Origin of the sequence: Proteus sp. PR00224 (assembly GCF_016238105.1) — a bacterium.
Lineage (GTDB): Bacteria > Pseudomonadota > Gammaproteobacteria > Enterobacterales > Enterobacteriaceae > Proteus.
Window position 1 is genome coordinate 230,687 of record NZ_JAEHQU010000004.1, and the last position, 57,671, is coordinate 288,357.

Genomic DNA, 57,671 nt, shown 5'->3' on the forward strand with positions numbered 1-57,671 from the left:
ACCACCTTCGCCGCCTTTTTCCCACACTTTGGTAATTGCGAAGCGACAATCTCTATCTTGGCAAAATTGTTCGATAAACTGGTGCTCTGCAATACTATCAGTGACATACGCATTAAGAGAGACAATCACGGGTAAGCCATATTTTTTAAGGTTTTCAATGTGTTTTTCAAGATTTACAATGCCTTTTTCAAGGGCAGCTAAATCTTCATTATTCCACTCGCCTTTACCTAAGCCACCGTTATATTTTAGCGCTTTGGTGGTTACAACAATAACGGCACAATCAGGGCGTAATCCACTGACCCGACATTTTATATCAAAGAATTTTTCAGCACCTAAGTCAGCACCAAAACCAGCTTCTGTCACAGTAATATCAGCAAGTTGAAGAGCAAGTTTTGTCGCTCTTACGCTATTACATCCATGAGCAATATTAGCAAAAGGACCTCCATGAATAATGGCAGGAGTATTTTCGAGTGTTTGTACTAAATTAGGATTAATAGCATCTTTTAATAAACTCGCCATTGCTCCGACGGCTTGTAGATCGTTTGCTGTAACAGGATCACCATTATAAGAATAAGCAACAATGATGCGAGAAAGTCGCTGTTTTAAATCATCAATATCCAAAGCTAAACATAGGATAGACATAATTTCAGAAGCAACAGTAATAACAAAGTTCTCTTCTCTTGTGATACCGTCTTTTTCGCCACCTAATCCCACAACAATATTACGTAAAGCACGATCGTTCATATCCATACAACGTTTAAACACGATTTTTTTAGGATCGATATTTAAAGGATTACCTTGATAAATCGAATTATCAAGCATGGCTGCAAGTAAGTTATTGGCAGAGGTAATAGCATGAAAATCGCCAGTAAAATGAAGGTTGAGATCTTCCATCGGAACGACTTGTGAATAACCACCACCAGTTGCTCCACCTTTAATGCCAAAACAAGGGCCTAAAGAGGGTTCACGCAATGCAATAATGGCATTTTTCCCAATATGATTAAGTGCTTGCCCTAATCCAACAGTCACCGTTGTTTTACCTTCACCAGCCGGTGTTGGGTTTATTGCTGTCACTAAAACTAACTTTCCGGGCTTTTTTGTCGCAATTTTTGACCAAATGTTGTGGCTAAATTTGGCTTTGTACTTGCCATAAAACTCGATATCGTCTTGATCAATATTTAAATTTTTAGCAATGTCCTGAATAGGTAAGAGGTGTGCTTCTTGGGAGATTTGAATATCTGATTTCATTTTAATTCTCTTTTTATCCCGTTAATGATGTCTCTAGTGATCTTTATTTATCAACTCTAGACAATAATCTAAATATGGCCAATAGATTGATTAATTTGTAGTTATTTACTTTAGATAACGCGTTCATCGTCACGTCATTTAAATAATTTTTGAGGTTAGCGCCTATTTTTTTCAAAAAAACTATTTTAACTAAGGATGACAATTTAATCTCATACAAAAAAGAGGATATTAAAAAAAGAAGAGTCTCAAGATTGAGGTTAATAAACAAAAAAGGCGCTGATATCAGCGCCTTATCTATCATAAATATCTGTATTTCAGACTTTCAGATTTAGTCACAAGAAATTTTAATGGCTAATCCACCTTGAGAGGTTTCACGATATTTAGCATTAATGTCTTTCCCTGTTTCGTACATTGTCTCAATGACTTTATCTAAACAAATACGAGGATCGCTAACACGACGTAAAGCCATACGAGATGAGTTTACAGCTTGTACGGCTGCGATAGCATTACGTTCAATACAAGGAACTTGTACTTGTCCTGCCACTGGGTCGCAAGTAAGCCCTAAGTTATGCTCCATCGCAATTTCTGCTGCGATACAAACTTGTTCTGGGCTACCGCCTAAGAGTTCAGTCAATGCACCTGCTGCCATTGAACAAGCAACACCGACTTCACCTTGGCAACCGACTTCAGCACCCGAGATAGATGCATTCATTTTGTAAAGTGAACCAATAACACCAGCAACTAAGAAAAAGCGAGTGTAAGAGTTTTCATTTACAGGGCGAATAAATTTATCATAGTAAGATAATACTGCTGGGATAATGCCGCAGGCACCGTTTGTTGGTGCTGTGACAACACGTCCACCAGCCGCATTTTCTTCATTCACGGCAAGGGCAAACATATTAATCCAGTCAACAACAGTCATTGGATCTGTTGTCGTTTTATCTTCTGTGACTAACATACGGCGTAATGCAGAAGCACGGCGAGGTACACGTAATGGCCCTGGTAATAAGCCTTCGGTATTTACACCGCGCTCAATACCTGACTTCATTACTTCCCAAACAGCCGCAAAATGAGCCGAAATTTCTTCTTTGCTACGTAATGCTAATTCGTTTTGCATCACTAATGCTGATAAAGAAAGGCCTGTTTCTTTGCAATGGCGACGTAAATCAGCCGCATATTGATAAGGATAAGGAACTTGAACTGCATTTTCTTCAGGTTGGCCAAAATGTTCTTCATCAACAATAAAACCGCCACCAGTAGAATAATAGGTTTTTTTCAATAAAACCTGCTCACCGTTATAAGCGGTAATGGTCATGCCATTTTCATGAAGGGGTAGATTGTTTTTATGAAAATTCATACCGCCTTCAACAGGAAAATCGACTTCTTTTATGCCATTTGCCAGCATTAAGCGACCAGTTGTTTCTACTTGTTTAATAAACGGGGCGATAGAATCAATATCGACAGTATCAGGTAAATTTCCTGCGAGTCCCATAATAATAGCAATATCCGTTGCGTGACCTTTACCTGTTAAAGATAAAGAGCCATAAACATCAACGATAACGCGGGAAACAGAAGAGAGGAGATTTTTTTCAGCAAGTAAATCAACGAATTCTTTACCTGCTTTCATTGGACCTACAGTGTGTGAGCTTGAAGGGCCGATACCGATTTTAAAAATATCAAAGACGCTAACCATAATATTCGCCTCCCTAATTAATTTAAAGGCGCAACTGTGTGATTATTAGAGTGATAAGTGTCAGTTTTGAAGTCTAAAGCTGTAATGGCTACTTTCTTTTATGAAAGTAGCCATCAGGTGCTTTATTAGCCCATGAATGAACTAATTAAGCTATAGAAAACTGCTGAGATTGCGATAAGACCCATAATTACAACGAATGCGTTGCTGATATGGCCTTGGTATTTCTTCATCGCTGGTACTTTACGGATTGCATACATAGGCATCAGGAACAGTAACATTGCGATAATTGGGCCACCTAATGTTTCAATCATACCTAAGATGCTTGGGTTTAATGTTGCAACAATCCAAGTTGTAACCAGCATAAACAGTGCAGTGATTTTGTTTAAACGATCTTTTTCGATTGTTTTACCTTTTTCACGCAGTGATTTGATGATTAAACCGTTGAAACCTTCACGAGCACCTAAGTAGTGACCTAAGAAAGATTTAGTGATCGCAACGAAAGCAATAAATGGAGCAATATAAGCGATAACAGGTGCTTCAAAATGGTTAGCAAGGTAAGACAGAATACTGATGTTCTGTGCTTTTGCTTCTGCTAAGTTTTCTGGTGTTAAGCTAAATACACAGCTAAACACGAAGAACATTACAGTGATAACCATCATGATGTGCGCATAAGCTAAAATGCGTGAACATTTTTTCTCAGCGTTTTCGCCGTATTCTTCACGTTTTGCAACAGCAAACGCAGAGATGATTGGAGAGTGGTTAAAAGAGAACACCATTACAGGGATAGCTAACCATAGGGTTACTAATAGGCCTTGACCCATACCTGATGTTGTTGCGTGATCAAAAGAGAGAGTATCAAGGATCGCACCATTCCACTCTGGGATCAGATACAGTGCTAAGACCATCAGGACAGCAACAAATGGGAACACTAAAACGCTCATTGCTTTAACGATAGCTTGTTCACCAAAGCGAATAATCGACATGATACCGACAATCAGTACCAACGATAAAATTGCGCGAGGTGGTGCAGACATGTGCATTTGGTTCACAATAAAGCTTTCTACTGTATTGGTGATAGCAACACTATAAACCAATAGAATAGGATAAATTGCGAAGAAATAGAGCAGGGTGATTAATTTACCTGCTGTTTTACCAAAGTGTTCTTCAACAACTTCAGTGATATCTTCACCTGGATTTTTACCTGATAACACAAAGCGGCACATACCACGGTGTGCAAAGAAGGTCATTGGGAATGCAAGTACTAACATGATCAACAGAGGAATTAAACCACCAATCCCTGCGTTGATAGGTAAAAATAGAACGCCAGCACCGATAGCCGTACCGTATAAACCTAACATCCATACTGTATCTGACTTACGCCATGTTTTGTAATCACCTTGGGTGTTACCCGACGCGATAGAACCAACTTTGGTTGTATCCATAATACTCTCCGAAATAACGCGGTAAAAAAAATAATGAATAAAAATAAGAGCGCGATTGTATTTCTTTTTAGAAATAATCACGGCATAAATTTAATTATGAATAAATGAGTGCATTGAGTACCTGGTGTTATCTCAATATCTTCAATTACCACATACAAAATCTTTAAATTTCAAAAGAATTAGACTCTTCCAAAATTTGAAAAAATATTCAATAAGTTTATATCCAGACTTAAGAGGTGCAGAATATAGTGTTTTTCAGGATAAACTACCGTGATCACCATCTCAAATGCTAAATATAACTGAAAAACCTGAAAATGTAACATTTTTTATATTTTGTGTTTTTCGAGGCGGTTTTTAAAACATTTTGAAATAACTTTCCAATTTTAAAGGAAATACAAAATAAAGCTAAATACTTAAATATTCATATGTTAATGATTATTTTTAGGTATTTTTATTAACTAGAAAATAAATGATTAAAATCAACTAAGTTATTTTTGTTTACAATTAAAACATTACATTAACCACATATCCAATTGAAATATAATGATAAATTATTTTCTCTAATTAATGTTTAAAACTAGACAAAAGAATATAGAAACAATGCAATATGATTATTTATTAATGAATTTCTTTTATTTTATGAAATGTATATAGCTATATTTCATTTATAAGTAGAATATTGTTTATAAATACGACAATGAATTTGTTAATAAATGAGTTTGGTAGGTTGTTATATAACGAATATAAAAGTTTCATTTTGATTAAAATAACAACATATTTATTTTTTTGGACAAATACTATAATAGTAGAGAATATTTTTATTTATATATTAATATATTGAAGGGCGGTGTCACTTAAGTTAAATATAAAAAAGACCACAATAAATGTGGTCTTTTTCGGTATAAGAAAGGTTATGCCTTTGTCCAACCTTTGCGAATAGGATAAGCAAAACAGAGCTGATAGAGCTGTTGTACCCATTTTTGGAGTATATTTCCACCTTTAGACCAGAAGATCTGGCAAAGGCCACAAGAAAGTAGAGCAACGATAAAAGCTCCAATCATATCGATTGGCCAATGTACGCCAAGATAGATACGCGCCCAAGCAATCGCAAGTCCTAAACCGAGCATAATATAGCCAATACGTTTGCTGTTATGCCAAAAGAGATAAGCTAAAGCAATGGTGAAAACAAACGTACCATGGTTACTTGGGAATGATGGTGTTGCATCGTGATCAAGAAAGTTGTAGCCAATGTTAGCTGCAAAAGGGCGTTCATGAGGAGCAATAGCACCAATCACCCAAGAGATAGAAAGTGCGATACCTAAAGAGATAGCCGCTTTACATACCAATGTTCTTTGCTGGCTAAGATATTTTTCATTACCCCATAACCAATAGAACACTAAAGATAACGGAAAAAGATAGACAAGGTACTTAGCAATAATTATCGCCGTACCGATTTCTAAAGGAGATGCCGCAGGTGTTGCATTCATCATTGAAAATACGGCTAAATTGAATTGTTCCAGCAAAGTAGGCTCCATACATGTCGTACTGATAAGCGATGTTTATGATGCATAATACGCAAGTTTTTAAGGGTAAATGAGGGAGTAATAGGGGTAAAGTGTTTTTTTCTTATTTAATTGTGCTTTTTTAAAAGATTTGCCAGTTTTATACAAAACTGAGCTAAAGCACTCTTAAAAAGAGTATTGCGCTTATGTTATTGCTCCTACATCGTTCTTTTTCTTATCTTCAACGAGGTATAACTTTATGTGGTTCCAGAAAAATATAGTCCTTAGTGCAAGGTCTAGAGGATTTCACTTAATTACACAAGCATTGATTCAAGAATTACCAGAACTAAGACAATATAAAATCGGAATTGCTCATTTTTTTATTCAACATACATCGGCCTCATTAACGATTAATGAAAATGCGGATCCAACAGTACGAAGTGACTTTGAAAACTTCTTTAATCAAAACGTAAAAGAGAACGAAGATTACTATCTTCACACTTATGAAGGCAGTGATGATATGCCCGCGCATATTAAAAGTAGCTTACTTGGACAAAGTGTCATGGTTCCTATTAGTCAAGGTGAGCTGAATTTAGGGACTTGGCAGGGGATTTATCTCGGTGAACATCGTAATCACGGTGGTAATCGTCGTATTATTGTGACATTGCAAGGTGAGTGTTACTAAATTTCAAGCAATAAAAAACCCGACAGCTATTTCACCAAAAGGGTTGAAACTATCGGGCTCCTCAATATTTGGGGACATCAAAGAAAAGCAGTGGCACTAATTCAGACTACGGGTTAGAAAGAAAGTTCGCTGACTAATGAAAAAAAATAGAATTTTTTTTTGGAAAGAGTGAGATGATAGAGAAAAGATGGATGATACAAAAAGAGAAAGCGCTAAAACATATTGATAAATAAACTGTTTTAGCGCTTTTAAATTAGTTGTAGATGCCTAAATTTTCTTTAGCATAAGCTTCAAAATCTGTGCAACCACCAATGTGTTTCTCATCAATAAAAATTTGTGGCACAGTTTCAACAGGTTTACCGACAGTTTTAGATAAATCAGCTTTTGTAATTCCTTCAGCTTGAATATCTACATAGCGGAAATCAAAATCGTCACGTTTTTCAGACAAAGTTTCAGCCAGTTGTTTCGCACGAACACAATATGGGCAACCTGGGCGACCAAAAATGACAACAAACATACGACACTCCTTATTGAGGAAATAAAATTCAGGCATAATAGTTTCTATTGGTTGTTACTATGCCCTTTTATTAGGCTAAACAAAAACAGTTATTGCCTTTTAGTGTGATAAATTATACCAATTTGCCGAATAATGAGATAGGACTGCAACACAGCATTTAGTGGAGAAATGATGGAAAAGCCTTCAAATCGAGATATGAAATCACTGTCAGATATGCCAAAACCCATTATCATCATTGAAATAATTGGGATTATTCTATTGGTGGTTGCTTATCTTTATATCAACCAATATATGACCTCTCCGCAGTGGCTAGGAACATATACAGGACAGTTAACGTTGGTTGTTTTAGGGGTTATCTGCATGATCCCGCCAGCTATCCATATTGTATGGCGTGCTATTTATCGATTAACTTTTTTAGGGATTGACCATAAATCCCTAAATAATAAAAAGAAAAAAGAGAATAACGAAGAATAGCTATCTGTTTTTCCTCAAAATATATTAGAAACTAAGAAAATCCAATGTGTAAATTGGCTTAATTTTCTTAGTTTTTCTATTTATTAGTGCCTTCAAGATAGAAAAAGTGGCAAAATAGCGCCAATGCCAAAAGGCACTCTTTTTTTTGCGCGTAAAGGTTATTTGAATGAACGCTGTTGTGACTACCGATCTGGATCAGCTAAAGTCTTGGCTTGATGAACTACAGATTGCTTATTATGAATGTGACTCTTGTCAGGCGTTACATTTACCGCATCTTCAATATATCAGTGGCATTTTTGATGCTAAAATTGATATTCTTGAGGATGTACTTGTATTTACCGCTATCGCTGAGCTAAAACCGTCAGCAATAGTGCCTTTAATGGCAAATCTAAGCCAAATTAATGCAAGCTCTTTATTTATTAAAACATTTCTAGAAATTAGTGATGAGAACTTACCAAAATTAGTTTTCTGCCAATCATTCCCGGTTGCTGCGGGTATCTCACTTAATCAATTTGACCTATTCTTACAAAAAGCAGAAGAGCAATCTGCTGAAGTCGTCAGCGAAATTTTTAATAACGGTTTCTTGTATGGCGAAAAGCAAGAAAGTGAAAACGAAGAAGATGAGGAAGAAGATGTTGAGATAAACAGCGCATCAACTGACTCCTCCTATACTGTACATTAATATTAATCTCCATAACGGTTACAAAATCTTATGCAATGCGCACGATTTAGTGCGGGTGAATGTCATTCTTGTGAGTGGCTTTCTCTTGCTTATCCTGAACAAATCAAGAAAAAACAGCACAGCCTATTAGCATTACTTCCAGAAGATTATGCTTTTGATAAATTAGCGCCAGTTGAAAGCCAACAGGCGCAATTTCGTAATAAAGCAAAAATGGTCGTCAGCGGGAGTGTCGAAAGACCCGTCTTAGGTTTAAAAACTAAAGACGGTGTTGCTGTCGATTTATGCGAATGTCCACTGTACCCAGTTTCTTTTACCTCCGTGTTTCCTGTTCTAAAAACATTTATTGCAAAAGCAGGGTTAGTTCCTTACGACATCGAACGTCGCCGCGGTGAACTCAAGTTTATTTTATTAACTGAGAGTCGAAGTAATAGCACCATGATGTTGCGCTTTGTTTTGCGCTCAGAAAAAAAACTAGAACAACTTCGCAAAGCACTTCCTTGGTTACAAGCGCAATTGCCTCAATTAGCCGTTATCTCCGTGAATATTCAACCTATCCATATGGCTATTTTGGAAGGCGAGCAAGAAATTATTCTGACTGAAAAAACGTTCTTGGATGAATCATTTAACCAAATTCCATTGCATATTCGTCCAAGAGGCTTTTTTCAAACTAATCCAGAAGTTGCCTCATCACTTTATGCTACTGCTGGGCGTTGGGTAAGAGAATTAAATATCATGCATCTGTGGGATATGTTTTGTGGATCTGGGGGGTTTGGGTTGCATTGTGCGGATAAATCAACCCAATTAACAGGTATTGAAATTAGTCCAGAAGCTATTGAATGTGCGCGTTTATCAGCTCAGGAATTAGGGCTAGAACATGTTGAATTCCAAGCATTAGATTCAACGGGCTATGCATTAGCAAAAGAGTCTGTTCCTGAATTAGTGCTTGTGAATCCACCAAGGAGAGGTATTGGTGAGGCATTATGCGGTTATCTAAATAAAATGAAACCTCGCTTTATTCTTTACTCAAGTTGTAATGCTCAAACCATGGCAAAAGATATTCAGCAACTTTCTCACTATCAGATAGATAGAGTGCAATTATTTGATATGTTTCCTCATACTTCTCACTATGAAGTGCTTACGTTATTGGTATTACAAGACAACTAAGATATTTATTACAAAATAGTGATTGAGTGTTAGTATAAATAAGTATTTAACGCTCGATGGATAACATCGGGCGTTTTCTTTTTTATTAGATAGGCATTCTATTTTATGCAGAACTTAAAAGCGTTGTTATTAGTGATGGTGTTATTGGGGCCTTTGGGGATCGATCTCTATTTACCGACGATACCTGCGATTGCTCAAGATCTAGGAAGTAGTGTCTCTCTTATTCAATCAACTATCGCTTTATTTATTTTTGTCCTAGGTGTAGGGCAACTTATATCAGGGCCTTTAGTGGATAAGTTTGGCCGTAAACCAATCGCTATCGCGGGGATACTTATCTATATTGTGGGTTCTGTTATTGCAACGATTTCGACAGACTCAACGCTTTTTATTATCTCACGATTATTACAAGCTTCAGCTGTGTGCTGTACTTCTGTTGTCGCTTTTACCTGTGTTCGTGACTGTTTTAATGGTAATGAAGCTGCCCGCGTTTTTGGTTTTTTAAATGGTACGTTAAATATTATCCCTGCATTGGCACCATTATTAGGTGGATTATTGGCAGAATATTGGGGATGGCGTGCTCCTTTCGGATTTTTAATTTTCTACTCCATACTTGTTTTAATTCTAATTGCGCGTTTTTTACCAGAAACAAAGCCTGAAAATACTGCTCAATCAAAACAAAAATTAGGTAAAACATACCTTGAGATTTTATGCAGTAAACGCTTTTTGACTTTTGCTTTAGTGAATGCGGGCACAATGGGGATGGCATTAACCTATGTGTCATTTGCCCCAATTGTATTGATGAAAGATGCAAAATTATCAGCACTGATTTTTTCTATTGTTTTTGGTGTAAATGGTTTTTGGATTATGTTTGTCAGTTTTTATGCGAACCGCGTTATTCACCGTGTCGGCAGACCTATTTGTTTGATCTTAGGGAGCGGATTAATGGGATTAGGCTGTGTGAGCTTATTAGGTGGCTTGTTGTTTATTCCTGCCGAAATGCAAAATCATTGGTTGATCTATATGCTTCCTGTAGCAAGTGCATGTGCTGGTCTTGCTTTTATTATGGGACCCGCGACAAGTTATGCGCTTGAGCCTTATTCAAAAACGGCAGGCATTGCCTCTGCATTAGTGGGTTTTATTCAAATGGCAGGTGGTGCCGTCTTTGGTTTAACGGCATTGGCTTCATCAGTACAACCTAAATTAGCGTTAGCTATTGTGATGTTACTCGGTAGTTTATTAGCGTTGAATGCTTATCGAGTAAGCCACAAAGAAGCGTTAATGGAAAAACAGGCTACACAAGAATAGAACAAGTATTTGTTGTTTATTCTGACATAAAAAACACCCCAAAGTTGGTGTCCAACTTTTGGGGTGCAGTTCATAACCTGCTGGGGTGTTTTTATATCGACAGTTCGGCTTACGCGTTTTTAATTACGATGTTCAAACTCTAAGGCTTTTTTCTCAATTAATCTCATTAAAAGTGTCAGTATTCCGTTGATACACAGATAAATAATACCTGCGGCAACAAAAACCATCACATCATAACTTTGACCAAAGACTTGTCGGCTATAACCTGTTAACTCAAGTAAGGTGATAGTACTGGCAAGTGAGGTACTTTTGAATATTAAGACTACTTCGTTTGAATACGATGAAAGCGCACGCTTAAATGCGTAAGGTAATATCACTCTTGCTGTTTGTACTGGTGACATTCCTAGCGCTTGGCAAGATTGCCATTGTCCTGACGGAATAGCTCTTACAGCACCATAGAAAAGTAAGGTTGAATAAGCCGCACTATTTAATGCTAATGTGACCATTGCACAAAACCATGGTGTTGATAATAACTCCCAAATCAACGGGAAGTTTTTCAACGCAGGAAATTGCCCAGGACCATAATAGATTAAGAAGAACTGCACCAATAATGGCGTACCAGTAAATAAGGTAATATAAGCTTTTACAATCGGGGTAATGATGGGAGTTTTTAATGCCAAGATAAAGGTCATTAATACCGATAAAGTAAATGCTACCAATAAAGCCACAAAAGTTAATGAAAGGCTTGTTGGTAATCCCGGTAAAATATCAACAATATAATCCCACATTATGAGGCACTCCGTTCAAATCGAGTCGTTCTCATTTCTAGCCATTTCAGGATATATTGACTGATTAATGTAATTGCTAAATAAATCAGAGCAACAATGCTATACCAAGTAAAAGGCTCTTGAGTTCTATTGGCGATACTTTGTGTTTGTAGCATTAAATCATTGACGCTGATTAATGAGACTAACGCGGTGTCTTTTAATAGAACTAACCACTGATTACCTAAACCTGGTAAAGCATGACGCCACATTTGAGGCATAATAAAACGTAAGAAAATAGTAATACGCCCCATGCCTAATGCTTGACCCGCTTCCCATTGTCCTGTTGGTACAGCTTTTAATGCGCCACGTAAAGTTTGTGAAGCATAAGAAGCATAAAGAAGTGAAAGGGCGATAACACCGCAATAGAAAGGTAAAGATTCAGTATCACCAAAATCAATTTGCAAGGTGAATGAACCTAATTCAATACCATCCATTAGCATCATGACACCTTGCAAGGTGCCATAATAGACAAAAAGAACCACCAGCATTTCTGGTAGTCCTCTAATTAGTGTTACCCAGCATGTTCCTAAGAAAGCAAAGGCTTTCCATCTCGCGGATTCCCAAGCTGTAAACAGCATGGCAAGAACTAATCCGATAATAAGAGCAGAAATAGCAAGTGAGACCGTTGTGACGGCCGCACCTGCTAGAGTTGTTATTTCATTCATCTATTAAGCTATTGTTGTTATTGAAATATCGTTATTCAAACCATTTTTTATAAATGACATCATAGGTGCCATCAGCTTTTACTTCAGCTAATGCTTTATTTAATTTATCTTGTAAATCAGCATTGCCTTTTCTTACTGCGATTGCAAGACCAGTACCAAAATAGTTAGGATCTGCAACTTTGTCACCTACAATACCTAATTCAGGATTCTTTTTCAGCCATTCATTAACAACAGCTGTGTCACCAAAGATAGCTTCGATACGACCATTTTTCAGATCTAATACTGCATTTTGGTAACTGTCATAAGGAACCGTTTTCATCTCTTTGTGTTGTTCATTGATGAATTTCTGATGGGTTGTCCCATTCTGCACACCAATTTGCTTGCCTTTTAGGCTTGCAACATCAGAGATTTTACCTGTTACTGTGATAAATACTGCTGAGTTATCATAGTAAGAATCAGTGAAATCAACTTGTTTTTGACGCTCTGGCGTAATATCAATGCCTGCCATTAATGCTTCAAAACGACGGAATTTCAGACTAGGAATTAAACTATCAAATGACTGATTGGTAAAGGTACAATCAGCATTAATTTTTGCACACATTGCATTCGCTAAATCAACGTCAAATCCCACAATTTGATTATTCGCATCAATCATTTCAAATGGAGGATACGTTGCTTCCGTTGCAAAACGAATTGTCTCTTTCTCAGCCGCAGTTGCAGAAAGTGTAATACTGGTCAGAAGTGCTGCAAATAATATTTTTTTCATTGTCTGATCCTGATTTAGTGTGACAAGTAATTAGCAAAAGCTTCCGTTTGTGGAGCAGTGAAACGATAGTTATCACCTTGCTCTATAATACGGCCGTTTTCCATATATACAACTTTGCTCGCGGCTTTGCGTGCGATTTCAACTTCGTGGGTCACAATCACTTGTGTAATACCCGTTTCAGAAAGCTCTTTAATTATATCAACAACTTGAGCGGTAATTTCAGGATCTAATGCTGCCGTTGGCTCATCAAATAAGAGAACTTGAGGCTCCATCATTAATGCTCTAGCAATAGCAACACGCTGTTGCTGTCCCCCTGATAAATGCAGTGGGAAGCGTTCTGCGTATTCACTTAAACGTAAACGTTCAAGTAATTTCATTGCTTTTTCTTTGGCCTGTGGTTTTGATAAACCTAATACACGACAAGGTGCCTCAATTAAATTATCAAGAACCGTTAAATGTGGCCATAAATTGTATTGTTGAAATACCATGCCCACATTTTGGCGTAATGAACGAATTGCCTTTGCGTTGGGTTGTTGGCTAAAGTCAAAATGTAGACCCGCAATTTCTAATTCGCCTGAACGTGGCATTTCTAATAAATTAAGAACTCTCATTAGTGAGCTCTTACCTGCACCACTTGGTCCTAATAGAACCATTGTTTCACCAGCAGAGCATTCTAGATTAATATCATAGAGTGCTTGGTGCGAACCGTAGAAACAATTTATGTTTTTTAATTGAATACTCATGCGTTTTTTCTGAATAGTCATTAACTGGTTCAAATAATAAAACGGTAAGAATAATTATGCAACTAAAACTGCATAATAAAGTGGTTTTTTTACGTAAAAATGGGTAATTCGGCTATTTTTTTTCACTGTTAGGTGAATTTTTATCCAGTTTGTAAGCGTTAGTACTTATTGTTTTAGCCATACCTTTGAAAATAAATAAGTGTGCTGGCATCATGGCAAACCAATAAAGTAATCCACTAAATCCTGCGGGATGCCACCAAGCACGAACATCTATTGAACGAAGATTACCACTGTCGTGGATCGTGAAAGAGAGTCTGCCTAAACCGGGTGCTTTCATTCCAAATAACAGTGTGAGCTGTTTTTCAGGCTCAAGTTTGATCACTCGCCAGCCGTCAATCATATCGCCAAGCTCTAATGTTTCTCTTGATGGGCGCCCATAAGTGACTTTATTTCCAGCGATATCATCCATAATGGCGCGTGTTTTCCATAGCGCATTACCATAGAAATAGCCTTGTTCTCCGCCAATTTGTTGCACTGTATGCCAAAGGGATGCCGCGCTTGCAGGTGTGGATACTGTGCAGCCTGCATTTTTAGGGTAATAACCATAACCGGGTTTCCAGCGACTACGGACTGCCGAAGAGTAACCCCAATCTTGGTTATCTAAAGCTGCTTCTTCATCAGCGAGTGTTTCTTTTACCGCATCATCAAATTTAATTAGAGATTGAGGAATAAGTTTACGTAATGGCGCATCGTTGGCAGGGAGATCATATTTAAGCCCTTGGATCAGTTCTTTGGCAATAGAGGTGGGCACAGACGTTATCATACTGATAAATCCTGCCGAAATTAAACTAGCTGGCATCGGAATGGGGATTAGCATCCGCTTTTTACCTGAAATTTTAATGAAGCGCTCAAAAAGGGTTTGATAGCTGATGTATTCAGGGCCACCAGCATCAAAAATTCGGTGCTGATGTGTAGGGTGATGAATAATTTCCGTTAAATAGTGAATTAAGTTTTTTAAGGCAATAGGGGAGGATTTTGAACGAACCCAGCGAGGTGGCGTAAGAATAGGAAGGTTATAAACCATATCACGCATAATTTCAAAGGCAGCAGAACCCGGTCCTACAATCATTGAGGTACGGATTTCTGTTACAGGAATAGTGCTGGTTCTTAAAACTTCACCTGTAAGTTTTCGTGCAATAAGATGAGGTGAATATTGCTGATCTTCATGTTGTAAGGCACTTAGAAAGATAATTTGTTGAACGTTTGAGCCTTCAAGTGCTTCAACAACATTTATGGCAGCTTGACGCTCTAGTTCAACTAGATTATGCGCATCTCCCATACTATGAACAAGATAATAGACAATATCGGTATCTTGCATCACCTTTTTAAGTGTTTCAGGATTGTGGAGATCGACAAAAATACAGCGTGTATTTTCCCAACCTTGAGACATCATCCAGTCAATTCTACGGGCACCTGCCGTGACTTGATGACCTTGTTTTATCAGAGCTGGAATAAGATTTTGACCAATATGTCCACTGGCACCAAGTACTAATACACGTTGTTGATTCATTGTTAATCCATTGTAAAAAGAGAACGTTATCGTTCTATTGTTACTGATTTTTCTATGAAGTAAAGAACGCCATCAAGATTGGTGTGATTAAACTTAACACGAATCCATGCACAATAGCTGCGGGAACGATGGCAACACCACCACTGCGTTGTAAAACAGGTAAGGTGAAGTCCATTGATGTTGAACCACAAATCCCTAATGCTGTATTTCTATAACGATTAACAATAATAGGAATAAGCATGATTGCCGCTAATTCTCGCATTAAGTCATTAAAGAAAGCGGTACTCCCGATAACGGGACCAAATGCATCTGTTAAGACAATGCCTGATAAAGAATACCAGCCATAACCTGATGCTATTGCTAATCCCATTTTCAAAGGTAATCCCAGTAAATAAGCGGCTAAAGCTCCACCTGCAAGGGCGCTAACGCCCATTACTACCGCGACTGTTGTACCTCGACGGTTAATTAAAATTTGTTTTGGGCTCATTCCGCTATTACGCAATTGTAACCCTACTAACCAAAGTAAGAAGATAAGCGCGCCTTGGCTGGCATGAGAGGCGTAATGAAAAATTGACCAGCCAGTTAATCCCACAAAAAAACCCACAACGACAACACCGCATAGTTGCAGTGATTCGAGCACCATTTTGATGCGTGATGGAGGCTTGGATTGCTTATGAGCAGGCACATGCCAAGGATCTTTTTTATCGAGTAACCATAAGAACACTAAGTTTGCGCCAAAGGTACATAAAAAGAAAACACTGGCATAAGCAAGAATGGAGACTAAGTTTTCACCAATATTATCTAGCATGGCTAAACTAACGCCCATTAGAAATAGGATAACGTAAACCATCGCGCTAAGTAGGCGGTTTGCTAGATGAAGCAATGGGCGATTGTTTAACTTAATCAAATATCCTACAAAAAGTGGAAGTAGGATAATCAATAACCCTGACAGCATTTCTATTCCTTACTGAGTGTGCTCAAATTATAAAATAAACTAATAACGTGAATTGGATTATAACATTTACTTATGATGTTGTGGATACAGAAATTAAGATAAGTCTAAAATATTTATTAAGGGTAATGAGCCTACCACGTTTAGGTGTAAGAGGCTTTAATTGTTTGAAATGCGAACGATTTGGGTATATATCGAATAGTTGAGTAAATTTTATTACGGCGCGCTTTAACTGTGATATTAATGAAAACATCCATTAAGTGAAATTATTAGCTGATTAAGCATAAAATTAAGATAGAAAGCATAAAATAAAACCAGAGCTTAGTCATAACTTGCGAGGGAATTTATGTATTTAGAAAGAGTGGAAATAGTTGGATTCCGTGGACTTAATCGTCTCTCATTACCTCTTGATATGAATACAGTCTTAGTGGGTGAAAATGCGTGGGGTAAAAGCTCATTACTTGATGCATTAACACTCAGTTTAGGTATTGAAACCTATCAATATGCATTTACACCTGAAGATTTCCATCGTTTGCCGAATGAACCTGAAGAAAATGGCAAAAAAAGCCTACAAATTATTTTAACGTTTACCGAATCTCGCCCAGGACGTCATCGTTCTTATCGTTTCCATAAAATAGCGCCTGTATGGGTTGAAAATGGTGACGATCTTAAACATATCTATTACCGTATCAGCGCCGAACTGGATGAGCAGAAAAATGTAAAAACATTCCGCTATTTTCTTGATAAAGAAGGAAAGCAAATTCGCTTACCTAATGGACAAACTCAAGAAATCATTGCAGAGATTGTTAGGCTTTATCCTGTCCTCCGCTTACAAGATGCGCGTTTTGTACGTGATCTTGCCTCTGACGTTATCGATTCTCACAACAGCCCTCATCGAGAAGCGTTTAATAACAAAATGAGCGAGTTAACCAAAGCGTTAGTCAAAAATCCTGACGAGTTATCAGATGAGGATTTACGTGAAGGCCTTGATGCAATGCAACAACTGTTAGGGCACTATTTTGCAGATCACGGTTCGTTGCTGTTCAAATCTCACTCTCGCCATAGCAAAGTCAACGAGCCTCATATACGCGGCTGGCATGCGTTAGAAAATATCAATAAAGTGTTGGCAAAACCCAATCAGAGAAGTATTCGATTAATTATCTTGGGGATGTTTTCTTCTATTTTACAGTCTCGTGGTAGTGTTGCGCTGGATCCGTATGCAAGACCTATCGTGATTGTTGAAAACCCAGAAACGCGTTTACATCCTATTATGCTTTCGGTGGCTTGGGGATTACTCAATCTTTTCTCATTACAACGGATCACAACCACAAACTCAGGTGAACTGCTTTCACTAGCACCGTTGCAGAGTGTTTGCCGTTTAGTGCGTGATACCGATAAAGTTGCTGCTTACCGTGTTGGAGGTCAGCAACTACATTCTGATGAAGAGCGGCGTATCTCATTTCATATTCGTTATAACCGACCTTCTGCGTTATTTGCGCGTTGTTGGTTATTGGTAGAAGGTGAAACAGAGATTTGGTTAATGAACGAATTGGCAAGGCAATGTAATTATTTCTTTGAAGCGGAAGGAATAAAAGTCATTGAGTTTGCTCAATGTGGGCTTAAGCCATTATTAAAGTACGCAACTTATATGGGGATAGAATGGCATACCTTAGTGGATGGTGATGAAGCAGGTAAGAAATATGCCGCTACCGTTAAGGATTTTGCGTTAAAAAGCAATGATGCAGAGCGTGATAGATTAACGAAGCTTCCTGCGTTAGATATGGAACACTTTTTATACAAAGAAGGCTTTCGCAATGTATATCATGATGTCGCAGGTGTGCCAGATAATGAAAAATGGCCAACTCGACGCGTGATCATTAAAGCAATTCAACGTTCATCCAAGCCTGATCTCGCACTAATAGTGGCTAATAATGCGGCTCAACGTGGAGTAGACTCCATCCCTTCAATACTGAAAAGTATGTTTTCTCGTGTTGCATGGCTTGCCCGAGGCAAAGCGAATTAATTAAGTTCGCCAATAAGTGAATTATTGCGTAATTACTGATCTTAATATTGAGTTGTGGCATTAAGTTGCAACTCAATCTCACGGCTTTTATTTAGTCTTATTGTATTAGAAGGATATTTTATGGCTTTTTTATCTTTAAAAAAGCAAGGGAAAGTGATCACCCTTATTTTGATTATTGTGGCAATTGCGATGTATTTTTTCTGGCCGAGAGAAAATACACCCACCTATCAAACTCAAACAATTACACGCGGTGATCTGGCAAAAGAAGTGACCGCAACAGGTAAGCTTGATGCTGTGCGTAAAGTTGATGTCGGTGCGCAGGTTAGTGGTCAGCTACAAACTTTATATGTAAAAGAAGGGGATGTTGTTAAAAAAGGTGATTTATTGGCGATTATTGATCCTAAAAAAGCGCAAAATGACGTCATTGAATCTCAAGAAACAAACAATGAATTAAAAGCCAACCTTCAACAAGCACAGGCTGAATTGCGCTTGGCACAATTGACATATCAACGACAATTAAAGTTGATTGCTACCCATGTGATTGCACAAGAAGAGCTTGATCGCACTAAAACCGATGTTGAAGTGAAAAAAGCACGCATCATCACTTATGAAGCGCAAATTAAAAAGAACCAAGCGACTTTAGATACAGCAAAAACAAATCTGCAATATACGCGTATTACGGCACCTATGGATGGTGTTGTCACGTTTATTAAAACCCTTGAAGGTCAAACGGTGATTGCAGCGCAAGAAGCGCCGACTATTTTAACTTTAGCTGACTTAGACACAATGCTAGTAAAAGCAGAAGTATCAGAGGCAGATGTTATCTATTTAAAACCTGATCTCAGCGCCTCTTTTACCGTTCTAGGTGCGCCAGATAAAGCCTTTAGCGGTAAGTTAAAAGATATTTTACCCACACCTGAAAAAATTAATGATGCCATTTTTTACTATGCACGTTTCGAAGTGCCTAATGACCAACACTTATTACGTTTACAAATGACGGCACAAGTTAAAATTCTTATTGAAAATAAGAAAGATGTGCTTCTCGTCCCGCTTTCTGTGTTAGGTGATGATGCTGGAATTAATGAATATTATGTTGATGTATTGGTTAATGGTCAGCCAGAAAGACGCACAGTAAAAATAGGAATGCGTACTGATGTTTATGCAGAAGTTCTCAGCGGATTGAAAGAAAACGATGAGGTTATTCTGGGTGAAACTTCAGGAGAAGCATGATGCCTGCATTATTAGAGCTCAATGAGGTTAGCCGTTTATATACTAATGGTGAAGAAGAAACCGTTGTTCTCAATAAAATTTCATTAACGATTAATGCCGGAGAAATGGTGGCGATTATTGGCGCTTCTGGCTCCGGTAAATCGACTTTAATGAATATTTTAGGTTGCTTAGATAAACCAAGTAGCGGTGAATACAAAGTTGCAGGTCAAAGTGTTGCGAAAATGGAAGGCGATCAACTTGCTGCATTACGCCGTGAGCATTTTGGTTTTATCTTCCAACGCTACCATTTAATGTCGCATTTAAATGCAGAACAGAATGTTGAAATTCCTGCAATTTATGCAGATAAAAATGCCACTCAAAGAAAAGAAAGGGCTCGTGAATTATTAACGCGCTTAGGATTAGGTGATCGCGTTGATTATCGCCCTAATCAACTCTCTGGCGGTCAACAACAGCGTGTAAGTATCGCTAGAGCATTAATGAATGGTGGTGAAGTCATTCTTGCTGATGAGCCGACAGGAGCATTGGATAGCCATTCTGGTAAAGAGGTGATGTCCATTCTTAAGCAATTAAATGAACAAGGGCATACGGTTATTATCGTAACCCATGATCCGTTAATTGCGGCACAGGCTGAGCGAATTATAGAAATAAAAGATGGTAAGATTATTAATGATAATTACCATCAAATAACAGCAAATAAAGTTAAAAAAGAGACAACCTCTGTTTTAGCTTCTTCTTATTTTTATTTAGGGCAAATATTTGGGCGTTTCACACAAGCATTAGATATGGCTTGGCGTGCAATGGTTGTGAATAAAGTACGCACTTTGCTAACGATGCTCGGCATTATTATTGGTATCGCCTCTGTCGTCACTATTATTGTGATTGGCGATGCAGCTAAAAGCATGGTGCTGGCAGATATAAAAGCTATTGGCTCTAATACTATTGATATCTATCCTGGGAAAGATTTCGGCAGTGATTCGCCTGAAGATAGGCAATCATTAACTATCCAAGATGTCTATGCACTTAAGCAACAATCTTACATACAAGCGGTGACACCACAGGTGCAATTTAGTACGCGATTACGTCGTGGAAATCAAGACTCACCTGCCACTGTTGCGGGTGTCAGTGATGATTATTTTTCTGTCTATGCCATGAAATTCGCTCAAGGACATTCATTTACACCTGATATGATCCAACGGCAAGCTCAAGTTGTAGTGATTGATCAAAATACATTACGTCGATTTTTTCCTACTAAAAAAGAGGTGATTGGTGAGCAAATTATTATCCGTAATATTCCCTCTACGATTATAGGGGTGGTTGCTGAACAAAAATCGAATTTTGGTGATAATAAGTCATTACGAGTATGGGTACCTTACAGCACATTAAATAGCCGAATTTTAAATCGGGCTTACCTTGATAACATCACAGTAAGGGCGAAAGAGGGCTATGATGCGAGTGTGGCAGAGCAGCAAATACTTCGCCTATTAACGATTAGACATGGTAAGAAAGATATTTTCACCTATAACATCGACAGCTTGTTGAAAGCCGCTGAAAAAACCACACAGACAATGCAACTGTTTCTGACATTAGTTGCTGTTATTTCGTTGGTGGTTGGTGGTATTGGTGTAATGAATATTATGTTAGTTTCCGTAACTGAAAGAACTCGAGAAATAGGGATTAGAATGGCGGTTGGTGCCAGAGCGAGTGATGTGATGCAACAATTCCTGATCGAATCTGTTTTAGTTTGTTTAGTGGGTGGATTATTAGGTATTGGCCTTTCATTTGGTATCGCAATGATTGCCAGTGTGATGTTGCCTGATTGGCATTTTGTTTTCCAGCCTATTGCCTTAGTCAGTGCGTTTATCTGTTCAACTGCTATTGGAATTATTTTCGGATTTTTACCTGCAAGAAGTGCAGCAAAAATGAATCCAATAGATGCTCTCGCGAGAGAATAACGCAAGCCATAAGATAAAAGCCCTTAATAGAAAGGGCTTTTATTTGAATGAATTAGGCATTCTTTTAAATTAAAAGTATCGAACTGCATTGTGTAAAAGGTATTTTTATTGGGTTTATCTATACTGTCAATTATCCTCTATTCAATAATAGGAATGATAAGGTCAGCATGATCACCTTTAGGTCCTTTTATCGTGCTATAATTAACTTTCTGTCCCGCTTTAAGTGTGCGGTAGCCTTCCATTCTAATTGTTGAATAGTGGGCAAAAATATCTTCGCCACCATTTGCCGGGGTAATAAAACCAAAACCCTTAGCATTATTGAACCACTTTACTGTACCTGTCTCCATACTTAGCTTCTCTCATATACTTGTATTTATTTGTTTAACATCACTTTCAGTATATTTACTGAGCTGTTCATAAAACATACTCTATTTTATTGTTTAAGTCGTCAAGAGGTGAAGGGGATAGAAAGTGTTTCAATGAGGCGAAATTTTGATGTAGCTAACGCTTTGTTATTTTTTGGATGTAAAAAGAGGGAATAAAAAAGCGTTGATAGGCAGACTTTCCTGTGAGATGGTAAACTAAATGTCATAATTGAAAGTGACGTTTAACAAAACTATGAGTAATGCAAAACAATGGGTCAGTTTGATTTTTTAACAGAAACCACGTTAAGGGATGATGTTCATCAGCTAAATGAGCCACCAGCAATGTATAAGGTGATCTTGAATAATGATGATTACACCCCCATGGATTTTGTTGTAGAAGTGCTTACGATGTATTTTTTCCTTAGCGAGGAAAAAGCAACGCAAATTATGTTGGACGTTCATCATAAAGGAAAAGGAGTTTGTGGGGTTTATAGTGCGGATATTGCCGAAACAAAAGTGGCTCAAGTTAATCTGTATGCAAGAGAAAACGAATACCCACTTTTGTGCACTCTTGAACAGGCATAATCCGGTTAGTTTTTTAAGGAGGAGGTGCTTATGCTTAATCACGAATTAGAGCTGAGTCTTAATGTTGCATTCGCGAAAGCCCGTGATAACAGACACGAATTTATGACTGTAGAGCACCTGTTGTTGGCGCTATTAAGTAATAAATCGGCACGCGAAGCATTGGAAGCTTGTAAAGTCGATCTAGTAGTCTTACGCGAAGAACTTGAAGTCTTTATTCGTAAAACGACCCCAATTCTGCCTGAAAATGTGGACAGAGAAACACAGCCAACGCTGAGTTTTCAGCGTGTATTACAGCGCGCTGTTTTTCATGTTCAATCATCAGGCAAAAATGAAGTCTCTGGCGCTAATGTGCTGGTGGCTATTTTTAGTGAACAAGAGTCTCACGCAGCTTACTTATTACGTAAACACGACGTTAGTCGCCTTGATGTCGTTAACTTTATTTCTCATGGCATTTCAAAAGAAGATCAACAAAACGAAGATCTTTCTGACATGAATGATATGAACGCACAATCTCAACAAGAGATGCCTCAAGGTGACGATCATATGGATAATTTTACCACTAACCTTAATCAGTTAGCGCGCCAAGGTAAAATTGATCCCCTAATTGGGCGCCAAGCTGAATTAGAAAGAACAATCCAAGTGTTATGCCGCCGTCGCAAGAATAACCCATTATTAGTGGGCGAATCGGGTGTCGGTAAAACAGCTATCGCAGAAGGGCTTGCATGGCGTATTGAGCAAGATGATGTACCTGATGTGATGAAAGGTTACACGATTTACTCACTCGATATTGGTTCGCTATTAGCGGGAACAAAATATCGTGGCGATTTCGAAAAACGGTTTAAAGCATTACTGAAAACCCTAGAAAAAGATGAAAAAAGCATCTTATTCATTGATGAGATCCACACCATTATTGGTGCAGGAGCGGCATCGGGGGGACAAGTTGATGCGGCAAATTTAATTAAGCCTTTACTGTCAGGTGGTCGAATTCGCGTTATAGGCTCTACGACTTATCAGGAATTTAGCAATATCTTTGAAAAAGACAGAGCACTTGCGCGTCGTTTCCAAAAAATTGATGTGACTGAGCCATCTCCAGATGAGACGGTTTTGATCATCAAAGGATTGCGCCAGAAATACGAAGCGCACCATGATGTACGTTATACCAATAAAGCGATTCAGGCCGCGGTGGACTTATCGGTTAAATACATCACCGATAGACATCTACCTGATAAAGCTATTGATGTTATCGACGAAGCAGGTGCAAAAACACGTTTAGTTGCACCAAGTAAACGTAAGAAAACCATTAATGTCTCTGATATTGAGTCGGTTGTGGCTAAAATTGCACGAATTCCTGAAAAAACAGTTTCTAGCAGTGATAAATCAATGCTGAAAAATCTCGATAACCAATTAAAAATGTTGGTATTCGGTCAGGATCAAGCAATTCATGCCTTATCTGAATCGATTAAGATGAGCCGTGCAGGATTAAGCCAAGATAATAAACCCGTGGGGTCGTTCTTATTTGCTGGTCCTACGGGGGTAGGTAAAACGGAAGTCACTGTACAGTTAGCAAACGCATTAAATGTAAAACTGTTACGTTTTGATATGTCGGAATATATGGAAAGACATACGGTCAGTCGTTTAATTGGTGCTCCTCCTGGTTATGTTGGTTTTGATCAAGGTGGATTATTAACAGACGCTGTCATTAAAAACCCATATTCTGTTGTGTTACTTGATGAAATTGAGAAAGCACACCCTGATGTATTCAATATCCTGTTACAGGTAATGGATAACGGTACATTAACTGATAACAATGGACGTAAAGCAGATTTTCGTAATGTTATTTTAGTGATGACAACCAATGCGGGTGTACGTGAAACTCAACGTAAATCGATTGGGTTTACAGAGCAAGATAACAGTACTGATGCGATGGTTGAAATCAAAAAAGCCTTCTCACCAGAGTTCCGTAACCGTTTAGATAGTATTATTTGGTTTAATGCATTATCACCAGAAATTATCTCTATGGTGGTGGATAAATTTATTGTCGAACTGCAAGTGCAGTTAGATGATAAAGGGGTATCGCTAGAAGTTAGCCAAGAAGCACGTCAATGGTTATGTGATAAAGGTTATGACAGAGCGATGGGCGCAAGACCAATGGCGCGTGTTATTCAAGAAAACTTGAAAAAACCATTAGCTAACGAGATTTTATTTGGTTCTCTTGTTAATGGTGGTTCAGTTTCTGTAACACTAGATAAGCTGGCAGGCAAATTGAATTATGAGTTTGTTAGCCAAGAAAAATTAGCTAAGAATGAAGATACCGTTATCTAAGGATAGCGGTTAATCTCACTAAGCTATAAAAGCATACACCACAGGTGAGCATCAATAAATGCCTTGCCTGTGGTGTTTTTTTTCACCCGTTATATGACAATAGCGGGAGAGAACAGATTGGGATCAACGGCTACGGAAGATGATACGGCCTTTGCTCAGGTCATATGGGGTCAGCTCAACGGTAACCTTGTCGCCTGTCAGGATACGAATATAGTTTTTACGCATTTTTCCTGAGATATGAGCGGTAACGACGTGTCCGTTTTCTAATTCAACGCGGAACATCGTGTTTGGCAGAGTATCCAGTACAGTGCCTTGCATTTCAATGTTGTCTTCTTTGGCCATCTAATCCTCTAAGTTTTAATAACCATATTTTTTAAACGGCAAGATAATGCCGAAAATATTGTCCTATGTAAAGGAATGTTATTGGATAGCAATGGTGTTCACCTTGCTATTGCACTTAACATCCTTACCGCAACTTGCGTTTTACTTTGCTAAAGTAAAAGTAATAACAGAAGTCGTAATTCTTTATTTTGTGGTATTTGTAGCAATAAAATAACAGCACCCAAACCACATAATGGGTGTGTAAGATAAAATTTTTGTATAAACCTTTTTTGCATAAATAACAGAATGGCATTCTCGATTCTGTCTTAAATAAGAAGGGCTTTACAAAAACAAGCAGTGATTATAATTCCAACGATTGCTGATACCAACACTTTTTATCAATAATCACTTTTTTCCAACGAGATAACGCAACTAAATAATGTTCACGAGAGATCTCAGTGGCACCTAACGAGGCAGTATGAGAGTTTAGCACCTGACAATCAAATAGTTGACCCCCATAACGAAGAAAATGGTTATAAAAAGCAATAAAGGCACATTTAGAGGCGTTATCTCTACGGCTAAACATAGATTCGCCACAAAAAACGGCACCCATGTTTACACCATATAATCCTCCAACGAGTTCATCACCTTCCCAAACCTCAACAGAGTGAGCTTCACCTTGTTGATGAAGCCCTTCATAACCTGTTTTTATATCAGGGCCTATCCACGTACCTTCTTCACGTACAGAACAAGCCTCAATAACTGAAGCAAAGGCATGATTTAACGTGATTTTATAAGGCTGGTGCCGAATAAATTTACGTAAACTGTGCCCAATATGCAAATCACCAGCTGGTAAAACGGCCCTTGGATCAGGTGACCACCAAAGTGGTTCTTCATAAGGAAAGTACCAAGGGAAAATACCCGATTGATACGCAACACGTAATCGTGAAAGGGAGATTTCTCCCCCTATCGCTAATAAACCATTAGGCTCTTTTAAAGCTAAGTGAGGCTCTGGAAAATCTAAATCATTATCATCCAATTGAAACAACGGCATATTATGCCTCGTGCGTTGGTGTTAATAGAGCCTGTCTTTGATGAAATTTAGCATAATGCCCTTGTTGTTGTAACAACGAAGCATGAGTGCCTGTTTCAACGATTTTTCCGCCATCCATAACGCAGATTTTATCCATTTTATCTAAACCGTGAAGTCTGTGTGTGATCATTAATACAGCTTTACCTTGGCAATGCTGATGCAAGAGTGCAAGGATTTGCTGTTCTGTATCGGCATCAAGGCCTTCTGTTGGCTCATCAAGCAATACAAGAGGTGCATTATGGAGTAGGGCTCTTGCAAGTCCTAAACGTCGCTGTTCGCCACCAGAGAGCTGTCTACCACCATCACCCATCCATGCATTTAAGCCTTCATCATTTTCAAGTAGTTGCCCAAGACCAACTTGCTGAAGAACATGTTTAATCTCTTCATCTGTTGCATCTTCTTTAGCCATTGTTAAGTTTTCTCTTAATGTATGACTAAAAACATGAACACGTTGAGGAACAACTGACATCATTGAACGTAATGTCGCTTCATCATAATCAGCAATAGGCAGATTATTTAAACTGATAGTGCCGTGAGTCGGATCAAAAGCTCGATTGATCAACTGCAATAGCGTCGATTTACCACACCCTGTTTTTCCTAGTAATGCAATGTGTTGTCCAGCTTCAATCGTTAAATCAACATGATTGATCACTTGCATTGGTTGGGCTGGATAAGTAAAGCAAATATTGTGCATTGTAAGTGTGGCGCGATTATTTTTTTCTCCCCCTTTTTCAGGGAAAGTGACATCGGGTTTTTGCTCAATTAAATGAGAAATTCGTGTTGCTGATGTCATCACTTGACCTAAATGCTGGAAAGCGACAGTAACAGGCGCTAAAGATTCAAATGCTGCCAATGCACAGAACGTAAATAAGGCAATTAACGCTTCTGGCATAAAGCTATTGTCGATACCATCAGCCGCCAGCCATAAAATTAATGTTGCTGTTAGGCCTGATGCGAGGATCATCAATGATTGCGATAAACCAGTTAAATTTGCTTGTTGTGCTTGTCTATGTAGCCATTTAGCTTCAAGTTGCGCCAGATTTTGTCTAAAACGAGGTAATGCGCCAAAAACAGTTAGCTCGGCTTGTCCTTGCAACATGCTAGTTAATACTGTGCGGTATTGACCTCGTAAATCGGTGAGATCACGACCAATAGGTTTACCCGCGTAGTAGAATACGAAAGGCAAAACAATCAGCAAGGTAAGCATAATGCCACCTAGCGTATTGGCTAAACGTGCATCGATTAAACCAAGGCCAAACATAATTGTCATAATGACAACAAAAGCGGCAATGATAGGGGAAATAACGCGAATATAAAGATGATCGAGCGTTTCAACATCAGCAACTAAGCGGTTTAGTAACTCACCTTGACGAAAACGTGCAATTCCACCTGGCGAAAGAGGGAGGATCTTTTTAAAGGTGAATACACGTAGGTGCGATAATACGCGAAACGTTGCGTCATGGCTGACAAGCCTTTCAAAATAACGACCCGCAGTACGAAAAATTGCTGCACCTCGAACACCCGCTGCGGGTAGCATATAGTTAAAGCTATAAATACCCGCAAAACCCGCAAGAGATGTACCTGCTAAAAACCAGCCCGATAGTGTTAAAAGACCAATACTCGCCAGTAACGTCAGAATTGCAAGGATAATCCCCAGCAATAACATAAACCAGTGACGTCGATAGAGCGCAAGAAAAGGAAGCAATACTCTCATGATTAAAGTTCCTCTTTACGATGAGCAAGAAGGCGAGCAAAAGTGCCGTTCTGTTGGCTTAATGATGCATAAGTGCCAGTTTCAATAATCTGACCTTTTTCCATCACCCAAATTTGGTCGTAACCCAATGTTTCTTCAAGTAGATGGGTAATAAGCAAGGTTGTTTGATTTAATGAAGCGTTATTAAGCGCATGCATGACACGTTGTTCACTATGAGAATCAAGGCTTGCTGCGGGTTCATCTAATAACAAAAATTGACAAGGCGACAATAAAGCACGAGCAACAGCAATACGCTGAGCCTGACCAACAGAAAGGCGTGCAGCACTATCGCCAATAATCGTATTTAAGCCGTCAGGTAACTCATTAATAAAATCGCTGACATACGCTTTTTCAATGGCAAGATTGATTTGTTCATTGCTGGCATTAGGATTACTTAAGCGAATATTATCTAGCAAGGTTTGTTCTGGTAAATTAGGATTTTGACCAACCCAGCTTAAACATTGACGCCATGCTTCAGGTGATAGTTGCGTCAATTCAACGCCATTAACTTTTAATGAGCCACGATAAGGTAAAAAGCCGAGTAGCGCATTTAATAGCGAGCTTTTGCCTGCACCACTTAGACCCACAATCGCAATTCGTTGATTAGGGTTAATGGTAAAGTTTAATGGACCTGCGAGTTTAACACCTTGATGAGATAGAATTTCTAGTTCATGAGCTGTAATCTCAATACTTTCTGTTGTGTCGATGCGCTCATTACCTGTGAATTGTGGTTTTTCACCATCGGCTTCTAAAAATTCAACCAGAGATTCTGCGGCGCCAATGGCTTGTGCTTTGGCATGATAGTAAGTTCCTAAATCACGCAAAGGTTGAAAAAATTCAGGGGCTAAGATCAGTGCTAAAAAGCCTGAGAATAGTGTGACACCTAAGCCATAACTACCGAAACTAAGTTCACCTAAGTAAGAAAAACCAAAGTAAACAGCCACAACAGCGATAGAAACAGCGGTAAAGAATTCCAATACGCCTGACGAAAGAAATGCCATTCTTAGCACTTCCATTGTACGTTTGCGGAAATCTTCTGTTGCTTCGGTGATTTGTTTAACTTCTGCATTACCACGGTTAAATAACCGTAATGTATCTAGCCCTCTTAATCTATCTAGGAAGTTACCACTTAAACGACCTAATGCGAGGAAGTTTCTGCGGTTAGCATCTGCTGCACCTAATCCAACTAATGCCATAAATAGCGGGATCAGTGGGGCGGTGAAAAATAGAATCAAGGCAGCAGCCCAGTTAACAGGGAAAATGGTGATAAGGATAAGAATAGGCACAATAGTAGAAAGATACATTTGCGGAATATAACGCGCATAGTAATCTTGCATATCTTCTATTTGCTCTAGAATAATTGTTGCCCAACTCCCTGCGGGTTTGCCTTTAACCCAAACAGGACCTAGCTCTTCAAGTTTATCAAGCACGATTTTACGAATTTGTTGCCTGACCGCCATACCACATCGATAACCTACACGCTCTCTTATCGCCATCACTACAGCGCGTAAGATAAAAATACCAATAAGGGTGAGAAAGGTAGGTATATGTATATCACGACTCAGACTGTCCATGATAAATGCTTGAAGTAAAACAGCTAATAACCATGCTTGTGCAATAATTAATAAACCGCTTACAACACCTAAGATCATTGATAGCCGTAGCCATCGGCGGGCTGGAGCACTTTGCTGTTTCAGCCATCGAACCAATTCACTTTGTTTAGTTTTATCCATAAGAAAAGATTCAAATTTGCAGGTGAGATACACAGTATCAGAAAGGCCAAGGGTAAGTAGTTATACGCTTTGGCAACCAGGCTAGTATGTTACATGGTAAAAGGCGCTACTGAAATAGCGCCTTGAAAGGAAGTGATGATTTTAGTTGGATTTTAGTGCGTCTAAGTAACGTTCTGCATCTAAAGCAGCCATACAGCCTGTGCCTGCGGAGGTAATTGCTTGACGATAAATGTGATCCATTACGTCACCTGCTGCAAAAACACCCTCGATAGAGGTTTGTGTTGCATTACCTTGAGTACCTGATTGTACTTTGATGTAACCATTGTCTAATTCTAATTGACCATCAAAAATAGCGGTATTAGGGCTATGTCCAATAGCAATAAAGACACCCATAACCTCTAATTCTTCGGTTTTATCGCTCTTAGTATCTTTTAAGCGAACTTTAGTTACACCCATATCATCGCCAAGAACTTCGTCTAAGGTGCGATCAGTATGCAAAATAATATTGCCACTGTTGACTTTGTCCATTAAACGGTTAATTAAGATTTTTTCAGAGCGGAAAGAATCACGGCGGTGGATCAGATGAACTTCTGATGCGATATTCGCTAAATAAAGAGCTTCTTCCACAGCGGTATTTCCGCCACCGACAACAGCGACTTTCTGGTTACGATAGAAAAATCCGTCACACGTTGCACAAGCCGAAACGCCTCGGCCTTTAAAAGATTCTTCTGAAGGTAAACCGATATAACGTGCAGAAGCGCCTGTTGCGATAATTAATGCATCACAAGTGTATTCTTGTTCATCACCAAATAGGCGGAATGGACGGTTTTTCAGATCGACTTTATTAATATGGTCAGAGATAATCTCTGTATTAAATTTTTCAGCGTGCTGAAACATGCGGTCCATTAATCCAGGACCTGTTAACCCTTCTGGGTCACCGGGCCAGTTTTCGACTTCTGTTGTCGTTGTCAGCTGACCGCCTTTTTCAACACCCGTAATCAGTACTGGTTCTAAGTTTGCTCTTGCAGCATAAACGGCGGCGGTATAACCCGCAGGGCCTGAACCTAAAATAATAAGTTTGCTATGTTTGATGGTGCTCATGTATACCTCATCTCTGATTAGGCGTGATGCGAATTGAGGGATTGTAGGAGAAATAAGACGTTAAAAAAAGCCAATGACGAGAAATAGACATAATATTTTAGCTATTTTAGCAATAGTTAATACTAATATAGTTTAATAATTATAGAGTTATATTGGGCTAACATCATCGAATTAACCTGAAACATTTTGCTTTACAATTGATGTTTATCTTGCGTATATAGAGAATAACATAGCGCCTTGTTCTGATTTTTACTCATTTGCTTTGACAATCCGCTGTACATTTGCGAAAACATGATTGTTAAAGATAATTATCCTCGGATGTTGTACGTATTATTTTTTAGACAGACAGGGCATAGGATAGTTACTTTGTGATATTTGCTAATGAGTATTTGGATAAAATAGAACTTTTATCTGGCATTAAAAGAAAATAGATTGGTAGTTTGCTCTGACCGTTTGATACCGAAGTTTCGACAGTGATGCTGAAGGTGTACAGGTATGGGTATAGGAAAATAAAGTAAGAGAAAAAGAGAAAGAGAGTATAGAGATGATTGATAATAAAAAACGTCCGGGTAAAGATCTTGATAGAATAGACCGGAATATTCTAAATGAGCTTCAAAAAGATGGTCGTATTTCAAACGTTGAGCTATCTAAACGTGTAGGTTTATCACCAACGCCTTGTTTAGAGCGTGTACGTCGTTTAGAACGCCAAGGATTTATTTCTGGTTATACTGCACTGTTAAACCCACATTACTTAGATGCATCATTACTAGTATTCGTGGAAATCACATTAAACCGTGGTGCACCAGATGTTTTTGAACAATTCAATATGGCTGTTCAAAAACTTGAAGAAATCCAAGAATGCCATTTAGTTTCTGGTGATTTTGACTATCTGTTGAAAACTCGTGTACCTGATATGTCCGCTTACCGTAAATTACTCGGTGAAACACTGTTACGTCTTCCAGGCGTTAATGACACACGTACATACGTGGTTATGGAAGAAGTTAAACAAAGTAACCGTCTTGTAATTAAAACTCGCTAAGCCAACTTAATAGGTTGGTGCAAAGCAGGAAAAAGTTAGGTACACTCCTGTCTATGCATACAGTTTCAACGCTGGGATATCTCAGCGTTGTTCCGTTTTAATTCACCCTAAGTTAAACCTGGAGAGCCCTCTTTGAGCCAGGAATATACAGAAGATAAAAATATTCGTTTAACAAAGATAAGCAACCGTCGCCGTATTTGGGAGGCTATTCTCATCCTCATCGGCATTGGCGCTGTCTTTTTAATGGTTTCATTACTTAGCTTTCATCCCTCTGATCCTAGCTGGTCACAAACCACTTGGAATGAGCCTATTCAAAATTTAGGCGGTAGTATTGGAGCATGGTTAGCTGATATTCTATTTTCTGCATTTGGTTTACTTGCCTATGCAATTCCTGTCGTCGTGGTTTTTGGGTGCTGGAATTCTCTACGCTACCAACAAAATCGTGAATACACTGACTTCTTTTCCCTTGCACTACGCACGATTGGTGCTTTGGCTCTGATCTTTACCTCTTGTGCATTGGCTGATCTTAATTTTGATGATATCTATAATTTCAGCTCTGGTGGTGTTATTGGAAGTTTGTTTAGCAAAGCCCTATTACCGTGGTTTAATGTTTTAGGTGCTACTCTTGCCCTGTTATCTGTTTGGGCTATTGGCTTTACACTGTTTACCGGCTGGTCTTGGTTAACAATCACAGAAAAGATTGGTGCCGTTATTTTGGGAAGTGTTGGTTTTATTACCAATAGAGGCCAAAATGAAGCTGATTACGAGGATGAAGAAGAGGAAGATGATACTCAAGACGTTGTTACAGAATTAGCTGATAATTTAAATCAAAAAGAAAATCAGCAATCTGAATTAGCAACAGAAGAGAGTGATGATATTTTATTTTCTGCGCCTTCAGCACTTGAGCTAGCTCGTCAGCAAGAGATAGACACATTACAAGTTAAAGCAGAACAAGAAGATGATTTGCCATCTTTCTCTGCAACAAATGACATAGCAGATGGACATGCGCAAACATTGACGCAAGCTGATCCTCTTGTGCCAGCAACGGTTTCACAACCAACTCATACAGAGGAAGAGCCAGAACATTACCGTTTTGATATTCCAGAAGCATTTTTGAAAAAAGAAGCTCAATCAGAAGTCAATGCGCCTTCAAGTTCAGTTTACTCAATACCAGAAAAGAATATACCTTCTGTGATGCCGTTTGATAATGAACCTATGGCACAGCCATCGTCCGTATCAACAGATAGTGTAATGCCTGCCAGAGCTGAACCTACATTCTCGTTAGCACCTGATACAGACTCTTTAACGCAAGCAGCTACAGTGGCAGCAGGTGTGGCAGCAACGAGTGCTCTTGTTAGTCATGGCTCTCAAGTTAAACAAGGATTAGGCCCTGAATTACCACGCCCAAATCCAGTGCGATTGCCAACACGCCGTGAGCTTTATGGCATTCATATACCTTCACAACGCGAAGCTGAATTGCGTCGTCGTGAGGAAGCCGTTCAATCTGAATCTGAAGATGAGTTAGCTGATATTCAAGAACAAGCGAATTTCGAACAAGAGTTGCGTCAGCAATTCCTCGAACAGCAACGCGAACGTTATGGTGAGAACGATAGTGTTGATCCTGAAGCTATTATTGGAGCCCATCAGCCAAATATTACAACACCATTACCTTCATTTGATCATCAACAAGATGATTATCGTGATGAACCAACGGTTACCGCGAATACATTCTCTTCCACAGAAGAGAATAACAGCGATATTGATGAAGATGAGCAATATCAGCAACAATTAGCAGCACAATTTAAGCAACAATTGCAGGATCGTTATGGTGATGATGTTTCGTTAGATGATAACGAAGATGAGGTTTTACCTCAAATATCAACATCAGCACCTTCATTGCAAGCAACAACGGGTTATCAACCTCATATTCAACATTCATTCGCTTCACAATCAGCGCAATCGACTCAAACTATTGAGAAAAAAGTTGAATACCCAGCCAGCAATGCATTTCTACAAATTTCGCCTCGTGATGAAGAAGAGGAAGAATACAGCCCTAAAATTGAGTTAGAAAGAGAGCTCACCGCATTAGAGGCATTTTCGCCAATTGATGATCTATTGGATGAAGATCCGATAGAGCCAGTGTTTACACCGATTGTTTCAGAACCTGTTACGCCACAAGCTGTACCTCAATCACGTATTGAGCCTCAGCCTAATATGGCTCAGCATTTTGCACAGCAACAGCAACAGCAACAGCAACAGCAACAGCAACAGCAACAGCAACAGCAACAGCAACAGCAACAGCAACAGCAACAGCAACAGCAACAGCAACAGCAAGAATCGTTAATTCACCCATTCTTGATGCGTAATGATAGACCATTGCTGAAGCCAACAACGCCAATGCCTTCTCTGGATCTACTAACAACGCCACCAGTAGAAGATGAACCTGTTGATATGTTTGAGCTTGAGCGTATTGGTAAACTTATTGAAGCTCGTCTTAATGATTACCGTGTTAAAGCCAAGGTGGTTGGCATTTCACCGGGGCCTGTTATCACTCGTTTTGAACTTGAACTTGCACCAGGTGTAAAAGCTGCGCGTATATCAAATTTATCACGCGACTTAGCTCGTTCATTGTCTGCTATTGCAGTACGTATTGTTGAAGTTATTCCGGGCAAACCTTATGTAGGGCTGGAATTACCTAACAAAAAACGTCAAACCGTCTATATGCGTGAGTTGTTAGATAGCGATGCATTTCGTGATAGCCGTTCTCCATTGACTGTTGTTTTAGGTAAAGATATCGGCGGTCAGCCAGTTGTTGCCAATCTGGCTAAAATGCCTCACTTACTTGTTGCTGGTACAACAGGTTCAGGTAAATCTGTCGGTGTGAATGCGATGATCATCAGCATTCTCTATAAAGCGAAACCAGAAGATGTTCGCTTTATTATGATTGACCCTAAAATGCTTGAGCTTTCGGTTTATGAAGGTATTCCCCATCTTCTAACAGAAGTCGTTACCGATATGAAAGATGCCGCAAGTGCTCTGCGTTGGAGTGTGGCTGAAATGGAACGCCGTTATAAACTGATGTCGGCATTGGGTGTGCGTAATCTTGCAGGTTATAACGAAAGAATTAAAGAAGCAGAAGCGATGGGACGCCCAATTCCAGATCCATTCTGGAAACCAACAGACAGTATGGCAACAGAAATGCCAACGTTGGAAAAAGAGCCTTATATCGTGGTTGTTGTTGATGAATTTGCTGATTTAATGATGACAGCAGGTAAGAAAGTCGAAGAGCTGATTGCACGTTTAGCACAAAAAGCGCGTGCTGCGGGTATTCACCTTGTGCTTGCAACGCAAAGACCTTCCGTTGATATCATTACTGGGTTAATTAAAGCCAATATTCCTAGCCGCATTGCGTTTACTGTATCGAGTAAAATCGACTCTCGAACTATCTTAGACCAAGGTGGTGCAGAATCATTACTAGGTATGGGGGATATGCTTTATGCACCTAATGGTTTTGTACCTGAGCGTGTTCACGGTGCTTTTGTGAGTGATGATGAAGTTCATGCAGTCGCAACCGACTGGAAAGCACGCGGTCGTCCTCAGTATATTGAAGCTATTACTAAATGCAGTGAAGAAGGTGAAGGTAATAGTGGTGGTGGATATGACGATGGCGAAGAGCTTGATCCGTTATTTGACCAAGCTGTAGAATTTGTGGTTGAAAAACAACGTGTTTCTATTTCTGGAGTGCAACGTCAATTTAGAATTGGCTATAATCGTGCAGCAAGAATTGTGGAACAAATGGAAATGCAAGGTATTGTCAGTGCGCCAAATCACAACAATACGCGTGATGTCCTTTCGCCACCACCTTCAGATATGTAATATCTTGAAAACACAGTTATCAGCTAATGAGATAGCATGATAATCTGCACAACATCATCAATAATTTATGCGCCGACATTATGTCGGCGTTATCTCATGCCGAGGCTTGTAGAATGAAAAAAGTATTATTTGCAGTGTGTGCGATGACATTATTTAGTAGCCAAGCCGCTTGGGCTGATGCACGTCAGGATTTGCAACAACGATTAAATAAAGTAAATAGTTTTCAAGCAAACTTTAGTCAAACCGTGACCAGCAATGAAGGCTCACTTATCCAAAAAGGGGAAGGCAGTTTAAAAGTACAACGCCCTGATTTGTTTAATTGGCACATGACAGCACCGGATGAGAGCACATTGATCTCTGATGGTAAAACATTGTGGTTTTACAATCCTTTTGTCGAGCAAGTTACAGCAACTTGGTTGGAAAGTGCTACAACCAATACGCCTTTTATGCTGATCGCCCGTAATGACAGTAAAGAGTGGCAAAACTATGACGTGAAACAGTCTGGTGATCGTTTTGAGTTAACACCTAAAGTAGAAAATAACTTAAAACATTTTACGATAACTGTATTACCTAACGGACAAATTCAGCAATTTGCAGCTACAGAACAAGACGGTCAAGTAAGCAATTATCAATTGACTGCACAGACTGCCGCGCCAATCGATGCATCCGCGTTTCGCTTTACTCCTCCTGCGGGTGTGACTGTGGATGACCAACGTCAGTGAGGATATTTTGAGTAATTTATCACTCGATTTTTCACGCAATGAGTTCCAACCTTTAGCCGCAAGAATGCGACCTGAAACGTTGGAACAATATATCGGACAAACTCATTTACTTGCCGAAGGTAAACCATTACCTCGAGCGATTAAAGCAGGTCAATTGCATTCCATGATCTTATGGGGACCTCCTGGTACGGGTAAAACTACCCTTGCTGAGATCATTGGTCGCTATGCACAAGCTGATATAGAACGATTATCTGCGGTGACATCGGGTATTAAAGAAATTAGAGAATCTATTGAAATTGCGCGCCAAAATCGCAATGCAGGGCGTAGAACGATCCTGTTCGTTGATGAAGTTCATCGTTTTAATAAGAGCCAACAAGATGCCTTTTTGCCTCATATTGAAGACGGTACAATCACTTTTATTGGCGCAACAACAGAAAATCCCTCTTTTGAATTAAATTCAGCATTGCTATCCAGAGCAAGAGTTTATCTATTACGTTCATTAACCGAAGCTGATATTGAGCAAGTGCTACAACAAGCGCTGGACGATCCTGAACGGGGTTTAGGCGGACGTAATATTATTCTGCCAGATGATACACGCAAAATGATTGCACAATTGGTTAATGGTGATGCGCGCCGTTCATTAAATTTGCTTGAAATGATGGCGGATATCGCTGAAGTTGATAATCAAGGAAAACGAGTATTAACACCAGCATTACTGACAGAAATCAGTGGTGAACGAAGTGCTCGTTTTGATAATAAAGGTGATCGCTTTTACGATCTTATTTCTGCATTACATAAATCAGTCAGGGGATCAGCGCCTGATGCTGCTCTTTATTGGTATGCAAGGATCATAACAGCCGGCGGTGATCCGCTTTATGTTGCTCGTCGCTTATTGGCGATTGCGTCAGAAGATGTGGGAAACGCCGATCCTCGTGCTATGCAAGTGGCAATAGCTGCATGGGATTGTTTCACGCGTGTTGGTCCCGCCGAAGGTGAGCGCGCTATTGCTCAAGCAATTGTATATCTGGCTTGTGCTCCCAAAAGTAATGCTGTTTACACTGCATTTAAAGCAGCCATTGCTGACGCTAAAAGTAAACCTGATTATGATGTACCTGAGCATTTGCGTAATGCACCAACAAAATTAATGAAAGAAATGGGGCTTGGTGCTGAATATCGGTACGCTCATGACGAGCCTAATGCTTATGCTGCTGGTGAGGTCTATTTTCCTAAAGAAATGGCTGATACACAGTACTATTACCCAGTGAAAAGAGGGTTAGAGATCAAGCTTGCAGAGAAATTAGACTGGCTTACTCAACAAGATCAAAATAGTACGACAAAACGCTATCGCAAAATGTAAAGATGCGGTAAGGTTATTCAATTATCATTAATTTCTTAACTATGCCTTGTCTCAGATATCTTTTTTATAAGATAGGAGAGAAGGTTTTTATTAATCTATCAATAAGCACAGGATAAGCATGCTCGATCCAAATCTACTGCGTAATGAGCTAGACGCGGTCGCCGAAAAACTGGCTCGCAGGGGATTCATCCTCAATGTGGAAAAAATTCGTCAACAAGAAGAACGCCGTAAGGTGTTACAGGTTGAAACTGAATCCCTGCAAGCAGAACGTAATTCCCGATCGAAGTCCATTGGTGCGGCAAAAGCGCGTGGTGAAGATATTGAGCCACTTCGTCAAGAAGTTAACCTGTTAGGTGAAAAACTTGAAGCTGCAAAAGCCGAACTTGAAGTGCTTCAAGCGGAAATTCGTGATTACGTTTTAACTATCCCAAATATGCCAGATGATGCTGTTCCAAATGGCAAAGATGACAGCGAAAACGTTGAAGTTTCTCGTTGGGGCACACCAAAAACTTATGATTTTGAATTAAAAGATCATGTGACTTTAGGTGAGCTAACAGATGGTTTAGATTTTGCTTCTGCGGTAAAAATTACCGGTTCACGTTTTGTTGTGATGAAAGGTCAAGTTGCACGTTTACATCGTGCTATTACACAATTTATGTTGGATCTGCACACAGAAGAGCACGGCTACCAAGAAATGTATGTTCCTTACTTGGTTAACCACGCAACTCTGTACGGTACAGGTCAGTTACCTAAATTTAGTGAAGACTTATTCCACACTAAACCGTTAGAAGAAGAAGCAGAAAGCCAATACGCACTTATTCCAACAGCGGAAGTGCCTGTGACAAATATGGTAAGAGACGTCATTCTTGAAGAAGACGACTTGCCATTGAAAATGACAGCTCACACACCATGCTTCCGTTCAGAAGCAGGCTCTTATGGTCGTGATACTCGTGGTTTAATTCGTATGCACCAATTTGATAAAGTTGAGCTAGTTCAAATCGCTCATCCTGAAAAATCAATGGAAGCATTAGAAGAGCTGACTGGTCATGCTGAAAAAGTACTGCAATTACTGAATCTACCTTACCGTAAAGTGGTACTTTGCACTGGCGATATGGGCTTTGGTTCACGTAAAACTTACGACTTAGAAGTTTGGGTACCAGCTCAAAATACTTACCGTGAAATCTCTTCATGTTCAAATATGTGGGATTTCCAAGCACGTCGTATGCAAGCACGCTTCCGTTCTAAAGGTGATAAGAAGATCCAGTTAGTTCACACTTTAAATGGTTCGGGCTTAGCAGTAGGTCGTACTTTAGTCGCAATTATGGAAAACTATCAAATGGCTGATGGCCGTATTGAAATTCCAGAAGTGTTACGCCCATACATGAAAGGTTTAGAATATATCGGTTAATTATTATCTAATTAATTGAGTATTAATAATTTAACCCCCTGCTTAGGCCGGGGGTTTTTTATTAACTGTAGTAAATATTTAACGCTATTTATTTGTTTTTTATAAGTCATTAAATCCACAATATTTTATTTCATCAGAGTTAAATCTCAATAAAGAGCGTATCAAAAATAATTTAATTCTAAGGTATGTCTTTTTTGTTTATCTCTTTTTCATTCCTTGCTTGACAATTTCTCATATTGACATTAACTTGGATTTCTAGATGTTTAGCCGTCTAGATTTCTATTTAATAGGTGAGTTGATTAAAATGATAACACTAAAAAATGTCAGCAAAATTTATCAGCGAGGGAAAAAGCAAACTATTGCTGTTGATGATATTAATTTGAATATTGAGCAGGGAGATATCTTTGGCATCATTGGTTATAGCGGTGCTGGAAAAAGTAGTTTAATTCGTTTATTGAATCGCTTAGAGCCTGTAACAAAAGGAGAAGTGATTGTTGGTAAATACAACATTACTACCAGTAGTGAACGTGAGATCCGTAAAATCCGCCACTCAATTGGTATGATCTTTCAACATTTCAATTTGCTATGGTCACGTACAGTTAGAGAGAATATTGAATTCCCACTTGAAATTTCAGGGGTAGATAAGAAGCAACGTTTTCAACGTGCGAGTGAATTAATGGAGTTAGTTGGGCTTGCTGATAAAGCTGATGAATATCCATCAACATTAAGTGGTGGGCAAAAACAACGTGTTGGTATTGCTAGAGCGCTGGCAAATAATCCTGATGTTTTATTATGTGATGAAGCAACATCTGCATTAGATCCAAAAACAACACAAACAATTTTAGCACTACTCGCTGAAATTAATCAAAAAATGAATATTACGATTGTGTTGATCACGCATGAAATGCAAGTTGTAAAAGCGATATGCAATAAAGTAGCCGTTATTGAGCAAGGAAAAATAATTGAACAAGGCGAAGTAGTAAAAATATTTAATCAACCAAAACATAAAGTGACACAACAGTTTTTATCACAATCAGTACATGTAACAGATAACAGTGATGATATTGAGAATATAAAGCAGCAAAGCACAGTAATAAAACTGTTACTGCAAGAGGGTAAAAAATATGACTATTTACTTTATGATTTAATTTCTAAATTTAATGAACCAGTTAATTTAATAAAGGGCAGTTTTTCACAAGAAAACGGGTTTATTTATTTACAGCTAAATAATAAATCGGATGAAATCATCCAATATCTTGAGAATAATAAATTTGATATAGCGGTCGTGTGATATGGATGAAATACAAAGTTGGTTTAATAGCTATTTACCTCATTTAAAACTCAATGTACTCGGTGAAGAAACATTAAATACATTATATATGACACTGGTTTCTGGTGCATTATCCTGCTTATTAGGGATCTTAATTGGCGTGGCATTATTTTTAACAGCAAAAGAGGGTTATAAAGAGCAACTTTCTATTTATCGAATACTCTCATTTATTGTAAATATTTTTAGAGCCGTTCCTTTTATTATTTTAATTATTTTATTGTTCCCTTTTACTAAATTAATTGTGGGAACCATATTAGGTGTTAATGCAGCGCTACCTGCATTAGTGATTTCAGCAGCAGCCTTTTATGCCAGACTAGTTGAATTAGCATTACGTGAAGTAGACAAAGGTGTTATTGAGGCAAGTCTTTCAATGGGCGCTAATTTGCCTACGTTAATATTTAAAGTGTTATTACCAGAATCATCACCTGCACTTATTTCTGGCTTAACTGTCACGTTGATTTCTTTAGTGGGTGGAACCGCAGTTGCAGGCGCAATTGGGGCGGGTGGACTAGGTAACTTAGCTTATTTAGAAGGATTCCAACGCAGTCATCTTGATGTGGTTTGGGCTGCGACTTTAGTGATTTTATTTATTGTATTATGCATTCAGTTATTAGGAGATAGTGTTGTAAGAAATATAGATAAACGCTAATTAAAGAATTAATTCAATTAAAAATCAAATTTAAAAAAATAAGGTTACAATAATGAAACTAACAGTATTTAAAAAGCTGGGATCACTGCTACTTATTAGTCTAGTGCTCTCTGCTTGCAAACCATCAGATGAAAAATCAGAGAATAAATTAATTATCGGCGCATCAAGTACACCTCATGCAGAAATTTTAGAATTTGTTAAACCGCAATTAGCAAAAGAAGGGCTAGAGTTAGATATTCGAATTTTTAATGATTATATTATTCCCAATCAAGCATTAGCCGAAAAAGAATTAGATGCTAACTTTTTCCAACATGTACCTTATTTAAATAAAACACTAGCAGATCACCCTGATTGGAAATTAATTTCTGCGGGAGCTGTACATATGCATCCATATCGTTTTTTCTCGCAAAAATATAAAAGTCTGCAAGATTTACCTAACGGTGCAAAAATGATTAGTAGTAATAACTTGGCACAACATGGACATATATTAAAACTATTTCAAGATGAGGGCTTAATTAAATTACGTGATGGCATCGATCCTGATGACTCCACAATTGATGATATTGTAGAAAATCCTCGTAATATTAAATTCTTATTCACCTATGATGGCCCATTGCTGCCACAAATTTATAAAAACGGTGAAGCAGATGTCGCTTCTATTGATGGGCACTTTGCCATTAATGCTGGGCTAGATTTAAGCAAAGAAGTAATTTATACAGAGCCTGCGGCTAACAGTAAGTTTGCCAATGTGGTTGTTATAAGAGAAGAAGATAAAAACGATCCGCGTATTGCTAAATTAATGGCACAACTAAAAGCGCCTGAAACCAAAAAATTTATTTTGGATACCTTTAAAGGCGAAGCAGTTCCTGTTCCATAATTAGTTTATTTTTAAATTAATGTATCAAAGAGTGGTGTAAGAGATTATGCCACTTTTTTGTTTTTTATAAGAGGGATTATAAAAAGGTTTTTAATAAAGAAATGACTATTTAACAAAAATATAACGCAATCCGCCATTGGTTAAACCGATCACGGCAGATCCTATTTATGCTGTTAAATTAGACCTATCACTCGAATTTACCCCCGTTATTTTATGACGTTTCTATTTAATTAGAACCCTACAAAAGAGCATATTCTATGATAGTTTCTAAACAGCAGTTACATCAATTAATCAAAAATAAATTACATCATGCAGGATTGAGTGAGTCTCATGCTGATACGGTGGCTGATGTCTTAGTCCATGCTGATGCCAAAGGTATTCATTCTCATGGTGCTGTTCGTGTAGAGTATTATGCAGAGCGGATCAGTAAAGGTGGTACAAATACGGCTCCTGATTTTACTTATACTGAAACGGGACCATGTAGCGCTGTATTTGATGGAGATAATGGAGCTGGGCATGTTGCAGCGAAAGACGCAATGGAACGCGCAATTAAAATGGCACAAGAGAAGGGAGTTGCAGTTGTTGGTGTAAGACGAATTGGTCATAGTGGTGCGCTATCTTACTTTGTTGAACAAGCATCGCAAGCAGGCATGGTAGGTATTTCGTTGTGCCAGTCTGATCCTATGGTTGTTCCTTTTGGCGGCTCAGAAGTCTATTACGGCACTAATCCTATCGCTTTTTCAGCTCCTGGAGTAGGTGATAAACATATTACATTTGATATGGCGACAACCGTACAGGCATGGGGCAAGGTACTCGATGCGCGTTCACGGCATGTCGATATTCCCGATACTTGGGCAGTCGATGAAAGTGGTAAACCTACGACTGATCCCTTCGCAGTAAAAGGCTTATTGCCTATTGCTGGGCCTAAAGGCTATGGCTTAATGATGATGGTTGATGTGTTGTCCGGTATCTTGCTTGGACTTCCTTTTGGTAAACATGTCAGTTCGATGTATCACGATTTAACTCAGGGGCGAGAGCTAGGGCAATTACATATTGTTATTAATCCTGCTTTCTTTACTGATACCTCATTATTTAGAGAACATATCTCACAGGCTATGGGGGAGTTAAATGCAATTAAGCCAGCTCCTCATGTGGAGAAAGTGCTTTATCCTGGTGAGAATAGTCAAATAGAAGAACAAAGAAGTGAAAAAGAAGGTATTGAGATTGTTGATGAAATTTATAATTATTTAATATCTGATGCACTTTATAATAAATCTTATGATAATAAAAACCCGTTTGCGGGTTAATGATGTAAGCTATGTATTCTAGATAATAAAAAGCAGTAGGATTTACGCTCTACTGCTTTTTTATTTAAGTAAGCTAATGCTAAGAATTAACTGACTAATTTACCAATATTGGATTCAGCGGTTTTATTAAGAGAAATCGTTCCATTTCCACCATTTCCACCATTTCCACCATTTCCACCATTATTTCCTTGGTTGCCTACATTATGGTGATAAAAAACGTCACGATAAGAGCCATACATCGCAGTGTAAGAAAGAGGAATAGTAATTAATAACCCTAAACCAAATGGAATAATACTCACTACCAGAATAAATAGCAGTAAAATAAAGAAGAAGAATCCACCCGCTAAATTTATTTTTACTGCCGAAAGGCTCGCTTTAACAGCAGGGAGCGCTTTATAACCGTTTACTAATACCAACGCAGGGACAAACCAATATGCAGCAGTACTAATTGTACCAAAAATAGCAATAATAATGATAAATAGAGTAAAACCTGATGTGTTATCTGCCATCATTTCAGCAATAATTTCTTCAGAATAATCACTAGAAGCTGCATAGATAACGTCCATCATGGCTGCACCAGAGATAATAACTGCGAGAATAATCCCAAACAGCAAAATAAGGAAACTAATGCCGTAAGCGCCCATTATACTTAGATAGCGTTTGTTATAAAAACCAAAGAATAGATTATCAACGTCCATCCGTCGGGTTTCATATTGCTGATGGGCAATGGCAATAAGGCCTGTAGCTAATACAGTAGTAATAAAAGGTGATATGATTGGACCTATTAGCGGAATAAATCCAAGAATGGTCGATATAATAAGACTAACGATAAAGTAGATAATAATAACGCCTACCCACATCCAAAAACGTTCTTTTATTAAATCCCATCCCAGTCCTAACCAACGTACTCCGCCTGAGGCACCTCGTGCTTGAGGAATAGGCGTAAATACCTCTTGAGGCTCTGTTAGCGATGAATTATTGTCTTGTTCCATTTCCTGTACCTTAATCCCAATATCTTTAGTTTATAAATATAAGATTTCTATAATATCTTTTTGTTTTGTTATTAATCAACTGTATTCAACTTAATATAGGTTAAGGATAATCTTAGAATGTATATTTTTACTTGTGAGGACAGACATTCTTTAATTAATACAAAATGATTTAAATAATTTAAGTTAACTTCATCTCATTAAAAAATAACTTTATTTGTTTTGAATATTTTTAATTATATAAAAACAAAAAAGCAGCGCTTTAATGCGCTGCTTCTTAAATTAATCTTAAGTAGAAAAGCTTAGTAGATCACTTTATGGCCATAAGATTCAAGAATTGATTTTACATTTTCCATCGTCTCTTTTGACGGTGGATGAATGCCATCTAGCTTGTATTCTTCTCCTAAAGCTACCCATTTATGTTTGCCGAGTTCGTGGTAAGGAAGAAGTTCTACTTTTTCGATATTTTTCATATCTTTAATAAATTCGCCTAAACGATGAGCAGAATCATCATCATCAGACCAACCCGGTACAACTACATAACGAACCCATGTTTTTTGGCCTCGTTTTGCTAAATAACGTGCGAATTCAAGTGTACGCTGGTTTGATACACCAACGAGCTTTTGGTGGATCTCATCATTGACTTGTTTTAGGTCGAGCATCACTAAGTCAGTGGCATCCATTAATTCATCAATAACGGGATCATAACGACGAACAAAGCCATTAGTATCTAGGCAGGTATGGATATTTTCTTTCTGACAAGCACGAAACCAATCACGTACAAACTCTGCTTGCAAAATTGCTTCACCACCTGAAGCAGTAACACCGCCGCCAGAAGCATTCATAAAATGACGATAGGTAACCGCCTCTTTCATTAGTTCATCAACTGTGACGATTTGCCCACCATGAGTATCCCATGTGTCACGGTTGTGACAATAGAGGCATCTCATTAGGCATCCTTGAAAGAAAACAATGAAACGTATTCCGGGACCGTCAACAGTACCGCAGGATTCAAATGAGTGGATACGACCAAGTACGGACATAACAGGGTTACTCCAAAACTGTCTAATAAAAAGGCCCCAAAGTAGGGGCCTTTATTCTAAGCGATTTTATCTACTTTCTCAGTAAATAAATGCATATAGTTATCTTTATTACATTGTTTGTGTAAATGTACGGGTGATAACGTCTTGCTGTTGCTCTTTAGTCAGTGAGTTAAAGCGAACTGCATAACCAGAAACACGGATAGTTAACTGAGGATATTTCTCAGGATCTTCCATTGCTTCTAACAGCATTTCACGGTTCATCACGTTGACGTTCAGGTGTTGACCACCTTCGATGCCCGCTTCGTGGTGGAAGTAACCATCCATCAGACCCGCAAGGTTTGCTTTACGAACATCATCATCTTTACCTAATGCATTAGGTACGATTGAGAAGGTGTAAGAAATACCATCTTTCGCATAAGCAAATGGCAGTTTCGCAACAGAAGTCAGAGAAGCTACCGCACCTTTTTGGTCACGACCGTGCATTGGGTTAGCACCTGGTCCGAATGGTGCACCTGCACGACGACCATCTGGGGTATTACCTGTTTTCTTACCGTAAACAACGTTTGAAGTGATAGTCAGGATTGACTGTGTAGGTACCGCATTACGGTATGTACGCAGTTTCTGAATTTTCTTCATGAAACGTTCAACTAAGTCACAAGCGATGTCATCTACACGAGAATCGTTGTTACCAAATTGTGGGTATTCGCCATCAATTTTAAAGTCAACTGCTAAGCCGTTTTCATCACGGATTGGAGAAACTTTTGCATATTTGATTGCAGACAGTGAGTCAGCAGCAACAGACAGACCTGCGATACCACATGCCATTGTACGATATACGTCACGATCATGAAGTGCCATCAGAGCTGCTTCATAGCTGTATTTATCGTGCATGTAGTGGATAACGTTCAGCGCAGTTACGTACTGAGTTGCTAACCAATCCATAAAGTGATCCATTTGGTTCATCACAGTATCGAAGTCTAATACTTCGTCCATGATTGGAGCATGTTTTGGACCTACTTGGATTTTCAGTTTTTCGTCAACACCACCATTGATGGTATACAGTAAGGTTTTCGCTAAGTTCGCACGAGCACCGAAGAACTGCATTTGTTTACCAACAACCATTGGGCTAACACAACATGCGATTGCATAGTCATCGCTGTCGAAGTCAGGACGCATTAAGTCATCATTTTCGTACTGGATTGAAGAAGTATCGATTGAGACTTTAGCTGCATATTTTTTGAAGTTGATAGGCAGTTGTTCTGACCACAGGATGGTCATGTTTGGTTCTGGTGATGGACCCATTGTGTACAGGGTATTTAAGAAACGGAAAGTATTCTTAGTTACCAGAGTACGACCATCTAAACCCATACCTGCTAAAGATTCTGTTGCCCAGATTGGGTCACCAGAGAACAGTTCATCATATTCAGGAGTACGTAAGAAACGAACCATACGTAATTTCATGACTAAGTGGTCAATTAATTCCTGAGCTTGTTCTTCTGTCAGTAAGCCAGCTTCAATATCACGTTGGATGTAGATATCTAAGAAAGTAGATACACGACCAAATGACATTGCAGCACCGTTTTGAGATTTAACAGCGGCTAAGTAACCGAAGTAAGTCCATTGTACTGCTTCTTTTGCGTTTTGCGCTGGGCGAGAAATATCGTAACCGTATTTCGCAGCCATTTCTTGGATTTGACCTAAAGCAGCGTGCTGCTCTGCGATTTCTTCACGCAGTTGGATAGTCATTTCCAGATCTTCGCCTTTTTCCATTCTTTCTTGTAAAGAGGTGAATTGGGCAAATTTATCTTTACGCAGGAACTCAATACCATACAGTGCAACACGACGGTAGTCACCGATGATACGGCCACGACCATATGCATCTGGTAAACCTGTTAAGATACCAGATTTACGGCATTTCATGATGTCTGGAGTATAAACATCGAAAACGCCTTGGTTGTGAGTTTTACGGTAATCAGTAAAGATTTTTTTCAGTTCTGGGTCCAGCTCACGGTTGTAAGCGTGGCAAGAACTTTCAACCATACGGATACCACCGAATGGGATGATCGCACGTTTCAGAGGTGCATCAGTCTGTAAACCTACGATTTGTTCTAAATCTTTAGAGATATAACCCGCATCGTGAGATGTGATAGTTGAAGCAACAGAAGTATCAAAATCAACCGGCGCATGCGTGCGGTTTTCGATTTTGATGCCTTCCATAACTTGTTCCCAAAGTGTATCAGTTGCTTTAGTGGAACCTGCTAGGAAAGATTCGTCGCCTTCATATGGAGTATAGTTTTTTTGGATAAAGTCACGAACGTTAACATTGTTCTGCCATTCACCTTCAGAAAAACCTTTCCATGCTTCAGCAAATTTTTCATTTAAATCAGACATGATACTTCTACCTTTTTACAATGGAACTTAAGAAATCAGTCATACCTGCGTGGATTAATGTTTATCGCCACGCAGATGCATTAACCAGTATACCAAACCGACTAGGACTGCTCCGCCAATAATGTTACCGATAGTGACAGGTAATAAATTGTCAGCGAGGAAATTCGAAACTGTTAAATCCGAAAATTGTTCGGGTGATGCACCTACTTTAGTCCAGAATTCTGCGGGTGCAAAATTCTTAATAACAATACCTAAAGGGATAAGGAACATGTTAGCGATACTGTGCTCAAAACCACTAGCAACGAACATACCGATAGGTAAAATTAATGCAAAGAGTTTATCAATTAGTGTGCGACCTGCATAGCTCATCCAAACTGCAAGACAAACCATTAAGTTAGCTAAAATACCTAAACAAACTGCTTCAATAAAAGTGTGTTCAACTTTATGTTGTGCTGTTTGTAAGACATTAAGCCCCCAAAGCCCATTCGCTGCCATATGCTGACCTGCGAACCACATTAAGGCGACAAAAAAGAGTGCGCCAACAAAGTTACCAAGATAGACATTTATCCAGTTTGCAAACATTTTGCCCCAAGATATACGTCCAGTTGCTTTAGGAATAATAGTAAGAACAGTAGAGGTGAATAAGTCAGCGCCACAAACGACGACGAGCATTAACCCCAGAGAGAAGCAGATCCCACCGACTAATTTAGCCAGCCCAAATGGAACAGATGCGGTACCTGTAGTAGCAGTAATATAAAAAACAAAAGCAATTGATATAAACATACCCGCGGTAAATGCAGATAAGTAAGTCGTTGGAATATGTTTATTTGCTTTATAACAACATGCATCATCGGCAACTTTTGCCATATCTGCAGGTGATAATAAATTAAAAGGGCTGTCAGCTTTCATACTAACACTCTCTTATATGTTGGAATAATTATAGCACGCAATAATAGTAGCAAAGGGGCTTACTTCTAAAATTGATATGGATCATGGTCGCTCATTAGAATCCCGTTTTTAGTGCGTAAAAACCCGCTATTTTGGCTATAACTATTTGATTAATAAAATGAAAAAATTTTTTAAAAATTATCAAAAAATTTTAGACTAGCTGGATAAATAAAGTAGAAAGTAAATATAAAGTATTATTTAAACCCCGTATGTTAAGAATTAAAAATTAAATTTAACGCCTTATTTACTTTTGTCATAAATATAAACATTACTTTATTTGTGGTTAATCTTTAATGATTACTCCAGACATATACCCATTATAAAAATAAGGTTTTTTAATTTTTGAGATCTGGTTAAACAAATAGCAATTTAAACTATATTTAAGTAATATTCTTGGTGTAAAAGTTCAATATGTATTTATAGTGTCATATTAAATGCCTTAAATCGTCACTTTTGCCATATTTTGACAATTTTGTCAGATGGCAAATTTGTCAACATGACAAATCTGTCAATATTTTATTTTTAGAAAAATAAAACACTCTACTTTTCAATAGAGTGTTTCAATTTAAATACGCGCTTATTATTCAGTTAAAGTTAATTATTATTTAATAAATAACCTTAAACAAAATAGCCTTATTTAGTCGATTGACGTTTTGCTTTCTGTAATTTCTCATAGGCAGCAAGTAATGACTGATGAACAGGTAAATTAGCTAAATCAGGATCAATAGTTTGTAATCCGTAAAATGCTTGTTTGCCTTGTATTGCATTTAAGGCTGCTTGTAATGTTTTTTCGCCATACATACGAGAAAATGCGTACATATATTGTTCTGGTTCACGTTCAGTCTCTTGTTGTAATAATAAGAGATTGTGTAAACAGCGATAATAGTTTTGACGCTCTGGCGTAAATAAAGAAGCATTAAAGTCTTGAGTCCATTCAACCCAAACGAGTGCTTGATCAAGATCGCCACCCGCAAGCGCTAACATTGATTTTAATTCACCTACACGCAAATGGCTCCAACCATTATCTTTGCCCGGAGCAATACCAATCATCTCTCTGATACGTGTAAAGTCATCTAAACCATCTTCATCAAATTGACCAATAAGAGAAAGATACTCTTCTTTAGTGCCTTCGCTCGTTGGTAGAGAAAGAATGGTGTCACGCCAATGTACACCCATAATGTTATTGGCTAATTGTAAATCCTCAGCAGGATAAATATCAGATAAGCCCGGTACTAAAATACGACAAGCGTAAACACCTAGGTGTGAGTAGTCCATGATATAGACTTCTGCATCGCACTGCTGGCAAAGTGACATTAAGGTATGGAACTCTTCTTCTGTCGTACCACTGAAGTTCCAGTCAACAAATGCGTAATCGGCATCTTTCTTAAATAGATCCCAACTAATTAAACCACTTGAATCAATAAAGTGTGTTTCAAGGTTAGTATGATCACCAACTTCTTCATCATCAAAGCTTGGCGGATTAAAGACATCGAGATCTTTAAGGCTACGGCCTTGCAATAATTCAGTGACAGTACGCTCTAAAGCCACACCAAAATCAGGGTGAGCACCAAAAGAGGCAAAACAGGTACCATTTTGTGGGTTGAATAATACGACACAAATAACAGGGAATTGACCGCCTAAAGAGGCATCAAAACTAAAGATTGGGAAACCTTCTTGCTCTAATGTTTCAATCGCTTCAATAACAGCAGGGTAGCGAGCTAAAACTTCTTTAGGAATTTCAGGTAAGCTAATTCTCTCAGTGATAATGCGATTTTTTACATAACGTTCAAAAACTTCAGAAAGCCCTTGAACTCGTGCTTCATTCTTTGTATTTCCCGCTGACATGCCATTAGAAGCATATAAATTAGCAATAATGTTTACAGGAATATAAACAGGTTTTTCATCAGATTGACGTATAAATGGCAGAGCACAGATTCCGCGATCATGATTACTTGATTGTAAATCAACTAACTCACTACCACATAACTCACCTTCTGGATCATAAAATTCGCGTAAACGCGCATCTAATAAGCCAGCGGGAACAGAATCATCTTCTGTTAGTGGGAACCATTTTTCACTTGGATAATGAACAAATTCACCTTCTGCAATATCAGCACCTAACCAGAAATCAGAGAAGAAATAATTGGTTGAAAGACGTTCAAAGTATTCGCCTAGAGCAGAGGCTAATGCCGCCTTTTTGCTGGCGCCTTTACCGTTAGTAAAACATAAAGGGCAATCTTTATCGCGAATATGAACAGACCAAACGTTTGGTACAGGGTTTAACCATGAAGCTTCTTCAATGTTAAATCCTAAGTCGGTTAATTTTTGCTGAAAGCTAGCGATAGAATCTTCCAGTGCGGCATCTTTGCCAGGAATAAATGTTTGTGACATGGCAGGTTTCATCAATATTTTGCTGGTGATAGTTAGGGGGCACATGATACTGAAATCCCCTGTAATGCACTAACGATTTCTTATGTCGAAAAATAACCAACTATATAGAAGCCTCATTATTTATTTGATATATGAGTTTTTTTAATAAATTCGTTTGATTTATCACGGAATTGATAATTAAAAATCATCATAATTAGATTTATTTATTAATTCATAAGGGATCGAAAAAAATGATGAAGAAAACATTGCTTGCCAGTTTGTTAGCTGTAATCAGTGGTTCTGTTTTCGCTTTGCCTAATGTCACTATTCTTGCAACAGGTGGAACGATTGCAGGCGGCGGTGATTCAGCAACACAGTCTAGCTATACGGCAGGTAAATTAGGCATTGATGTGTTGATCAATGCAGTGCCTGAAGCGAAGCAAGTGGCTAATTTAAAAGGTGAGCAAGTCGTTAATATCGGTTCTCAAGATATGAATGACCAAGTTTGGTTAAAACTCGCTAAAAAAATTAATGAAGATTGCGATAAAACCGACGGGTTCGTGATAACACATGGTACTGATACCATGGAGGAAACAGCTTATTTTCTTGATTTAACAACTGCTTGTAAAAAACCTGTTGTAATGGTAGGTGCAATGCGTCCTGCTACGGCATTAGGCGCTGAAGGCCCTTTAAACTTATTTAATGCGGTTGTGATTGCCAGTGATAAAGCCTCTGAAAATCGTGGTGTGTTAGTCACTATGAATAACGCGGTGATTAGTGGTAAAGACGTTGTTAAAATGAATACTACTGAAGTACAAGCATTCCAGCCTGTTAACGCAGGTGCTCAAGGTTATGTGCATAACGGTAAGGTTCATTATTATACTGCGGCATTACCTCGTGCAGATAAAGCCGCATTTGATGTGAGCAAACTAACCGAATTGCCAAAAGTTGGTATTGTTTATAACTACTCCAATGCGTCTGATTTACCAGCAAAAGCCTTTATTGATAATGGCTACAAAGGTATTGTTAGTGCAGGTGTGGGTAACGGTAACTTATATACTGATATTTTTAATACCTTAGCTGATGGCGTGAAAAAAGGTGTTGCAGTGGTTCGTGCAAGCCGTGTGCCAGTAGGATTTACCACCCAAAATGGTGAAGTGGATGATGCAAAATATGGCTTTATTGCGTCAGAGCGCTTAAATCCACAAAAAGCGAGAGTGTTATTACAGTTATCACTGACTGAAACTCAAGATCCTGCAAAAATTCAAGAAAACTTTGAAAAGTATTAAGTTAAACAAGTCTAAATAATAACAAGGCCTCATTCGTGAGGCTTTGTTATATTAAAAATCACATCATATTCATTGATTCTTTTTAGCGCTAGATACCACAACTTTCGCTGTAAAAAACGCCACAAACGGCGTAAAAGCAAACACAATAAACAGCCAATGTGCAGCATTTTGCGCGCCAAGAATACCTCCTGGATCTGTTAACCCTGCCATATTAACCACAGTCCCTGAAATAGATGCACCGACAGCTGTTGAAAACAATTGAATAGTGGTAATGGATGTTGCCGCTTTTTGAGCTTCTTGTCCCTGAGAAACGTGTAAAACACGGGTTAAATAATGAGGCCATGCCATACCAATTCCGGCACCTGTAAAAAAGAGAGCGATACAAATAATGATAATCTGCCCATAAGGTACGGTTAAAACATTAGAGATAAATAAACCGAGGATCACAATGGCTGAAAAATTAATCATTGGGCCAAAACGCATTAACCGCTGTGCAGTAGATTGTTTACTTGATGAAGACACAATGGCAGAGAAAGACCAACCCGCACCAACCAATGCCGCTAAATAACCTGAAAGTAGTGGGGTAACATTATGGATAATTTGCAAGAAATAGGGCACAAAGACTTCTGTTTGTACACTAATCCCTAATAAAGCCATTGTGAAATATATGGGTGCTAACGGTGCAGAAAAAGAAAATGTCCCTCTAGGAAATAAGCCATCATTTGATTTTTTATCAATATTGACTAACAGGAGAATAAAGATCAAAGCAAATATAAAGGATAAGGCGTTATATAAAATAACGTTATAAAGACTACCAATAGAAATAGATAATACAGCAAGCATTAATAAAATAAGCTGCTGATAAGGTAATGGGGTTTTCGCGACGATATTATCAGCATTATTTTCGGTAGGAAGAATAGTAAATAATAAAATAGCGTAAGGAATACCTACAAATAAAATAGACCAAAATGCACCGCGCCAAACATCATATTCAGCAAATATTCCACCTAGCGCAGGGCCTAATAGTGTTGATATTCCCCACATGCTAGACATTAATGCCATGGCTCTAGACCAAAGTGGTTGAGGAAACATGACCCGAACTAAAGAGTAAGCAAGAGCCAGCAACATTCCTCCGCCAGCTCCTTGAATAAATCGCCCTAAAAGTAATATCTGCATTGAGGGTGCTGTCGCACAAATAACAGAACCTGCTAAAAAGCAAATTGTGGCAAAAAGATAACTATTGCGGGGTGCAAGTACGCTCAGTAATCGAGAAGTTAATGCAGAAGAGAGAATTGAAGCCAGAATAAAAACAGTGGTGTTCCATGCATATAAATTAAGCCCACCAATATCACGTACAATTGAAGGTAGCGTTGTGATCGTAATATAGACATTAATTGCATGTAATGCGACACCTCCTGCCAAAGCGAGCGATTTTAGACTATTTTTTCCATGAAGAAGCATTCCCCAGCTCGCTTCTTCTTTTTTATTTACACTCCCCGACATAAAACACTCCTAACCATTATTTTTATGCTCTGCATATTATGCGTTAGTTCACAATAATCATTGCGCCAATTTAACGGGAATGATACAACCGATAAAGGTCATTTTGTAAAAACATATTCAGATAGGGTGAATTTGAATGAGTCAGGTATATAACTTTAGTGCAGGTCCGGCTATGTTACCGGCAGAAGTCCTTCGTCGTGCAGAATTAGAATTATGCAACTGGCATGAACTTGGGCGTTCGGTTATGGAAATTAGCCACCGCAGTAAAGAGTTTCTTGAGGTTGCTCATCAGGCAGAACAAGATCTTCGCGATCTTCTCAATGTGCCAGAAAACTATAAAATTCTTTTTTGCCACGGTGGTGCTCGTGGCCATTTTGCTGCTTTACCTCTCAATTTATTAGGCGATAAAGCAAGCGCTGATTATATTGATGGTGGTTATTGGGCTAAAAGTGCAGCCGAAGAAGCTGAAAAATATTGTTCGCCGAATATCATTAAAATTAAAACAGAAATTGATGGCAAAATTGGCGTTAAGCCAATGAAAGAGTGGCAATTAAGTGCTGATGCTGCTTATGTGCATTATTGCCCAAATGAAACCATTGATGGTATTGCCATTCATGAAGAGCCAGATTTTGATGACAGCAAAATTGTTATTGCTGACTATTCATCTTCTATTTTATCTCAACCGATAGATGTTAGCCGTTTTGGTGTTATCTACGCGGGTGCACAAAAGAATATTGGTCCTGCGGGTTTAACGATTGTCATTATTCGTGAAGATCTATTAGGTAAAGCGCGTAAAGAAACGCCTTCCGTGTTTGATTACACTGTGCTTGCTGAAAATGATTCCATGTTTAATACACCACCTACCTTTGCTTGGTATTTATCAGGTATGGTCTTTAAATGGCTGAAAGAGCAAGGTGGTTTGCAAGAGATGGCAAAACGTAACTATGAAAAAGCAGCGCTTCTTTATAGTGCAATTGATAATAGTGATTTCTATATCAATCGTGTTGCCACAGAGAATCGTTCACTAATGAATGTACCTTTCCAAATGTCTTCTCCTGAGTTGGATTCTGTATTCCTAAAAGAGGCAGAAGCGCAAGGTTTAGTCGCATTAAAAGGTCACCGTGTATCAGGTGGTATGCGTGCTTCAATTTATAACGCAATGCCATTGGAAGGTGTTCAAGCATTAGTTGACTTTATGGCTGATTTTGAACGTCGCCATGCGTAAGAAATAAAATTTAGAATAAGAAAATCTGCTTAACATACAGGTTTTCTTATTCATTCAATATTCAAGATGTTAATAATTAAAATTGAATTACTTAGTGCAGAATTAATAAATAAAAATATAAGTATCTAAATAATTTTATATTTAATTAAATAACATCCCTCTTAATTTATTTGTCTATTGGAGTTTTTACCTGTTTATGGAATCGTTAACATTACAACCTATCGCTCATATCGAAGGTGTTATTAATTTACCAGGATCAAAAAGTGTCTCTAACCGTGCGTTGTTATTAGCGGCTTTAGCTAAAGGTAAAACTCGTCTAACCAACTTATTAGATAGTGATGATATTCGTCATATGCTTAATGCATTAAAAGCGTTAGGTGTGCAATATCAATTATCAAATAACAATACGGTATGTGATATTGAAGGGCTCGAGGGAAAGTTTAAAACAAATTCGCCATTAGAGCTCTTTTTAGGTAATGCAGGTACAGCAATGCGCCCATTAGCGGCTGCATTAAGTCTTGGTGAGCACGATATTATTCTTACGGGTGAACCTCGTATGAAAGAGCGTCCAATTGGGCATTTAGTTGACGCTTTACGCCAAGGTGGCGCAAAAATTGACTACCTTGAACAGACAGATTATCCGCCAATTCGCTTATGTGGTGGTTTTTTAGGTGGTAATGTTGAGGTTGATGGGCGTGTTTCTAGCCAATTTTTGACTGCATTATTAATGACGGCACCTTTAGCTGAGCAAGATACTATTATCACTATTAAAGGCGAATTAGTATCAAAACCTTACATTGATATTACCTTAGCATTAATTAATACCTTTGGTGGGAAAATTGAAAATCAAGACTACCAACGCTTTGTTATAAAAGGTGGGCAGCAATATCAATCACCAGAAAAGTACCTTGTAGAAGGTGATGCTTCATCTGCTTCTTACTTTTTAGCCGCTGCTGCCATTAAAGGTGGCACTGTACGAGTTACAGGTATAGGTAAAAATAGCTTACAAGGGGATATCCATTTTGCTTCTGTGCTTGAAAAAATGGGCGCAAAAGTACGCTGGGGTGATGACTATATAGAGTGTGAGCGTGGAACGTTAAAAGGCATTGATATGGATATGAATACTATCCCTGATGCAGCAATGACCATTGCTACCACGGCACTTTTTGCTGAAGGTGAGACTGTTATCCGTAATATCTATAACTGGCGTGTAAAAGAAACTGACCGATTAGCGGCAATGGCAGCAGAGTTACAAAAAGTAGGTGCGATAGTTGAAGAAGGGCACGACTACTTAAAAGTAACGCCACCAAAACAGTTAATCACTGCGGATATCGAAACTTATAATGATCACCGCATTGCGATGTGTTTTTCGCTGGTGGCACTTTCAGATACGCCAATTACTATTCTTGATCCAGGATGTACTGCAAAAACCTTCCCTGATTATTTTGAGAAATTAGAAACACTTTCTCAACGTAATAATTAATGTGAAAATCATTAATTAAAATGAGTCAAAATTAAATCAATTAAATCGGTAGTATTGGACTTTTTAAAGAACAATACTGCCGATTTTTTATTGTGATTAGATTAATTTTTCTAAAAAATACACTATCTCGAAAAAATAATATTAAATAAGACCCTTTAGTGCTTATCTGCTTGTTTCTTCCTATACATTGTATGCGTATAATGTCGCGCATATATTAATACTGTTTTTCTCTGTTTGAATACAATGCCTATTATATCAATGTAATAAGAGCAACAAATACAGAAATGCAGTGCCCACGAAAAGGAGAAACTCATGGCGGTTATCGTCCCTGTTATAACTGTTGATGGGCCTAGCGGAGCAGGTAAAGGAACATTATGCCAAGCATTAGCGAAAGCGTTTGGCTGGCATTTACTCGATTCTGGCGCTATTTATCGTGTATTGGCATTAGCGGCTTTACATCACCATGTTGATATCACCTCAGAAGATGCTTTAGTTCCCCTGGCTGCAAATTTAGATGTACGTTTTATTCCTAATGAGAATGGCTTAAGTGTCATTCTTGAAGGTGAAGATGTTTCAACTGAAATTCGAACAGAAACAGTTGGGAATACGGCATCACAAGCTGCGACTTTTCCTCGTGTAAGAGAAGCATTACTGCGTCGTCAACGCGCATTTCGTACAGCGCCGGGCTTAATTGCAGATGGTCGAGATATGGGCACAATTGTTTTTCCTGATGCTCAAGTAAAAATATTTCTAGAAGCGAGTGCAGAAGAGCGCGCGCGTCGTCGCATGTTACAGTTGCAGGAAAAGGGCTTTAATGTTAACTTTGAGCGCCTTTTATCCGAGATAAAAGAACGCGATTACCGTGACCGGAATCGCGCTGTTGCGCCACTTGTTGCGGCGAAAGATGCATTAATTCTCGATTCTACAAGCTTGTCTATTGACGAAGTCATTGAAAAATCGTTGACTTATGCTAAAAAAAATCTGCAATTATCAGCGTAATTAATTTTTATTTCGTTTATACTAGGTAATTATCAAAATCGGGTTGACGTGTTAATGAAAACACAACAATGCCCGATGACCTTGTCACAAAGGATGTAACGAGGTATGTGAAACAACCCCATTCGGCCGGATGCTAAATGGACGTTAATTAAA

General features: G+C 38.5%; 46 protein-coding genes (1 of these 46 cut by a window edge). 23 read left to right on the plus strand and 23 right to left on the minus strand.

Going from position 1 to position 57,671, the window contains the following annotated elements; genetic code table 11:
- The 4 genes from JEP71_RS09660 to ybjG form a co-directional block, all read right to left on the minus strand.
- A protein-coding gene (locus JEP71_RS09660) for a formate--tetrahydrofolate ligase (protein WP_198626151.1) crosses the window boundary here: on the minus strand, positions 1 to 1,248 show its 5' portion. It extends 423 nt beyond the left edge of the window; only the first 1,248 of its 1,671 coding nucleotides appear in the window; its start codon is at positions 1,246 to 1,248; the stop codon falls past the left edge of the window.
- A gap of 328 nt (positions 1,249 to 1,576) precedes the next feature.
- Complete coding sequence (locus JEP71_RS09665) at positions 1,577 to 2,941, minus strand: L-serine ammonia-lyase (protein WP_198620481.1); 1,365 nt, start codon at positions 2,939 to 2,941, stop codon at positions 1,577 to 1,579.
- A gap of 125 nt (positions 2,942 to 3,066) precedes the next feature.
- Positions 3,067 to 4,383 carry an HAAAP family serine/threonine permease gene (locus JEP71_RS09670; RefSeq protein WP_160230107.1) on the minus strand — a complete coding sequence of 439 codons (1,317 nt, stop codon included), beginning with the start codon at positions 4,381 to 4,383 and terminating at the stop codon, positions 3,067 to 3,069.
- 911 nt (positions 4,384 to 5,294) lie between these two features.
- Positions 5,295 to 5,906 carry an undecaprenyl-diphosphate phosphatase gene (ybjG, locus tag JEP71_RS09675; protein ID WP_198620482.1) on the minus strand — a complete coding sequence of 204 codons (612 nt, stop codon included), beginning with the start codon at positions 5,904 to 5,906 and terminating at the stop codon, positions 5,295 to 5,297.
- A 238-nt stretch (positions 5,907 to 6,144) separates the two neighbouring features.
- Here ybjG and JEP71_RS09680 point away from each other — a divergent pair, with 238 nt between their 5' ends.
- Positions 6,145 to 6,570: a secondary thiamine-phosphate synthase enzyme YjbQ gene (locus tag JEP71_RS09680; RefSeq protein WP_198626152.1), complete on the plus strand. Its 426-nt coding sequence runs from the start codon at positions 6,145 to 6,147 to the stop codon at positions 6,568 to 6,570.
- 253 nt (positions 6,571 to 6,823) lie between these two features.
- On the opposite strand, the gene JEP71_RS09685 is transcribed toward JEP71_RS09680, so the two are convergent.
- Complete coding sequence (locus tag JEP71_RS09685; protein WP_036912158.1) at positions 6,824 to 7,087, minus strand: GrxA family glutaredoxin; 264 nt, start codon at positions 7,085 to 7,087, stop codon at positions 6,824 to 6,826.
- Positions 7,088 to 7,258: 171 nt separating this feature from the next.
- Here JEP71_RS09685 and JEP71_RS09690 point away from each other — a divergent pair, with 171 nt between their 5' ends.
- The 4 genes from JEP71_RS09690 to JEP71_RS09705 all read left to right on the plus strand — a co-directional run bounded on the left by JEP71_RS09690 (position 7,259) and on the right by JEP71_RS09705 (position 10,712).
- Entirely contained in the window at positions 7,259 to 7,561 is a 303-nt protein-coding gene (locus JEP71_RS09690; RefSeq protein WP_196533025.1) for a YbjC family protein, read from the plus strand.
- A 166-nt stretch (positions 7,562 to 7,727) separates the two neighbouring features.
- The gene (locus tag JEP71_RS09695; protein ID WP_109373494.1) at positions 7,728 to 8,243 is read left to right on the plus strand and encodes a YbjN domain-containing protein; all 516 of its coding nucleotides are present in this window, start codon (positions 7,728 to 7,730) and stop codon (positions 8,241 to 8,243) included.
- Positions 8,244 to 8,273: 30 nt separating this feature from the next.
- Complete coding sequence (rlmC, locus tag JEP71_RS09700; RefSeq protein WP_198626153.1) at positions 8,274 to 9,407, plus strand: 23S rRNA (uracil(747)-C(5))-methyltransferase RlmC; 1,134 nt, start codon at positions 8,274 to 8,276, stop codon at positions 9,405 to 9,407.
- A 105-nt stretch (positions 9,408 to 9,512) separates the two neighbouring features.
- A complete protein-coding gene (locus tag JEP71_RS09705; RefSeq protein WP_198626154.1) occupies positions 9,513 to 10,712 on the plus strand; it encodes a multidrug effflux MFS transporter in 1,200 nt (399 codons plus the stop codon).
- Positions 10,713 to 10,831: 119 nt separating this feature from the next.
- Here JEP71_RS09705 and artM read toward each other — a convergent pair whose 3' ends face one another.
- The 6 genes from artM to JEP71_RS09735 form a co-directional block, all read right to left on the minus strand.
- The gene (gene artM, locus JEP71_RS09710) at positions 10,832 to 11,500 is read right to left on the minus strand and encodes an arginine ABC transporter permease ArtM (RefSeq protein WP_196533029.1); all 669 of its coding nucleotides are present in this window, start codon (positions 11,498 to 11,500) and stop codon (positions 10,832 to 10,834) included.
- Positions 11,500 to 12,204 (minus strand): arginine ABC transporter permease ArtQ, encoded by a 705-nt coding sequence (gene artQ, locus JEP71_RS09715; RefSeq protein WP_198626155.1) that lies wholly within the window; start codon positions 12,202 to 12,204, stop codon positions 11,500 to 11,502. Before artQ ends, artM begins: the two co-directional genes overlap by 1 nt.
- 31 nt (positions 12,205 to 12,235) lie before the next feature.
- Positions 12,236 to 12,970 (minus strand): arginine ABC transporter substrate-binding protein, encoded by a 735-nt coding sequence (gene artJ, locus JEP71_RS09720; protein WP_023581291.1) that lies wholly within the window; start codon positions 12,968 to 12,970, stop codon positions 12,236 to 12,238.
- 14 nt (positions 12,971 to 12,984) lie between these two features.
- Positions 12,985 to 13,713, minus strand: a complete 729-nt coding sequence (artP, locus tag JEP71_RS09725) for an arginine ABC transporter ATP-binding protein ArtP (protein WP_109373499.1) — start codon at positions 13,711 to 13,713, stop codon at positions 12,985 to 12,987.
- Positions 13,714 to 13,825: 112 nt separating this feature from the next.
- Positions 13,826 to 15,283 carry a DUF2867 domain-containing protein gene (locus JEP71_RS09730; protein ID WP_198620487.1) on the minus strand — a complete coding sequence of 486 codons (1,458 nt, stop codon included), beginning with the start codon at positions 15,281 to 15,283 and terminating at the stop codon, positions 13,826 to 13,828.
- Between the two features lie 52 nt (positions 15,284 to 15,335).
- Positions 15,336 to 16,238 (minus strand): lysine exporter LysO family protein, encoded by a 903-nt coding sequence (locus tag JEP71_RS09735; protein ID WP_196533032.1) that lies wholly within the window; start codon positions 16,236 to 16,238, stop codon positions 15,336 to 15,338.
- Between the two features lie 343 nt (positions 16,239 to 16,581).
- Between JEP71_RS09735 and JEP71_RS09740 the strand changes: the two genes are divergently transcribed.
- The 3 genes from JEP71_RS09740 (at position 16,582) to macB (ending at position 21,440) form a co-directional block, all read left to right on the plus strand.
- Positions 16,582 to 18,258, plus strand: coding sequence for a DUF2813 domain-containing protein (locus JEP71_RS09740; RefSeq protein WP_198620488.1), 1,677 nt, complete (start codon positions 16,582 to 16,584; stop codon positions 18,256 to 18,258).
- Positions 18,259 to 18,378: 120 nt separating this feature from the next.
- The gene (gene macA, locus JEP71_RS09745; protein ID WP_198626156.1) at positions 18,379 to 19,488 is read left to right on the plus strand and encodes a macrolide transporter subunit MacA; all 1,110 of its coding nucleotides are present in this window, start codon (positions 18,379 to 18,381) and stop codon (positions 19,486 to 19,488) included.
- Complete coding sequence (gene macB / locus JEP71_RS09750; RefSeq protein WP_198626157.1) at positions 19,488 to 21,440, plus strand: macrolide ABC transporter ATP-binding protein/permease MacB; 1,953 nt, start codon at positions 19,488 to 19,490, stop codon at positions 21,438 to 21,440. The genes macA and macB overlap by 1 nt, the downstream gene beginning before the upstream one ends.
- 137 nt (positions 21,441 to 21,577) lie before the next feature.
- Here the strand turns inward: macB and cspD are convergent, their stop codons facing one another.
- Complete coding sequence (gene cspD / locus JEP71_RS09755) at positions 21,578 to 21,787, minus strand: cold shock domain-containing protein CspD (protein ID WP_109373505.1); 210 nt, start codon at positions 21,785 to 21,787, stop codon at positions 21,578 to 21,580.
- Positions 21,788 to 22,075: 288 nt separating this feature from the next.
- On the opposite strand from cspD, the gene clpS reads away from it, so the two are divergent.
- Together clpS and clpA are read left to right on the plus strand one after the other, a co-directional pair.
- The gene (clpS, locus tag JEP71_RS09760) at positions 22,076 to 22,390 is read left to right on the plus strand and encodes an ATP-dependent Clp protease adapter ClpS (RefSeq protein WP_109373506.1); all 315 of its coding nucleotides are present in this window, start codon (positions 22,076 to 22,078) and stop codon (positions 22,388 to 22,390) included.
- 30 nt (positions 22,391 to 22,420) lie between these two features.
- A complete protein-coding gene (gene clpA, locus JEP71_RS09765; RefSeq protein ID WP_198626158.1) occupies positions 22,421 to 24,712 on the plus strand; it encodes an ATP-dependent Clp protease ATP-binding subunit ClpA in 2,292 nt (763 codons plus the stop codon).
- Between the two features lie 123 nt (positions 24,713 to 24,835).
- Here clpA and infA read toward each other — a convergent pair whose 3' ends face one another.
- From infA to trxB, 5 genes are all read right to left on the minus strand, one after another.
- Positions 24,836 to 25,054, minus strand: a complete 219-nt coding sequence (gene infA / locus JEP71_RS09770) for a translation initiation factor IF-1 (protein ID WP_004244560.1) — start codon at positions 25,052 to 25,054, stop codon at positions 24,836 to 24,838.
- 340 nt (positions 25,055 to 25,394) lie between these two features.
- Complete coding sequence (gene aat, locus JEP71_RS09775; RefSeq protein ID WP_198626159.1) at positions 25,395 to 26,087, minus strand: leucyl/phenylalanyl-tRNA--protein transferase; 693 nt, start codon at positions 26,085 to 26,087, stop codon at positions 25,395 to 25,397.
- Between the two features lies 1 nt (position 26,088).
- The gene (gene cydC, locus JEP71_RS09780) at positions 26,089 to 27,840 is read right to left on the minus strand and encodes a heme ABC transporter ATP-binding protein/permease CydC (RefSeq protein WP_198626160.1); all 1,752 of its coding nucleotides are present in this window, start codon (positions 27,838 to 27,840) and stop codon (positions 26,089 to 26,091) included.
- A 2-nt stretch (positions 27,841 to 27,842) separates the two neighbouring features.
- Positions 27,843 to 29,612 carry a heme ABC transporter permease/ATP-binding protein CydD gene (gene cydD, locus JEP71_RS09785; RefSeq protein WP_198626161.1) on the minus strand — a complete coding sequence of 590 codons (1,770 nt, stop codon included), beginning with the start codon at positions 29,610 to 29,612 and terminating at the stop codon, positions 27,843 to 27,845.
- Between the two features lie 141 nt (positions 29,613 to 29,753).
- The gene (gene trxB, locus JEP71_RS09790) at positions 29,754 to 30,713 is read right to left on the minus strand and encodes a thioredoxin-disulfide reductase (protein WP_109373510.1); all 960 of its coding nucleotides are present in this window, start codon (positions 30,711 to 30,713) and stop codon (positions 29,754 to 29,756) included.
- A 544-nt stretch (positions 30,714 to 31,257) separates the two neighbouring features.
- Between trxB and lrp the strand changes: the two genes are divergently transcribed.
- From lrp to allD, 9 genes are all read left to right on the plus strand, one after another.
- A complete protein-coding gene (lrp, locus tag JEP71_RS09795; RefSeq protein WP_004244566.1) occupies positions 31,258 to 31,752 on the plus strand; it encodes a leucine-responsive transcriptional regulator Lrp in 495 nt (164 codons plus the stop codon).
- A 243-nt stretch (positions 31,753 to 31,995) separates the two neighbouring features.
- Positions 31,996 to 35,628 (plus strand): DNA translocase FtsK 4TM domain-containing protein, encoded by a 3,633-nt coding sequence (locus tag JEP71_RS09800; protein WP_442958810.1) that lies wholly within the window; start codon positions 31,996 to 31,998, stop codon positions 35,626 to 35,628.
- A 113-nt stretch (positions 35,629 to 35,741) separates the two neighbouring features.
- Positions 35,742 to 36,350 (plus strand): outer membrane lipoprotein chaperone LolA, encoded by a 609-nt coding sequence (gene lolA / locus JEP71_RS09805; protein ID WP_109373511.1) that lies wholly within the window; start codon positions 35,742 to 35,744, stop codon positions 36,348 to 36,350.
- 7 nt (positions 36,351 to 36,357) lie between these two features.
- Positions 36,358 to 37,707, plus strand: a complete 1,350-nt coding sequence (locus JEP71_RS09810) for a replication-associated recombination protein A (protein ID WP_198620527.1) — start codon at positions 36,358 to 36,360, stop codon at positions 37,705 to 37,707.
- 118 nt (positions 37,708 to 37,825) lie between these two features.
- Positions 37,826 to 39,115 carry a serine--tRNA ligase gene (gene serS / locus JEP71_RS09815; RefSeq protein WP_109373512.1) on the plus strand — a complete coding sequence of 430 codons (1,290 nt, stop codon included), beginning with the start codon at positions 37,826 to 37,828 and terminating at the stop codon, positions 39,113 to 39,115.
- Between the two features lie 304 nt (positions 39,116 to 39,419).
- Positions 39,420 to 40,406 (plus strand): methionine ABC transporter ATP-binding protein, encoded by a 987-nt coding sequence (locus tag JEP71_RS09820; RefSeq protein WP_198620495.1) that lies wholly within the window; start codon positions 39,420 to 39,422, stop codon positions 40,404 to 40,406.
- 1 nt (position 40,407) lies between these two features.
- A complete protein-coding gene (locus JEP71_RS09825) occupies positions 40,408 to 41,094 on the plus strand; it encodes a methionine ABC transporter permease (RefSeq protein ID WP_198620496.1) in 687 nt (228 codons plus the stop codon).
- Positions 41,095 to 41,146: 52 nt separating this feature from the next.
- Positions 41,147 to 41,971, plus strand: coding sequence for a MetQ/NlpA family ABC transporter substrate-binding protein (locus JEP71_RS09830; protein WP_198626163.1), 825 nt, complete (start codon positions 41,147 to 41,149; stop codon positions 41,969 to 41,971).
- A 257-nt stretch (positions 41,972 to 42,228) separates the two neighbouring features.
- On the plus strand, positions 42,229 to 43,278 hold the full coding sequence (gene allD, locus JEP71_RS09835) for an ureidoglycolate dehydrogenase (RefSeq protein ID WP_198626164.1): 1,050 nt from the start codon (positions 42,229 to 42,231) through the stop codon (positions 43,276 to 43,278).
- 86 nt (positions 43,279 to 43,364) lie between these two features.
- On the opposite strand, the gene JEP71_RS09840 is transcribed toward allD, so the two are convergent.
- From JEP71_RS09840 to ycaO, 5 genes are all read right to left on the minus strand, one after another.
- Complete coding sequence (locus tag JEP71_RS09840; protein WP_198626165.1) at positions 43,365 to 44,270, minus strand: BPSS1780 family membrane protein; 906 nt, start codon at positions 44,268 to 44,270, stop codon at positions 43,365 to 43,367.
- 299 nt (positions 44,271 to 44,569) lie between these two features.
- Positions 44,570 to 45,310 carry a pyruvate formate lyase 1-activating protein gene (gene pflA, locus JEP71_RS09845; RefSeq protein ID WP_023581312.1) on the minus strand — a complete coding sequence of 247 codons (741 nt, stop codon included), beginning with the start codon at positions 45,308 to 45,310 and terminating at the stop codon, positions 44,570 to 44,572.
- Positions 45,311 to 45,418: 108 nt separating this feature from the next.
- Positions 45,419 to 47,701 carry a formate C-acetyltransferase gene (gene pflB, locus JEP71_RS09850; RefSeq protein ID WP_198620500.1) on the minus strand — a complete coding sequence of 761 codons (2,283 nt, stop codon included), beginning with the start codon at positions 47,699 to 47,701 and terminating at the stop codon, positions 45,419 to 45,421.
- A gap of 54 nt (positions 47,702 to 47,755) precedes the next feature.
- Entirely contained in the window at positions 47,756 to 48,610 is an 855-nt protein-coding gene (gene focA / locus JEP71_RS09855; RefSeq protein WP_100159566.1) for a formate transporter FocA, read from the minus strand.
- 672 nt (positions 48,611 to 49,282) lie between these two features.
- Positions 49,283 to 51,040, minus strand: a complete 1,758-nt coding sequence (ycaO, locus tag JEP71_RS09860; protein ID WP_198620528.1) for a 30S ribosomal protein S12 methylthiotransferase accessory factor YcaO — start codon at positions 51,038 to 51,040, stop codon at positions 49,283 to 49,285.
- A 230-nt stretch (positions 51,041 to 51,270) separates the two neighbouring features.
- Between ycaO and ansB the strand changes: the two genes are divergently transcribed.
- Positions 51,271 to 52,308, plus strand: coding sequence for an L-asparaginase 2 (gene ansB, locus JEP71_RS09865; RefSeq protein ID WP_198626166.1), 1,038 nt, complete (start codon positions 51,271 to 51,273; stop codon positions 52,306 to 52,308).
- A 69-nt stretch (positions 52,309 to 52,377) separates the two neighbouring features.
- Here ansB and JEP71_RS09870 read toward each other — a convergent pair whose 3' ends face one another.
- A complete protein-coding gene (locus JEP71_RS09870) occupies positions 52,378 to 53,811 on the minus strand; it encodes an MFS transporter (protein WP_198620501.1) in 1,434 nt (477 codons plus the stop codon).
- A 136-nt stretch (positions 53,812 to 53,947) separates the two neighbouring features.
- Here JEP71_RS09870 and serC point away from each other — a divergent pair, with 136 nt between their 5' ends.
- The 3 genes from serC to cmk all read left to right on the plus strand — a co-directional run bounded on the left by serC (position 53,948) and on the right by cmk (position 57,518).
- On the plus strand, positions 53,948 to 55,036 hold the full coding sequence (serC, locus tag JEP71_RS09875; protein WP_196533048.1) for a 3-phosphoserine/phosphohydroxythreonine transaminase: 1,089 nt from the start codon (positions 53,948 to 53,950) through the stop codon (positions 55,034 to 55,036).
- Between the two features lie 196 nt (positions 55,037 to 55,232).
- Positions 55,233 to 56,519 carry a 3-phosphoshikimate 1-carboxyvinyltransferase gene (gene aroA, locus JEP71_RS09880; protein WP_198626167.1) on the plus strand — a complete coding sequence of 429 codons (1,287 nt, stop codon included), beginning with the start codon at positions 55,233 to 55,235 and terminating at the stop codon, positions 56,517 to 56,519.
- 312 nt (positions 56,520 to 56,831) lie between these two features.
- Positions 56,832 to 57,518 (plus strand): (d)CMP kinase, encoded by a 687-nt coding sequence (gene cmk / locus JEP71_RS09885; RefSeq protein WP_098943727.1) that lies wholly within the window; start codon positions 56,832 to 56,834, stop codon positions 57,516 to 57,518.
- Positions 57,519 to 57,671: the final 153 nt, after the last annotated feature.

Bases quoted from the DNA above. Each gene is read 5' to 3' on its own strand.
- JEP71_RS09670 (WP_160230107.1), bottom strand. From the start codon at position 4,383: ATGGATACAACCAAAGTTGGTTCTATCGCGTCGGGTAACACCCAAGGT.
- JEP71_RS09680 (WP_198626152.1), top strand. From the start codon at position 6,145: ATGTGGTTCCAGAAAAATATAGTCCTTAGTGCAAGGTCTAGAGGATTT.
- rlmC (WP_198626153.1), top strand. From the start codon at position 8,274: ATGCAATGCGCACGATTTAGTGCGGGTGAATGTCATTCTTGTGAGTGG.
- aroA (WP_198626167.1), top strand. From the start codon at position 55,233: ATGGAATCGTTAACATTACAACCTATCGCTCATATCGAAGGTGTTATT.
- artM (WP_196533029.1), bottom strand. From the start codon at position 11,500: ATGTGGGATTATATTGTTGATATTTTACCGGGATTACCAACAAGCCTT.
- JEP71_RS09685 (WP_036912158.1), bottom strand. From the start codon at position 7,087: ATGTTTGTTGTCATTTTTGGTCGCCCAGGTTGCCCATATTGTGTTCGT.
- trxB (WP_109373510.1), bottom strand. From the start codon at position 30,713: ATGAGCACCATCAAACATAGCAAACTTATTATTTTAGGTTCAGGCCCT.
- JEP71_RS09730 (WP_198620487.1), bottom strand. From the start codon at position 15,283: ATGAATCAACAACGTGTATTAGTACTTGGTGCCAGTGGACATATTGGT.
- artQ (WP_198626155.1), bottom strand. From the start codon at position 12,204: ATGAATGAAATAACAACTCTAGCAGGTGCGGCCGTCACAACGGTCTCA.
- ycaO (WP_198620528.1), bottom strand. From the start codon at position 51,040: ATGTCACAAACATTTATTCCTGGCAAAGATGCCGCACTGGAAGATTCT.
- JEP71_RS09870 (WP_198620501.1), bottom strand. From the start codon at position 53,811: ATGTCGGGGAGTGTAAATAAAAAAGAAGAAGCGAGCTGGGGAATGCTT.
- cydC (WP_198626160.1), bottom strand. From the start codon at position 27,840: ATGAGAGTATTGCTTCCTTTTCTTGCGCTCTATCGACGTCACTGGTTT.
- cmk (WP_098943727.1), top strand. From the start codon at position 56,832: ATGGCGGTTATCGTCCCTGTTATAACTGTTGATGGGCCTAGCGGAGCA.
- JEP71_RS09690 (WP_196533025.1), top strand. From the start codon at position 7,259: ATGGAAAAGCCTTCAAATCGAGATATGAAATCACTGTCAGATATGCCA.
- JEP71_RS09735 (WP_196533032.1), bottom strand. From the start codon at position 16,238: ATGCTGTCAGGGTTATTGATTATCCTACTTCCACTTTTTGTAGGATAT.
- cydD (WP_198626161.1), bottom strand. From the start codon at position 29,612: ATGGATAAAACTAAACAAAGTGAATTGGTTCGATGGCTGAAACAGCAA.
- JEP71_RS09695 (WP_109373494.1), top strand. From the start codon at position 7,728: ATGAACGCTGTTGTGACTACCGATCTGGATCAGCTAAAGTCTTGGCTT.
- JEP71_RS09740 (WP_198620488.1), top strand. From the start codon at position 16,582: ATGTATTTAGAAAGAGTGGAAATAGTTGGATTCCGTGGACTTAATCGT.
- JEP71_RS09830 (WP_198626163.1), top strand. From the start codon at position 41,147: ATGAAACTAACAGTATTTAAAAAGCTGGGATCACTGCTACTTATTAGT.
- infA (WP_004244560.1), bottom strand. From the start codon at position 25,054: ATGGCCAAAGAAGACAACATTGAAATGCAAGGCACTGTACTGGATACT.
- JEP71_RS09665 (WP_198620481.1), bottom strand. From the start codon at position 2,941: ATGGTTAGCGTCTTTGATATTTTTAAAATCGGTATCGGCCCTTCAAGC.
- JEP71_RS09800 (WP_442958810.1), top strand. From the start codon at position 31,996: ATGGTTTCATTACTTAGCTTTCATCCCTCTGATCCTAGCTGGTCACAA.
- pflB (WP_198620500.1), bottom strand. From the start codon at position 47,701: ATGTCTGATTTAAATGAAAAATTTGCTGAAGCATGGAAAGGTTTTTCT.
- ansB (WP_198626166.1), top strand. From the start codon at position 51,271: ATGATGAAGAAAACATTGCTTGCCAGTTTGTTAGCTGTAATCAGTGGT.
- JEP71_RS09825 (WP_198620496.1), top strand. From the start codon at position 40,408: ATGGATGAAATACAAAGTTGGTTTAATAGCTATTTACCTCATTTAAAA.
- clpS (WP_109373506.1), top strand. From the start codon at position 22,076: ATGGGTCAGTTTGATTTTTTAACAGAAACCACGTTAAGGGATGATGTT.
- serS (WP_109373512.1), top strand. From the start codon at position 37,826: ATGCTCGATCCAAATCTACTGCGTAATGAGCTAGACGCGGTCGCCGAA.
- allD (WP_198626164.1), top strand. From the start codon at position 42,229: ATGATAGTTTCTAAACAGCAGTTACATCAATTAATCAAAAATAAATTA.
- JEP71_RS09840 (WP_198626165.1), bottom strand. From the start codon at position 44,270: ATGGAACAAGACAATAATTCATCGCTAACAGAGCCTCAAGAGGTATTT.
- pflA (WP_023581312.1), bottom strand. From the start codon at position 45,310: ATGTCCGTACTTGGTCGTATCCACTCATTTGAATCCTGCGGTACTGTT.
- artP (WP_109373499.1), bottom strand. From the start codon at position 13,713: ATGAGTATTCAATTAAAAAACATAAATTGTTTCTACGGTTCGCACCAA.
- serC (WP_196533048.1), top strand. From the start codon at position 53,948: ATGAGTCAGGTATATAACTTTAGTGCAGGTCCGGCTATGTTACCGGCA.
- clpA (WP_198626158.1), top strand. From the start codon at position 22,421: ATGCTTAATCACGAATTAGAGCTGAGTCTTAATGTTGCATTCGCGAAA.
- aat (WP_198626159.1), bottom strand. From the start codon at position 26,087: ATGCCGTTGTTTCAATTGGATGATAATGATTTAGATTTTCCAGAGCCT.
- lrp (WP_004244566.1), top strand. From the start codon at position 31,258: ATGATTGATAATAAAAAACGTCCGGGTAAAGATCTTGATAGAATAGAC.
- artJ (WP_023581291.1), bottom strand. From the start codon at position 12,970: ATGAAAAAAATATTATTTGCAGCACTTCTGACCAGTATTACACTTTCT.
- lolA (WP_109373511.1), top strand. From the start codon at position 35,742: ATGAAAAAAGTATTATTTGCAGTGTGTGCGATGACATTATTTAGTAGC.
- macA (WP_198626156.1), top strand. From the start codon at position 18,379: ATGGCTTTTTTATCTTTAAAAAAGCAAGGGAAAGTGATCACCCTTATT.
- JEP71_RS09705 (WP_198626154.1), top strand. From the start codon at position 9,513: ATGCAGAACTTAAAAGCGTTGTTATTAGTGATGGTGTTATTGGGGCCT.
- cspD (WP_109373505.1), bottom strand. From the start codon at position 21,787: ATGGAGACAGGTACAGTAAAGTGGTTCAATAATGCTAAGGGTTTTGGT.
- focA (WP_100159566.1), bottom strand. From the start codon at position 48,610: ATGAAAGCTGACAGCCCTTTTAATTTATTATCACCTGCAGATATGGCA.
- macB (WP_198626157.1), top strand. From the start codon at position 19,488: ATGCCTGCATTATTAGAGCTCAATGAGGTTAGCCGTTTATATACTAAT.
- JEP71_RS09820 (WP_198620495.1), top strand. From the start codon at position 39,420: ATGATAACACTAAAAAATGTCAGCAAAATTTATCAGCGAGGGAAAAAG.